This window comes from Sphingobium sp. (genome assembly GCF_049304695.1).
Taxonomy (GTDB): Bacteria; Pseudomonadota; Alphaproteobacteria; order Sphingomonadales; family Sphingomonadaceae; genus Sphingobium.
Map to the genome: position 1 here is coordinate 1 of NZ_JBAQOK010000078.1, position 57,671 is coordinate 57,671.

Sequence of the window (57,671 nt, forward strand, 5' to 3'; positions counted from 1 at the left end):
CCCCCACCATCTCCACATGCGTCGTCCAGCGGAACTGCCCCACCGGCCGCACGCTTTCCAGCCTGTATCCCCCGGCGACCAGATGCGCCGCATCCCGCGCGAAACTTGCCGGGTTGCACGACACATAGGCGACCACCGGCGTCTCCGCCTCCGCCAGCTGCATCACCTGTTCCCGCGCGCCCGCACGCGGCGGATCGATCACCACGGCGGCAAAGCAATTGAGTTCATCGGGCGTCAACGGCCGCCGAAACAGATCGCGATGCTCCGCCACCATCCGCCGTTGCGCCCGCTGCCCCGCACTTTTGAGCGCCAGCAGAACGTGACGCGCACCCTCCACCGCAAAGACCGGCCTGCCAGTTCCCAGCTTGTCTCGGCCCAGCGCCAGCGCAAACGTCCCCAGGCCGCAAAACAGATCGGCAATCGCACCCGTTTCGGGCATCGCATCCCGCACCGCGCTCACCAGCGCCGCCTCCCCATCGGGCGTAGCCTGCAGGAAGGCAAAGGGCGGAAAAGCCACCGCCACCCCGCCAAAACTGATCGTCGCGGCCTCCGGCTCCCACCGCGTCTGCGGCCCTTCGCCTTCGTCGATGGTCAGCCGCGCCAGCCCATGCGCCCGCGCAAAATCGCCCAGCCCCTCGTCCGCCGCCAGCCCCTCGACCCGCACGCCTTCCAGCAGCAGGTCGACGCCCTGATCGATGATCGACATGCGCACATGCGCCGCCCGCTTGTCCGGCAGGATCAGCAGCATCAACGCCCGCAACGGCGCGATCAGCGCGAACAGGCGCGGGTCCAGCACCGCGCACATGCTAAGGTCGATCAGCGTATGGCTGCCCGCCTGCGCAAAGCCGATCGTCACCTGCTTGCCCGCGCGCGCCGCCCGCAGCGAAGCGCGCCGCCGCGTCATCGGCGGCGAAATATGCGGCGGCAGCACGACGTCAGCGCTCACCCCCTGTCCAGCCAGCGCCCCGACGACGCGCTGCTCTACGAACGCGCGATAACTTTCCTCGTCCAGCTGCTGCACCTCGCAACCGCCGCAGGCTGGAAAATGCACGCAGGGCGGATCGACATGATGCGGCCCGCGCATAATGCCGCCATCGGGCAACAGCCGGTCGCCCGGTGCGGTCAGCCGCATATGGCGGCCATCGGCGGTGATGCCATCGCCCTTGGCGGCGACGCGGATGATGATGTCTTTGTCTGTTTCGGTCACAATCGCGCGGCGATAGCCGCAGTCAGCGCAGCAAGCAAATCATCGGCAACGAACGCCACGCCCGCCCGCCGCGCCGCATCGCCATGCAGCCACACCGCCTCACACGCGGCGCGAAACGCATCCCCCGTCACTGCCAGCCGCCCGGCCGCCAGCCCCGCCAGCACGTCGCCGGTCCCCGCCGTCGATAGCCAGGACGACGCCGGTCCCGCAATCGCGACCCGTCCATCCGGCCCAGCCACCACCGTATCTGCCCCCTTGTACACCACCACCGCGCCAGACCGCGCCGCCGCATCCCGCGCCCGGTCGATCTTGCTGCCGGGCAACGCCCCAAAAAGCGCCACAAACTCGCCCTCATGCGGCGTCACGATCGCGCCCGCCGGGATATGATCCTGCCCGATCAACGTCAGCGCATCCGCGTCCAGCACCAACGGATGCCCCGCCCCGATCGCCGCCTCCATCCGCGCCCGCGCCGCATCGTCACGCCCCAGCCCCGGCCCGACCAGCACCGCTCGATAGCGCGCATCGCTCAGCGCTCTGGCCACATCCGTCGCATCCTCGGTCCCAACCTGCACGACAGACGCCAGCGTCACGCCTTCTCCAGCCCCCAATAACCGCACCATCCCAGCCCCTGACCGCGCCGCTGCCACGCTCGCCAGCGCCGCCGCCCCGGCCATCGCGCCACCAACGACCCCGACCAGCCCCCGCGTATATTTATGCGCATTGGCAACCGGTGCTTCCAGCCGTGGCGGCGCCAGCCGCTGTACCCGGTCCGAAGTCTCTATCCCAATCTCTGCCAGCACCAGCCGCCCCATCACGGCCGCCGCCGGCTGCAAGAGATGCGCAGGCTTCAATGCCCCCAGCGCAATGCATATATCAAAGTGCGGCACCGGCGACAGCATCGCCCCGCTATCGGCATCCACCCCGCTCGGCACGTCCACCGCATAAAGCCGCGACGCCCCCGCGCCCAACGCGCAAAGCCGCGCCGCAACGCCGTCCTCCAGCCCACGCGTCAGCCCGATCCCGAACAGCGCGTCGATCAACTGCGTCGCTGGCGCAGCACTCGCCATATCCTCGACCGGCCCGTCCCACGCCGCCCGCGCACGCCGCGCCGAATCCGTCCGGCTGTCCGCCATCGCCGCGACCCGCACCGGCACGCCCCGGTCGCGCAACCACCGCGCGATCACAAATCCGTCACCGCCATTATTCCCCGGCCCGCACAGGACCAGCGTGTCGCGCAGCCCACCCGCGCGCCAGATCACCTCTGCCGCCGCCGCGCCTGCCCGCTCCATCAATGCAAAGGGCGCAACGCCAGCATCAAACACTGCCTGCTCTGCGTCACGCATCTGCGCCCCAGTCAGCACCGGAGCGCCGCGCGTCATGGCGCCTTGCCCGCGATCTTCACGGGCAGGCGATAGCGATCGTCGCCGATCCGCACCTCGATCCGGTTGCCATCGACCATCTGCACCTGCGCGATCTCCGCTCCGTCCGCAGGCTCCAGCCCGCGTCCGTCCGTCAAAATCCGGAACCGCCGAAAACCGCCATCGGGGTTGCGGATCGTCAGCCTGTCACCCGCCCGGTCGCTCACGCAATCCTTGCTCCACGCCGCATTCGCTCCGATCGCGCACTCCACGTCCGACACGTCGCCGCTCGCGCCGCCCGCCTGCACCAGCGCAGCCTGTTTGTCGCCCGCCCCATCGCCACAGGCCGCCAGCATCAGGCACATGACTAACCCTGCCAGGCTGCGCTTCATGACAAAGCCTGCCGACACGCCAGCAAAACCGGTCCCAATATATCCGCGAACCGCCGCTGCCCATCGGCATCGCTCACATGATCCTGCCGCATCTCGACCCCCAGATAGGGAATGCCATTGGCCTCGGCATGGCGGTCCATCGTCGCATTGAGCGACGTGCCGGAATAGGGCAGTTGATCCCCCACGCACAGTCCTGCCGCCTCCAGCATCGGAATGGCGATCCGCGCGGCGCGATCATCCTGATTATAAAGTATGCCGATGTCCCATGGCCGCTGCTGGCCCGGATCGCTCATCAGGCGCGGGGTAAAACTATGCAGCGACAGGATGAAGGGCGACGTCATCTGCGCCAGCAGCGCCGCAACCTGCATATGATAGGGCTGGTGAAAGCGCCGCAGCCGGTCGGCCAGATCGGCGGAGCGATTGCCCGGCACGGCATGCCCGTCGCTCATCACCGGCAACAGCCCCGGCGCATCTTCGTCCCGGTTCAGCGCGCTGCCCGGCGTGCCGTCCGGCAGGACATCGCCCAATAATGGCGCATCGACCGCCCGGTTATAATCTATCACCAGCCGCGACACGCCACCCAATATCGCTGTGCAGCCCAGTTGCTGCGTCAACAATGCGGCTACCTGCGCGACCCCGATGTCGATGGCGACATGTTGCGACAGCAACGCCGGATCGATGCCCAGATCGACATCATCGGGCACATGGTTCGACGCATGATCCGCTACGATCAGCAGGTTCAGATCCCCGCCTTCAATGACCCTGAAAGCCTCGCTCATCCCGTCCTGACCCTCGTTTCCATCACCCACCAGTCGCGATTGGCCGCGCGCACGGCCATGGCCGCATCGGCCATCGCCCCGTCGCTCTCGAACAGCGCAAAGCAGGTCGCACCCGAACCCGACATCCGCGCCAACCGCACGCCCGGCTGCGCCCGCAGCACATCCAGCACGTCGGCAATCACCGGCGCAACGGCCAGGGCAGGCGCTTCCAGATCATTACGCCCCGCCGTTGCCAGCGTCTCGATGCTCCCCGCATCCAGCGCGCCGCGATCCACCCGGTCCCATCCCGCAAACACGCTGGCGGTCGACACGCCGACGCCCGGATTGACCAGCATCATCGCCATGCCCTCCAGCCCCTCGACATCATGCGCCCGCACCACTTCACCACGCCCGCCGACCATCTGCGTCACGCTGGCCACACAGGCCGGCACGTCCGATCCCAGATCGAGCGCCATCGCCGCCAGTTCATGCCTCTCGATCCGCACATCCCACAACCGCACCAGCAGGCGCAGCGTCGCGGCGGCATCCGCCGATCCGCCACCGATCCCCGACGCCACCGGCAAGACCTTCGTCAGCCGGATCGCCGCGCCACGCTGCTGCCCCAGATAGGCCTGCAACCCCCGCGCCGCCCGCTTCACCAGATTGTCCGGCCCCGCCGATAACCCGTCCCCAAACGGTCCGTCGATGCTCAGGTCGATCGCGCCATCATCACTCGCGACCCCGCTCAGCCGGTCGCCATGCTCGGCAAAGGCGAACAGGCTTTCAAGCCTGTGATAGCCATCGTCGCGCCGCCCGCGCACATGTAATGCGACATTGACCTTGGCGAACGCCGTCTCGACCATCTGCGGGTCTGGCGCATCAGGGTGCGGCATATTCGGGCTTCAATCCTTGCTTGGTCTTGGCCGCCAGCCGCGCGGCGATGTCGCCCTGCGCAAAGACCGCCGCCGCTTTCCACGCATAGCGCGCCTCATAGCGCCGCCCTGCCGTCCACAGCGCATCACCCAGATGTTCGTTGATGGTCGCATCCACTGGCGCGCTCGCCGCCGCCCGCTCCAGCACCGGCACCGCTCCGGTCACGTCGCCGGTCACAAATTGCGCCCAGCCCAGCGAATCGGTGATCGCCGCATCCTGCGGTTTCAGCGCGCTGGCTTTCTTGATGAGGTCCAGCGCCGCCGCGACATTCTGCCGCCGCTCCACCTGCATATAGCCCAGATAGTTCAGGATAGCCGGCTCGTTGGGCGCCATCGCCACCGCCCGTTCCAGCACCACCCGCGCTTCGTCCCACCGCTTCCCCTGCTCCAGCGCGCTCCCCTCGAACAGCAGCAGCGGCCAGGGCGCCTTGCCCTCGGGATAGAGCGCCTGCGCCGCCTTGAACGCCGCCGCTGCACCGGCATAATCCTTGCGTTCGCCCAGCAACTGCCCCAGCCGCACATGCCGCTGCGGGTCTGCCCCCGGCGCATCCGCCAGCGTGCGCGCCAGCGTCAGCGCACCATCCCTGTCGCCGCCTGCCGCCATCGCATCGACCAGTTCGGCCTGTGCCAGCACCCCATACCAGCCATCGACCGGCACCATCCGCGCCTCGACCGCGCCCGCGCTCGGCAGTCCGCTATCGGTCAGCAATTCTGCCGCGACGATCCGCGCTTCCGCGCTCTGCGGATCGGCAAAGGTCGCAATCCGCGCCAGCCGGATGCTCAACACCCGCCCGCCATCGCTCGACGCAATGTCGCTCGCCATCCGCGCGAGCAACACCGCATAGCCCTGCGCCGGTGTCAGCGCGCGCAACCGCTGCGCCTTACCCTTCTCGATCGCCGCCCGCGCCACTGCAAAGCGCGCATCGTTCACCGGCAACAGCATCAGCGCTTCGGCCTTCGCCCCCTGCGCCGCCAACTGCGCCGCAAAGCCCAGCCGCATCGTCGCTGCATCATCCTCCCGCGCCGCGATCGCTCGCCGGATCGCGGGAACCGCCACGGTCAGGTCACGGCGACCCAGCGCCTCATAGGCGATATGTTCGTCCACATAACGCTGCGCCAGCGCGGAAAAGCGGTTCTTCCCATCCACCACTGGCGGCGCATAGGCACCCTCGCCCAGCGAAATCCAGCTACTCACGATCGGCGCGAGGAAAGCGAAATTCTCCTCGCCCACCATTCGCACGCTCATCGCCTTGGCGTCCGCCCAGTCCTTGCGCGCCAGTGCATCGCCCAGCCGCAACAGCGTCCCGTCACGCGGCAATTGCCCCGCCTGCTCCAGCATCACCGCCGACCGCAGCGCAAGCGCGCCGTCACCGCTCTCAATCCCCTGCACATAGGATCGGCGCGCAATCTCCATCCGTGCCGGGTCCAGCTTCAACGCCGCGCGATAATAGTCCACCGCCTTCGCCAGCGCGCCATCGCTGTCCGCCATCCGCGCCTGGGCATAGGCGTGCAGCGCACTATCCGGCTCCACCGAAGCCCCCACACCAGCAGGGGCCATCAGCAGGCCAGCAAAGATCAGGCGCTTACATATTGGGATAATTCGGTCCTCCACCGCCTTCGGGCACGACCCAGTTGATATTCTGGGTCGGATCCTTGATGTCGCACGTCTTGCAATGGACGCAATTCTGCGCGTTGATCTGGAAACGGGGATTGCCCTCTTCCTCACCCACCACTTCATAGACGCCTGCGGGACAATAGCGTTGCGCCGGTTCGTCATAAAGGGGCAGATTATAGGAAATCGGGATCGCCGGGTCCTTCAACTGCAAATGCACCGGCTGGTCTTCTTCATGGTTGGTGTTCGACAGGAACACCGACGACAGCCGGTCGAAACTGATCTTCCCATCCGGCTTGGGATAGACGATCTTAGCGCAGGCATCCTTGCGCCAGATCTTCTCGTTATCGGCCTTGTGCTTCATCGTGAAGGGCAAGCCAATCCTGAGCGTGCGCATCCACATGTCGATGCCCGCCAGTGCCGTGCCGATGGTCCCGCCGAACTTGCTCAGCAAAGGCTCGGCATTCTTCACCAGCTTGAGTTCATCCGCGATCCAGCTTGTGCGCAGCCGTTCGTCATAATCGCTCAGTACATCGCGCGCCCGCTCGTTCTGGATCGCCTCGAACGCCGCTTCGGCCGCCAGCATGCCTGACTTCATCGCCGTATGCGTGCCCTTGATGCGCGGCACGTTCACGAAACCTGCCGAACAGCCGATCAGCGCGCCGCCGGGGAACACCAGCTTGGGCACCGACTGCCAACCGCCTTCGTTGATCGCCCGCGCGCCATAGGACACCCGGCGTCCGCCCTCCAGAAACTTGCGGATTTCCGGGTGCTGCTTCCAGCGCTGGAACTCTTCGAACGGATAAAGATGCGGGTTGCGATAGCCCAGCCCCACGACGAAGCCCAACGCCACCTGCCCATTGGCCTGATGATAAAGGAACCCGCCGCCATAGGCATCGGTCAGCGGCCAGCCCTGCGAATGGATCACCAGCCCCGGCTGATGCAATTCCGGGTCGATATCCCACAATTCCTTCATGCCCAGACCATAGACCTGCGGCTCGCAATCGGCGTCCAGCGCGAACTGCCGCTTCAGGATCTTGGTCAGATGACCGCGCGCACCTTCGGCAAAAAACGTATATTTCGCGTGCAGCTCCAGCCCCGGCTGATAATCGCCCTTATGCTGGCCCTCCCGATCGACGCCCATGTCGCCGGTCGCCACGCCCTTCACGCTGCCATCTTCATTATAGAGGATTTCAGCGGCCGCAAATCCGGGGAATATCTCGACGCCCAGCGCCTCGGCCTGCTCGGCGAGCCAGCGACACAGATTGCCCAGCGACCCGGTATAGGTGCCCTTATTGTGCATCCATCCCGGCGTCATGATGTGTGGCATGGCCATTTTGCCGGTCTTGGTCAGGAACCAGTGCTGGTTATCCGTTACCGGTACGTCAGCCAGCGAACAGCCCATATCGCGCCATTCCGGCAACAATTCGTCCAGCGCCTTCGGGTCGATCACCGCCCCCGACAAAATATGCGCGCCGATTTCGGAGCCTTTTTCGAGCACGCACACGGCCAACTCGTTGCCCGCGTCATTGGCCAACTGCTTGCACCGGATCGCCGCCGACAGGCCCGCCGGACCACCGCCAACGATGACGACGTCATAGGGCATGGATTCCCGTTCGCTCATATACTCTCCTCTGCGGCGTCCGGCGGGCTGCACCCCCTGGCTTCCGGTCGCCTTGTTCCTCCAACACTTTACCATATCAGGCGATGAAGAATCTTGACCCCATCGTCAACCTCTGGCCCTAGATGATAGCGATGCGGGGATTGATGCAGGATCAGGCAACGGCTGCCGACGCCTATCTGGCGTGGTGGGCGCTTGCAGGCGTGGATTGCGCCATGGGGGAGGCACCGGTCGACTGGCTGAGCGCCGCTCCCACCGTCACTTCGTCACCACCACCCGGCCCCTCTGCTGCACCCGCCGTCATTCAGGAAAAGCCCCGAACGCTCGAAACGTTCCTTGCATGGCTGACAGGCGATCCGGCGCAGCCCGAACGCCGCTGGACCGGGGCGCCGATCCTGCCTGTGGGGGGACAAAATGCCACGCTGATGGTCGTCACCGACCTGCCCGACCCCGCCGACATGACCGAAGGCCGCCTGCTGGCCGATCGCGCGGGCGACCTGTTCGACGCCATGCTCCGCGCCATTGGTCTCGACCGCAGCATGATCCACCTCGCTTCGCTTTTCACCGCCCGCCCACCCGGCGGCATGGTGGAGGCTGCCGACCTCGCCACCGTTGCGACTCGCATGCGCACCCATGTCGCGCTTGCCCGTCCCCGCCGCCTGCTGATCCTGGGCGATCGGACGATCCGTGCGCTGGGCGGGGCGAACGGCGGCGCGGCGAGCGAAGGTTTACATGACTTTAACCATGAAGGCGGCACTGTGCCCGCTGTTGCCACATTCCATCCGCGCCTGCTGCTGACGCAGCCTGCGGCAAAGGCGGAATGTTGGCGTGCCCTGCAAAGCCTGATCGAGGAACCCCGTCCGTGATTCGTGCCGCGACTACCTTGTCCCGCCTGTCGAGAGTGTCCGCCCTCGCCATCACCGCATTGGGACTGGCCGCCGCGCTCCAGGCCCATGCCGAAACCACATCCCTTCTGCCAAATCTGACCCCAAATCTGACCGACGCCGCCGCCTCCCCGCTGCAAATCAACGAAGGGGACAAGGCAAACTACCGCGCCATCTTCACCGCCATCGACACCGGGCAATGGAATGATGCCAGGGTGCGCATTGCTGCCCTTGGTCCACAGGACGCCGTCCGTCCGCTCGCCCTGTCCGAACTCTATCTGGCCAAGGGATCGCCCCGCGTCGAACTGTTCGACCTGCTCGATCTCGTGAATAAGGCAAGCTGGCTTCCCAAGGCGGACCAACTGTCCCGGCTCGCGCAAAAGCGCGGCGCGACCCTGCTGCCTACCTTGCCACAAGTGCAGAAAATGGTCTGGCTCGGCGCTGCGCCCCGCCGCGAATATGTGACCGGCAACAAGACCGATCTCGCCGCGCAGGCCCTGGGCGCGCAGATTCAGACCTACGTCAAAAATGACGATCCCATCGGTGCGGAAGGCCTGCTGGCTACTGGCGAACTGGGCCTCACGCCCGAAGGGCTGACCGAAGTGCGCCAGAAGGTCGCATGGGCCTATTATATCGAAAATGACGATGTGAATGCCCGCCGCATGGCCGCGCGCGCGCTCGAACCACGCGTCGGTGGCGACTGGACGGTGCAGGCGCACTGGACCGGCGGTCTGGCGGCATGGCGTCAGAATGACTGCGCCGCCGCTGCGCCCGCTTTTGCCAATGTCGCCGCGCTTGCGACCAATGCCGACATGCGCGCCGCCGGTGCCTATTGGGCGTCACGCGCCTATATGGTCTGCGGTCAGGCGGAAAAGGTCGAAAATTATCTGAAGCTGGCGGCCCGTTCGGACGAAACCTTCTACGGCCTGCTGGCACGGGAATCGCTGGGCATGCCGATGCCGACAGCGGCGCTGGTCAGCCGGTTCAGCAATGTCGACTGGCACATACTGCAAAACAGCCCCAATGCCCGCGCCGCCATCGCCTTTGCCGCTATAGGTGACAATGCCCGCGCTGACGAAGCGCTGCGCTATCAGGCAAAAATCGGCGGCCCGGCCCATTATGACGCGCTGCTCCGTCTGTCCGGCGCGCTCAATATGCCCGCGACCCAGTTGTGGCTCGCCCATAACGGCCCGGCTGGAAAACAACCGGCCAGCTTCGCCCGCTTCCCCGCGCCCGACTGGCGGCCCGATGGCGGCTGGCGCGTCGATCCCTCGCTCATCTACGCCCATACATTGCAGGAATCCGGCTTCCGTTCCGATGTCGTCAGCAGCGCGGGCGCGCGCGGCCTGATGCAGGTGCGCCCCGGCACCGGCAGCGACATGGGCCTCGCGTCCGCCGCCCAACTGTTCGTCCCCTCCACCAACATGGAATTTGGCCAGCGCTATCTGGAAGCCTTGCGCGACATGCGCGCCACCGGCGGCCTGCTGCCCAAGGTGATGGCCGCCTATAACGCCGGGCCGCTGCCGGTCGAACGCTGGAACACGCAGGTGAAGGACAAGGGCGATCCATTGCTGTTCATGGAATCCCTGCCCTATTATGAAACCCGCGCTTACGTGAACATCGTCATGCGCAATTACTGGATGTATCAGATTCAGGCGAAGGGCAAAGCCGACTGTCTGACCGGTATGGCGCAGGGCCTGTGGCCGACCTTCCCCAATGCCAAGGGCGTAAAGCTCGTCCGCATGAGCCAGAATGACGGTCGCGCGGTGCCGGTCGCCCCCGTCGGCGCTGGAATGGCGGGCGGGTCGGACTGATGGCGATCGACACCAATCGCCCCTTCATCCCCGTCCGCATCGCCGTCCTCACCATTTCCGACACGCGCGGCCCGGACGATGATCGCTCCGGCGATACGCTGGTCGATCGGTTGAAGGACGCAGGCCATATCCTCGCCGCCCGCATGATCGAGCGTGACGAAAAATCCGCCATCGTCGCGCGCCTCCATGCGTGGATCGAAGACCCGGATGTCGATGTCATCCTGACGACCGGGGGCACCGGCGTCACTGGCCGCGACGTTACACCCGAAGCGCTGGCGCAGGTTCAGGACAAGGAAATTCCTGGTTTCGGCGAACTCTTCCGCTGGCTCAGCTATCAGTCGATCGGCACCTCGACCATTCAGTCCCGCGCCACCGCCTGCGTCGCGCGCGGCACCTATATCTTCGCGCTCCCCGGCTCCACCGGCGCCTGCCGCGACGCGTGGGACGGCATCCTCGCCAGCCAGTTGGACAACCGCTTCCGCCCCTGCAATTTCGTAGAACTCATGCCCCGCCTGACGGAACGCTGACGCCCCCATGTTCCGGCGCAGGCCGGAACCCGGTCCAGACGTAAAATCGGCCTCCAACATTTGCGCAATTCAAATCCGCATGTAGGAAAGTCGAAATTATTGGATTTAATATCAATAACTTATGCATAGAAGTTTTGCCAAAAGCGCAAAACCTGTGGTGCTCACTCTGGAAATCGCAAGCCCAAAGCTTGCAATCATGACCCCCTTATGTTCTCATGCCCCATGGCATGGGAAAAAGGCAGAGGCGCAACGCAAAACAGTCAAAGCGCCCGCTTCAACCTCCCCCAAAGGCAGGCCGACGGCGACTGGCTGGACGCCATCCCCGCCATAGACGGCCCCCTCCCCCGCCGCCGCACGCAAGTGACCGTCGAACAACCCCGCACCATCCTCACCCGCAACACATCCCCCGACATCGCCTTCGACCGATCGATCAACGCCTATCGCGGTTGCGAACATGGCTGCATCTATTGCTTCGCCCGCCCGACCCACGCCTATCTCGACCTGTCGCCCGGCCTCGACTTCGAAACGAAACTCTTCGCCAAGCCCGACGCCGCCGCCCTCCTGCGCGCCGAACTGGGCAAGCCAAACTACGCCGTCGCGCCCATCGCCATGGGCACCAACACCGACCCTTATCAGCCGATCGAAAAGGACTGGCGCATCACCCGCTCCCTGCTGGATGTGATGGTCGAAACCCGCCACCCGACCTTCATCACCACTAAGTCCGACCGCATCCTGCACGACATAGACCTGCTGGCGGATCTGGCCCGCGACGGGCTGGTCGCGGTCATGATCTCCGTCACCAGCCTCGACCCCGCGATTGCCCGCACCCTCGAACCCCGCGCCCCTCATCCACTCCGCCGCATCGCCGCCATTGAAAAGCTGGTCGCAGCGGGCATCCCCGTTTCGGCCAATGTCTCCCCGGTCATCCCCGCCATTACCGATCATGAGATAGAGGCGATCGTCGCCCGCGTCGCAGCGGCAGGCGCGCGCGACGTGCATTTCATACCGGTTCGCCTGCCCCACGAAGTCGCGCCGCTCTTCCGCGCCTGGCTCGACACGCATTATCCCGATCGCGCGGCCAAGGTCATGGCGATCATCAACGACCTGCGCGGCGGCCGCGACAATGATCCCGCCTTTGGCAGCCGGATGCGCGGGCAAGGCGTCTGGGCCGACCTCATCCGCGCCCGCTTCGTCAAGGCCCGCAAACGCGCTGGCCTCAACCCGGATCGGATCACCCTGCGCACCGACCTCTTCCGCCCGCCACAGGGCGCGCAACTATCGCTTTTCTAATTCAGCCAACCAGCCGGGGCTTCCACGCCGGTTTGGGCGAACGCGCGCGATAGCCTTCTTCCCGCACTTCCAGCGTCCTCTGGCTATGGATCGACAATCCGGCAATGATGGCGATCGCCTCCAGTTCATCCGCGCCCAACAGAAAGTCATCGCCCAGGAAAATGCGCGCTGCCTGCCCGTTCGCCGTCGGCGTCCGCAAAAACAGTTCGCACCGCCCCCCGCGCTTGCCGGTCATAAGGTCGGCCAGCGCCTTGACCGGCGCAGGCTCATCCGCGTCTATGACCAGTTCGATGCGCGATGCATTGGCCAACTGCCGGAACGGCTCGATCCGCCGCACCGTCACGCGCGGCGTTTCTTCGCCGGGCAACCGATCCAGTTCGACATGCAGCAGCGCACATTCGCCGTCCCGCGCCATCTCCTCGATCGCCTTGCACCCATCCTCTTCGAAACAGCTTGCCTGAAACTGCCCGCTCTGGTCCGAAAAGGTCGCGCTGGCATAGCGTGCGCCACGCTTGGTTTCGCGCCACCGCACATCCTCGATCATCGCCGCCATGATCGTCATCACCCGCCCCTCGGCATTGGGTGTCCCCATCGGCTGCTGACAGATCACACCATAGCTTCTGGCCCCCCGCGCTTCGGCCAGATGCCGAAAGCGATCGACGGGATGGGCGGAGAAGTAGAAACCGAACGCCTCCTTCTCCTGCGCCATCCGGTCGGCCACGGACCATGCCTGATGCGGGGGAATACGCACATCGGCATGGGGCGTCTCAACGTCGCCGAACAGGCCGCCCTGCCCGCTGATCCGCGCCTCCGCAGCGCTCGACGCAACCGACAATATCGTCTCGACCGCCGCATGCACCCCCGCCCGGTCGGCATGTATGTCATCGAACGCACCCGCCGCCGCCAGACTTTCCAGTTGCCGCCGGTTCAGCAGACGCGGCTCTATCCGGTCGGCGAAATCGTCCAGGCTCTTGAACGGACCATTGGCGTCGCGCTCGGCGACCAGCTGGTCCATCGCCTTCTCGCCCACGCCCTTCAACCCGCCCAGCCCATAGCGCACGGCAAAGCCCAGCCGGGGATCATCCCCCTCGCACGGCACCGGATCGACCGAAAAGTCCGCCTGACTGCGATTGATGTCGGGCGGCAGGCAGGTCAGCCCCATCCGCCGCATGTCGTCCACGAACACCGTCAGCTTGTCGGTCAGGTGGATGTCGAACGCCATCGACCCGGCATAGAACTCGGCCGGATAATGCGCCTTCAACAACGCCGTCTGATAGGCGAGCAGGGCATAGGCCGCCGCATGGCTCTTGTTGAAACCATAGCCTGCAAACTTGTCGATCAAATCGAACAGCTCATTGGCCTTGGCCGGCTTGATATCGCTGCCAGCACACCCGTCCACGAAGCGCGATCGCTGCGCATCCATCTCCGCCTTCACCTTCTTGCCCATCGCCCGGCGCAACAGGTCAGCGTCTCCCAGTGAATAGCCCGCCAGTATCTGCGCGGCCTGCATTACCTGTTCCTGATAGACGAAGATGCCATAGGTTTCTTCGAGGATCGGCTTGAGCAGAATATGGGGATATTCAATCTCCTCCTGCCCGTTCTTGCGCCGCCCGAACATCGGGATATTGTCCATAGGGCCGGGGCGATAGAGCGAGACGAGTGCGATGATGTCCCCGAAATTGGTCGGCTTTACCGCCGCCAGCGTCTTGCGCATCCCTTCCGATTCCAGCTGGAACACGCCCACCGTGTCGCCCCGCTGGAGCAGGTCGTAAACCGCCGTATCGTCCCACGACAGCGTCTCCAGATCGACGGTAACGCCGCGCGCCGCCAACAACTGCACTGCCTTCTGCAACACCGACAAAGTCTTGAGGCCCAGAAAGTCGAACTTCACCAGTCCCGCGCCCTCGACATATTTCATGTCGAACTGCGTCACCGGCATGTCGGATCGCGGATCGCGATACAGCGGCACCAGCTGCTGCAAAGGCCGGTCGCCGATCACCACGCCCGCCGCATGGGTGGAGCTATGGCGCGGAAAGCCTTCCAGCTTCATCGCATAGTCGATCAGGCGGCGGACCTGCTTGTCATTGTCATATTCCGCCCGAAACTCGGCCACGCCATTGAGCGACCGTTCCAGCGTCCACGGGTCGGTCGGATGGTTGGGGATCAGCTTGGCCAGCCGGTCCACCTGCCCATAGCTCATCTGCAACACGCGGCCCGTGTCCTTCAGCACGGCGCGGGCTTTTAGCTTACCGAATGTGATGATCTGCGCCACATGGTCGACGCCATATTTCTGCTGGACATAGCGGATCACCTCGCCCCGCCGCGTTTCGCAGAAATCGATGTCGAAGTCGGGCATCGACACACGTTCGGGATTGAGGAATCTCTCGAACAGCAGGCCCAGTTGCAACGGGTCGAGATCGGTGATCGTCAGCGCCCACGCAACGACCGACCCCGCACCCGACCCACGACCCGGACCCACCGGAATGTCATGATCCTTCGCCCATCTGATGAAATCGGCAACGATCAGGAAGTAACCGGGAAAGCCCATCTGGATGATGATGTCGGTCTCGAACGTCAATCTGTCCAGATAGGGCTGGCGCGCCTCCGCCCCCAATATGCCCAGCTTCGCCAGCCGCATCTCCAGCCCCGCGCTCGCCTGCTCGCGCAGCATCCGCGCTTCGCCCTCGATGTCGCCCGCCAGACTGGGCAGGATCGGCTTGCGCTTGGGCGCGGCCACCGCGCAACGCTGCGCGACCACCAGCGTGTTGGCCAGCGCTTCGGGCAAGTCGTCGAACAGCCGCTTCATCTCACCTGCCGGCTTCATCCAGGCGTCCGGCGAACTGGTCCGCCGGTCGGGCATGTCGACATAGGCGCTGTCGGCAATGCACAGCATCACGTCATGCGCTTCATGGAAATGGGGTTCGGTATAACAGGTCGGGTTGGTCGCGACCAAAGGCAGGTTCAGGCTATAGGCCAGTTCCAGCAGTAGCGGCTCCGCCTTGCCCTCCACCGGATCGAGCCGACGGCAAATCTCGATATAAAGCCGATCGGGAAACAGCGTCATCAGCCGCTGCGCATAATCCAGCGCCGCATCGGGCTGATCCTCCGCAAACAGCCGCGCGATCGCTCCCTCGCCTCCGGCAGTCAGCGCGATCAGGCCATCGGTGCGTCCCTCCAGCACATCGAGTCCCACATGCGGCACTTCCTCCACCGGTCGGTCGAGATGCGCCATCGACACCAGCGCGCACAGATTGTCATACCCGGCCTCATCCTGCGCATAGAGCGTCAGCCAGTCATGCACCGGCGGCGCGTTGAGCGGCCTGCCCGGACGCAGCACGCCCAGCATCGCGCCGATGATCGGCTGCACGCCGTCGCTCTTGCACGCATCGGAAAAGGCCATCGATCCGTACAGCCCGTTGCGGTCGGTGATCGCGGCGGCAGGGAAGCCCAAAGCACGCGCCTGCTTGGCGATCTTCTTGGGGTCGATCGCCCCTTCCAGCATGGTGTAGGACGACAGGATACGAAGCGGAACGAAAGCGGCATGGGACATGCATCAAGCCTAGCCGGATTGCCCGATCCCCGGCTAGTCCCGCAGCCATAAAATCTGTGGATAGAGTGATTAAGCAGTTACGAAGATATCGGCTCTACTATCCTTGTCCATGCGCTTATCCACCATCACCAACTGGGCCTATGGCGCCACCGTCGCGCTTACCCTCCTGTCCGGCACCACCATGCTGCTGGCATCGGGGGCGGAGCAGCGCGAACGCGCCGCTGTCGTTCAGCGCGCGACCTTCGACGACCTCACTTCGACGCTGGAAGAGGATGTCTATCGGGCCAGCGAACAGGCGCGCGGCTATGTCGTGACCCGCGACCCCAGCCACCTCGTCGCTTATCAGCGGGAAAAGGCAGCCATGCGCTCGGTGGAGGATCGCATCCGCCATCTGCGTGACGCGGGAGCCAGCGCCAGCGAACTGCAAGCCCTGCAGCAGGCGATCCACTGGGCAGATGGCCTGACCGACGAACAGACGATGGCCCTGCAGGTCGCCCGGTCGGGGGACCGCGAAACCGCGCGCGGCATCCTGTTCGGCGACGAATATGGCCGTGAAATGGACCGGGTCGCGGCGCAAGTCAGCAAGTTTCAATATATGCTGGACCAGCGGACCAACCACGCGGTCGAAGCCGCGACCGACGGCGCGCGCCTGTGGCGCTCCATGTCGGAAATCATGCTGGGCATCACGGCGATCCTCGTCCTGTGCGTACTCTACTTCGTCCTCAAACAACGCATCCTGCATCCGGTCGTCCGCCTCAGCGATGTCGTCACCCGCCTCGCCGCGCAGGATTATGACGCGATCCCGCCCGACCTGCGTCAGGTCGATGAGATTGGCGACATGGCCCATGCGATCGGCATTTTCCGGGAAAACGGGCTGGAACGCCAAAGGCTGGAGCGCGAACGCGACACCGATCGGGTCCTGCGCGATCTCCTCTCCCGCATGACGCAAAGGTTGCAGGGATGCGACAACGTGGACGATCTGGCGGATGTCGTCCGGCGCTTCACCCCCGAAATCGTTCCCGCGCTGGCCGGACGCCTCTACATGCTCGACAAGCGCCGCAGCGTCATGGTGCAGGCCTGCGCATGGGGCGGGCCGCTGGGGTCGAGTCCTGACTTCCCCACGTCTACCTGTTGGGCCTTGCGCCGCGGCCAGCCCCATCGTCCCGCCAGCGACGCGATCGACATACCCTGTGACCATCTGGGCGATCATGACAGCCTGACCACCATCTGCATCCCGCTCGTCGCGCAGGGCAAGAGCATCGGACTCCTCTATCTCGAACGGCGATCGGACGCCCCGGCCTGCGACCTCTCGCCGTTCGATCATTATCTGGAAATGCTGGCCGAAAACATCGGGCTGGCGCTCGCCAACCTGCGCCTGCGCGACGCATTGCACGCCATGGCGATGGCGGACGCGCTGACCGGATTGTCGAATCGCCGCCATTTCGATCAGGCGCTTCAGGGGCATCTGGACAGAGCGGAACGCAACCACCTGCCGCTTGCCTGCCTGATGATCGACATCGATCATTTCAAGCGGTTCAACGATACGTTCGGCCATGACGCGGGCGACGCTGTATTGCGGGCTTTTGCTCAGGTGCTCGCCGACGCCGTGCGCGAGGAACAGATGGCGTTCCGTTTGGGTGGCGAAGAGTTTCTGCTGCTGATGCCCGGCCTGACCCTCGATCAGGCGCTGGAGCGCGCAGGCCATGTCCAGCAACGGATCCGCGACTTGCAGGTGGACTATCGGGGCAAGCCTCTGGGCAGTGTGACTGCCTCCTTCGGTCTGGCCGCCTATCCCGACCATGGCGACACACATCGGCTGGTCGCGACCGCCGACGCCGCCCTGCTACGTGCCAAGCGTGATGGTCGCGATCGTATCGTCGTCGCCACCATACGCGACATGCCCGCCGCAATCAGCGCCTAGGCCTTATTCCAGTCGGCCTTCGTGCAGCCGGACGATCCGGTCCATCTTCTGCGCCAGCCGTTCATTATGCGTCGCGACCAGCGCCGCCGACCCTTCCTCCCGGACCAGTCGCAAAAACTCGGCCAGCACCACGTCGGCGGTGCGCTCGTCCAGATTGCCCGTGGGTTCGTCCGCCAGCACCAGCGCGGGCCGGTTGGCCAGCGCGCGGGCGACGGCGACGCGCTGCTGCTCGCCACCCGACAACTGGCTCGGTCGATGATCCAGCCGATGGCCAAGGCCCAGCGACGCCAGCAGCGATTGCGCCCGATTACGGGCTATTTCCATCTCCACATCACGAATGACCTGCGGCAGGATCACATTCTCGGTCGCGTTGAAATCGGGCAACAGGTGGTGGAACTGATAGACGAAGCCCAGCGCATCGCGCCGCAACCGTGTCCGCCCGTCATTGTCCAGCCGCGCGGCTTCCTCGCCACCGATCTTGATCGACCCGTCGAATCCGCCCTCCAGCAGGCCGACCGCCTGTAATAATGTCGATTTGCCGGACCCCGACTGCCCCAGCAGCGCGACGATCTCGCCCTGGCCCACGGTCAGGTCGACGCCGCGCAATACCTCGATCGTCTCGCTCCCCTGCGTGAAGCTGCGCGTCAGGCCGGTGACGACCAAAATCTCATTCATAACGCAGCACCTGTACAGGATCGGTATTGGCGGCCTTGAACGCTGGATAGAGCGTGGCGAGGAAACTGAAGACCAGCGCCATGACGCAGATGATGGAAATTTCCACCGGGTCCGCCTGCGCGGGCAATTCGGTCAGGAAGCGGATCGAGGGGTCCCACAGATTTTGCCCCGTCGCAAACTGGATCGCATTGACGATGCCTTGCCGGAAGAACAGGAATGTAAAGCCCAGCACCGTGCCGGCCAATGTGCCGAGCGCGCCGATGGTGACGCCCACGGTCATGAAGATCTTGACCAGCCCCGACCGACTTGCCCCCATCGTCCGCAATATCGCGATGTCGCGCGTCTTGGCGCGAACCAGCATGATGAGAGAGGACAGGATATTGAACACCGCGACCAGCACGATGATCGACAGCACGACGAACATCGCCACCCGCTCGACTGCCAGCGCCTCGAACAGCGATGCATTCATCTGGCGCCAGTCCTGGACAACGGCCCGGCCAGCGACCTTGGCCGCCAGCGGCTCCAATATCTGCCCCACCTTGTCCGGGTTGACCGTCTCCACCTCGATCATGCCGACGACATCGCCCAGCAACAACAAAGTCTGCGCATCCTCCATCGGCATGACGACGAACGCCTTGTCATAATCATAGATGCCGACTTCGAAAATCGCTGCCACCTGATAGGATATCTGGCGCGGGACCGTACCGAACGGGGTGGCCCGTCCCGCCGGATTGATGATTGTCAGGCTGTCACCGATCTGGATACCCAGATTTTCCGCCAATCGCGCACCGATGCCGATCTTGCCTGCATTGGCCGTCAGGTTGTTCAGGCTCCCTGATAGAACCTTGCCCTTCAGCGTCTTGTTGTTGCGAATGTCGGGAACAGTCATGCCGCGCACCAGCACGGCTTCGACCCGCCCCTGAAATGTTGCGAGCAATGGCTGTTCGATCATCGGCGTCGCGCTGGTGACGCCCGGCGTCGCCTTGGCCTGAGTCAGCACCGATTTCCAGTCGGGCAAACGCCCGCCATAGCCCTGCACGACCGCGTGCCCATTCAGACCCACGATCTTGTCGAACAGTTCGGCGCGAAAGCCATTCATCACGCTCATGACGATGATGAGCGCTGCAACGCCCAGCATCACGGCGGCCAGGCTGATCCCGGCGACCAGGAAGATGAAACCCTCACCCTTGCCGGGCAGCAGGTAACGCTTGGCGATCATGCGTTCGTATCGGGAAAGAATCATGCGGCGCGAACGGCCCTTAGAATATGGATGGTCTGATGGTCGGCGGACACGTCTAGGCCGCAGGATGCGCGACGGCAAGCATTGCCAGATTGTTGCATCTGCGCCACAGCACTCCGGCGAAAATAACACCGCTCCGATTTTGCCCGTGACTCAAGGCCGCGCCAGTCATAGCAAGAACCTCGGAAGCACAGGTAAAGGCCGTGGTTCAGGGATACTGCATCCCGCTTTGAGCTTAGGGGGCTGAGAAGCGGTTGAGGCAGACCAAGGGGGAGACGAGCAATCGTCCATGAAAGCGCCCGGATCGTGAAAGCACGATCCGGGCGCTTTTTTATTGTCTACATGACCAGCGCATCATGAACGATAGGACAAAGCGTCCTACCCTCGTTCTTCTGTTAAACGCGATGATCTTTGCGCCTCTTGAAACCTAAAATCGCCCAACCATATCGACATCATCCGGCCGCCATTTGGGGCTGGATCGACCAATGCCGGATGCCATTGCGGGTCCGGCACGTTCATTTTGCTCTTTGGGAGATTATGACAATGCGTGCTTTTGATCTTACCCCCTATCGCCGCTCCACCGTTGGTTTCGATCGCTTGTTCGACCTGATCGAAAACAATGCGCGGCTGAGCCAGGGCGACAATTACCCCCCCTTCAACATCGAACGTCTGTCGGAGGATCGTTATCGCGTGACGCTGGCCGTCGCCGGCTTCCGCCCCGAAGAAATCGACATCACCGCTCAGCAGAACCTGCTTCAGGTCATCGGGCGCAAGGATGATGCGTCCCCTGATCGGACAAAATATCTGCACGTCGGCATCGCGAACCGCAGCTTCGAGCGGCGATTCGAACTTGCCGATTTTGTACGGGTGGAAAAGGCCGATCTGGCGGACGGCCTGTTGTCGATCGAACTGCTGCGCGAAGTGCCAGAGGCGATGAAGCCCAAGAAAATCGCAGTCAATGGCGGTCAGTTGGTGGAAATCGCCAGCAAGGATCGCGACGCGGCCTGATCTGACTTTGATCTGACGCTAACGGGGCGCAACCTTCGCGGGTTGCGCCCTTTTATATTTCGACCTGGCTGCCCAATTCGACCACGCGGTTGGTGGGCAGGCGGAAAAACTCCATCGCGCTTTCCGCATTGCGCAACATCCACGCGAAAATCTTCTCCCGCCACAACGGCATGCCCGGATTGGCCGACGGCAGTAAAGTCTGCCGCGCCAGGAAGAAGCTGGTGTCCATCATCTTGAACGCCTGACCACAACCGGTGACATTCTTGAGCGCAGCGGGAACGTCCGGTTCCTGCATGAAGCCATATTGCAGCACCACGCGGAAGAACCCGCGACCCAGATCCTCCAGCTTGCACCGGCCATCTTCATCGACCACCGGCACATTCTTGATCTTGACGGTCAGCAGTATGACTCGCTCGTGCAGCACCTTGTTATGCTTGAGGTTGTGGAGCAGTGCATGCGGCACGCCATCGGGCGTCGATGTCATGAACACAGCCGTGCCCGAAACGCGCACCGCGCTGTTGGCGGCGGATGCGACGAACACCGGGATCGGCATCGCCGCTTCGCGCAACCGATCCTGCACCAGCCGTCGACCGCGCGACCATGTGGTCAGCAGCGTGAAGATAATGAAGCCGATCAGCAGTGGGAACCAGCCACCATCGGGCACCTTCGTCAGATTGGCGGCCAGATAGGCACCATCCACGATATAGAATACTGCCAGCAATGGCGCGGAATAATACCATTTCCAGTTCCACAACCGGTACAGCACGACGGTCAGCAGCACATTGTCGATGAACATCGCTCCGGTGACTGCGATGCCATAGGCCGCAGTCAGGTTGGACGAAGTCCTGAACGTCAGCACCAGCAGGATGACCATGACCATCAGCCCCCAGTTGATCAGGGGAATGTAAATCTGCCCGGCGGTATCCGCACTGGTATGTTCGATCCGCAGACGCGGCATGAAGCCCAGCTGGATCGCCTGCTGTGTCACGGAAAACGCGCCGGAAATCACTGCCTGCGACGCGATGATCGCTGCCATCGTGGCCAGCCCGATCAGCGGCAATTGCGCCCATTGCGGCGCGAGATTGTAGAAAGGACTGTGCAGCGCCGCCGCCCCGTCGCGAAACAGCAGCGCGCCCTGCCCCATATAGTTCAGGATCAGCGCGGGCAGTACGAAGGCGAGCCAGGACACACGGATCGGGTTGCGCCCAAAATGCCCCATATCGGCATAGAGCGCCTCTGCCCCCGTCACCGCCAACACCACGGACCCCAATGCCAGAAAGGCCGGCAGCGGATCGGTAACGAAAAACATCACTGCCCAATAGGGGTTGATGGCATACAATATGCCCGGCGTCTTGATGATCGACAGCACGCCTAACGTTGCGATCGTCACGAAATAGAGCAACATGATCGGCCCGAACAAGGTCGCGACCTTGTTCGTACCCAGCCCCTGTATCCAGAACAGGCCCACCAATATGATGATGACGACGGGCAGGATCGCCGGAGCAAGGGCTGGGTTATAAACCGCAAGCCCCTCGACCGCCGACAGCACAGACACCGCTGGCGTAATCATCGAATCGCCATAGAACAACGCCGTCGCGAACACGCCCAGCAGCACGATGCCGCGCGACCAGCGCTGTGTCTTCGTCTGCCCGTTGATCAGCGCCAGCAGCGCCAGGCTGCCGCCTTCGCCCTTGTTATCAGCGCGCATGATGACGCTGACATATTTCAACGTCACCACCAGCATCATCGACCAGAACATCAGGCTGATGACGCCCAATATATGGTCGGGATCAAGGTCCAGGTGATGATGACCCGCAAATGTTTCGCGGAATGCATAGAGCGGGCTGGTGCCGATGTCGCCAAACACGATGCCGACCGCGCCGACGACCAGCTTTATCGTCGCCTTCTGCCGGGCATGGCCATGGCTTTCCTCGTCATCGTTCCCGGATGAGGGAGCCGTGTTTGGAAGGAGATCAGCCACGAGTGAAAAGCCGCATTGGCATAAGGTATCGAGATCCGATCATGAGCCAACGGACAATCCCGCTGCCCCGCAAGCCGCCGCGCCCTATCACGCCTCTCATAGGCGCGCAATGCGGCGCCACAGGGTCATCGTGATGCAGGGTCGCTACCGGCAAGCATCGCATCGATACGCGCGATGTTCGCATCCAGTTCCGCTTTGATCTTACTGTCCTTTGGTGCGCTGGCGGCCAGCGGTGCCCATAGGTCGCGGGCGGCCTGCAACTGGCCGCTACTGGCGAGCGCCAGTCCGTAGAAATAGCGCGGCGCCGGACCTTCCGGTTCGATCGTCAGCGCACGGCGAAAGGCGAAATCCGCACTCGGCGACAGCGCGCCATCAGCATGGGCCATCAGCGCATTGCCCAGCCCCAGCCACAGATTCGCGTCCTCGGGCGTCTGGCGCAGGCCAGCGATCAGGATGTTGGCGGCGTCCTTCGTCTGACCACGCCGTCCAAAGGAATCCGACATCACCAGCCATTGTCCCGCCGGGCCATAGCGTTCGGCCAGCCCGCGCCGCTGTTCGGCCAGCTTCTCGTCGAACGCGATGTCCGCCTTGACGCTGCGCGGCGATCCGGCAAGCCCCGGATTGCCTTGCCACGCATAGCCTGCAAGCCCGATCAGCAACGCACCCGCCGTGATTTCGCGGGTCGAACGCGGTATCCGACCGATCAGCATCAGCGCGATCAGCGTCACGCCAGCCAGTGCAAAAGCAATGATCCATCCGGTCATGATTTTGCCCTTCGCTTGATACGGCCACGGATCAGGAACAGCCCAAGGGCGAGCAGCAGCACCGGCGCAGCCCAGAGCGGCCACAGGATCGGCGCAGCAGTCGGTTCGTAACTCACCCAGTCGCCATATCGACTGATGAGCCAGGCACGGATCGCTTCAGGCTGTTCGCCCGCCATGATCCGCTCGCGAATCTGCGATCGCATGTCGCCCGCCATCGACGCATTGCTGTCGGCGATCGACTGGCTCTGGCAGGTCAGGCAGCGAATGGTTTCCATCAGAGCCTTGGCGCGGCGTTCCTGCGCCGCGTCCGCAATCTGTCGATCAGCCCATGGCGCAGGCGGCAAGGCGGTCTGCGCCGCCAGCGGAGCAGTAAGCAGCATCAGCAGGAAAGCGAATATCCCCCTCATTGCGCAGCCTTCAACCGGTCGAGCAGCATCGGCACATCGTCGGCACGAATGTCGCCAATATGCTGGTAGGCAATACGCCCCCGGCCATCGATGACGAAGGTTTCCGGCACACCCGACGAACCGAGCGCAATCTGGACGGCGCTGCGCGCATCCAACCCTATGCGCGCATAGGGATTGCCGTTGCGTTTCAGGAAAGCGTCGACATCGGGCCGCGCATCGCGAATGGCGATGGCGTCGATCTGCGCGCCCGCCTGCCTGAGCGCGTCAAGCTGCGGCGCTTCGGCAGCACAAGGCACACACCAACTGGCAAAGATGTTCAGCAGGCGAGGCTTGCCGGTAGCAAGTTCCGTACTGGCAAGCGCAGGCCGATCACTCGCGGCAGCGGGCAGGGTGAAGGCAGGTAGCGCCTGCCCGACGAGGCGACTGTGAATGATACGGTCGTCCGGCTTGAACAGCCCGCTGGCGAACAGCGCGACAAAGCCCAGAAACAGTAGCATCGGCAGCCAGATCAGCACTCGCCTCATGCCGCCTGCCTCGCGCGCCATTTCATCAACCAGCCGCGACGTTCCCGCCCCAGCAGCGCCAGCGCGCCACCCAGTGCGATCATCACGCCGCCCAGCCAGATGAGCGTCACGAACGGCTTCCACCAGATGCGCAACTGCCACCGCCCGCCATCGACCTGTTCGCCCAGCACGACGTACAACTGCCCGTTCCAGCGGGTCAGCAATGCCGCCTCGCTGGTTGTCGTCGGCGGTGAAGAGAAAAAGCGCGATTGCGGATGGATCGTCACCGGCGTGTCGCCGCGATTGACCTGAATATCGGCTTGAAGCGCGGTCCAGTTGTCACCCGCGATCGGCATGATCTTGTCGAACCGCAAAGCCCAGCCCGCCGTGCTGATCGTGTCGCCCGGCCGCGCGGCGACCAGCTTCTCGACCGTGAAGGCGGAATCGCTGGCCATGCCGGCCATGCTCACGGCACACCCCATATGCGCGATGACCATGCCATAGGTGAACAGAGGCGTGCGCAGCAGATTGCGCTTCCACAACGGCGCCAAGCTGGCGACACCCACCGCGCCCGCGACGATCAGGCCCAAAAACGGCAATATGCCAATGCGACCCCAGGCCAGCACCGCCACCATGATCGTCAGCAGCACGCCAATGACTGCCGGTATCAACAAACGCCTGCCGACCACCGTCATGCGATCGCGCCGCCAGCGCACCATTGGCCCCACCGCCATCGCCACCATCAGCGCCAGGGCGATGGGTCCGGCGATCCGATCGAAATAGGGCGCACCGACCGAAACCTTGTGCCCGAACGCTTCGGTCATCAGCGGATAGAGCGTCCCGATCAGCACCAGCCCCAATATGACCGTCAGCAACAGGTTATTGATGACCAGCATCGTTTCACGACTGACCAGTTCGAACGGCGCACCTTCGCGCACCGATCCGATCCGCCAGCCAAACAGCGCTAAAGCTCCACCGATATAGACCGCCAGCAGCCCAAGGATGAAGCTGCCCCGCGAGGGATCGACGGCAAATGCATGAACGCTGGTCAATATGCCCGACCGCACGAGGAAGGTGCCGACCATCGACATGGAAAAGGCCACGACCGCCAGCATGACCGTCCAGGCACGCAGCGCATCGCGGGTCGCCAGCACGGTCACGCTGTGCAGCAAGGCCGTTGCCGCCAGCCAGGGCATCAGCGACGCATTTTCGACCGGGTCCCAAAACCACCAGCCGCCCCAGCCCAGTTCATAATAAGCCCAGTAACTGCCCGCCGTGATGCCCAGCGTCAGCAATATCCACGCGCCCAGCACCCAAGGCCGCATCGCGCGGGCAAAGGCCGCATCTACCTGCCGCGTCACCAGCGCACCGATCGCAAAGGAAAAAGCGACGGACAGGCCGACATAGCCAAGATATAATGTGGGCGGATGGAAAGCGAGACCGGGGTCCTGCAACAGCGGGTTCAGCCCCTGCCCGTCTGCGGGCGCTGGATCGATCCGTGCGAAGGGGTTGGAAGAGAAAAGCAGGAAGGCGTAGAAGCCAAGCGAAATCGCCGCCTGTCCGCCCAGCGTCGCCATATGCGTGTCCCGGCGCAGCGCGCGTTCGAACAGCGCAACCGCTGCCCCCGCAACGCCCATCACCGTCACCCACAGCAACATCGACCCTTCATGGTTGCCCCAAGTGCCCGCGAATTTGTAGAGCCAGGGCTTGGCCGAATGGCTGTTGGTCGCGACCAGCAACACCGACATGTCGGACCGCATGAACAGCGTAATCAGCGCTACAAACGCCACAGCCGTCAAAACACCCTGCGCGACGGCAGCGGGCCGAACGGCGGCCAGCAGTTCGGGCTTGGCCCCTTTCAGCCCCGCACAGGCAAGCACAAGCTGCAGCAACGCCAGCGCCGCCGCCAGCCAGAGCGCGGCAAGACCGGTCTCAGCAATCATGCGCGCCCGCCCCCAACAACAACGTCATTCCAGCGAAAGCTCGAAGCCCTCTTCTTTTTCGCGCACAGAAAGCGAGATCCCAGCCTATGCTGGGATGACGAAGAACGTCCCTCACCCCCCACACCGTCATCCCCGCGCAGGCGGGGGCCCATCTCCAGCCCGCGCCACACAGAACGGTCCTGGGATAGATTCCCACCTTCGCAGGAATGAAGGCGCGAAAAACCATGGTCACCGCTCCGCCTTCATCTCACGCGTCGTTTCATTGTAGGTCATGCCGTCCAACTCACGCGGCATATAGCGCTCGTCATGCTTGGCCAGCAGATTGGTCGCGATAAACGCCCCCTTGGTATCGAACGCCCCTTCGGCCACGACCCCGCTGCCTTCCTTGAACAGGTCGGGCGCGATGCCTTTAAATACAGCGGGCACGGTCGCCTTCCCATCGGTCACGTCGAAATGCAGCGTCACGCCATCGGCGGCCCTCTTCAGGCTCCCCTTGACCACCATGCCGCCCAAACGGATCGCCTTGCCCGGCTCGACGCCCTTGGCCCTGACGTCACCGGGCGCATAGAAATAGGCGGCTTCATCCTTCAACGCCGACGCCGCCAGCAGTCCCGCACCGATCAGGGCGACCAGCGCTGCAACCGCCAGGATCAGCCTTTGATGCTTGGCCTTCATGACTTGTCCGACACTGTCTGCGCCTGCCGCTCCGCATTACGCATGGCGCGCCAGCTGACGATGCTGACGATGGCGGTGCCAAGCAACGTCACGACATAGGCGGCGGTTACAAAGGCCCACTGGTTCATCACCCTATCCCCGCGCCAACCGTTGCATCCGCGCCTCGACCTTATTGCGCGCCAAAATCGCCCGCATCCGCATCAGCACGATCGCGCCGAACAAAAGTGTGAAACCGATCAGCGTCAGCGCCAGCGGCCACAGCAGCGATCCGTCAATGCTCGACCCGCTCAGCGTGATGGACGGCCCCTGATGCAGGCTGTTCCACCACAGGACCGATCGATTGATGATGGGAATATTGATTGCCCCGACCAGCGCGAAGATCGCGGTCACGGTGCTGACCCCACCCTGCTGCCCCGCACTGCCCTGCCTCGCACTGGCATTGCTGAGCGCGATATAGCCCAGATAGAGAAAAAAGAGGATCAGCATGGACGTCATCCGCCCGTCCCATTCCCACCATGTCCCCCATGTCGGCCGCCCCCAGATTGACCCGGTAGCCAGACAAATGGCGGTGAACAGCGCGCCCGGCCCGGCAATGGCGCGACCCGCAACGGCAGCCAGCGGGTGCCGCCACACCAGTTGCATCAGCGCGGCGATGGCAATTCCGGTCCATCCCCCCATGCCCAGCCAGGCGGCAGGCACATGGATGTAGAGGATGCGCACAGTCTCCCCCTGAAGATAATCGGCGGGCGTTACGAACAGGCCACAGGCGCACCCGGCGAGCAGCAACAGCAGGCCCGGCCAGAACAGCCAGCCCGTCAATGGACGCGCGATCTGCAAGAAGCGGGCGGGATTGGCGAAACGATGCATCAGGGCTGGCTCTTTAGCCGCGCCGCGCCCGCTTTGCCATGGGGCATTTTGTCGATGCGCGCCGTTGACAGCCCGGCTCCCTTTCGCCGATAGGCAATGACACCGGGCCAATGCGGACGCCCGGCCAGACGGGCATCCGTCCAAGTCCGTTCCACACGCCATATTCGTGGCGTCAGGAGCGTCTTCATGCCCATTTCCACCCAACCGACCAATATTCAGCAGTTGAGCCTGACCGCGCTTTTCCTCAAATTCCTGCGCTTTGGCGCACTCGCTTTTGGCGGGCCAGTCGCGCAAATCGCCATGCTGCGCCAGTCGTTGGTGGAGGAAGATCGCTGGATCGCCCCGGCCCGCTTCAATAAATTGCTGGCCGTGTTGCAGATATTGCCCGGACCCGAAGCGCATGAGCTATGCGTCCATCTCGGCATGGTCGCGCGCGGCAGGGCAGGCGGCATCGTCGCAGGACTGGGCTTCATGCTGCCCGGCCTCATACTGATGATGATCGCAGGATGGCTCTATACGGACTGGATCGCGGGGCATGCTGGCATGACCGGCCCGTTGCTCGGCGTCCAGATCGTCGTGCTGGCGGTCATCGCCCGCGCCGTGATCCGAATCGGCCAGCATATTATCGAAGATCGCCTGCTTGGCGTGATCGCCGCCGTGGCGCTGGTCGCCACGATGCTCGGCGCGCCCTTCTGGATCATCCTGATCGCAGCGGGCCTGTCCTACACATTGGCGCATCGCCCCGTCGTGGCGCTGCTGCTATTGCTCACCCCCATTCTCGGCGCGCTCGTTGCATATCATTTCGGCCCGGACCTTGGCCTGAGCGCGCCATTCGCCGCTCACGCTCACGCCACGCTCGCCATGCTCTTTGTCGCCGGACTAAAGGGCGGCCTGCTCACCTTCGGCGGCGCCTATACCGCCATCCCCTATGTCCGCGCCGATACGGTAGGTCGGGGATGGATCGGCGACTCGGCCTTTCTCGACGGCATCGCGCTCGCGGGCGTCCTGCCCGCGCCGCTTGTGATCTTCGCGACCTTCGTCGGCTATGTCGCGGGCGGCCCGCTGGGCGCGCTGGCAGTCACGGCGGGCATGTTCCTCCCCGCGTTCGCCTTCTCGCTCATCTTGTTCGAGCGGCTCGAAGCCATCGTGGAAAACCCCGCGCTCCACCGCATACTCAGCGGCGTAGCAGCAGCCGTCGTCGGCATCATCGCGGCCACCTTCCTGCAACTTGCCCAGGCCACCAGCGCTCGGGTGGCCAGTCCCCTCATCGCAGCGGCGATGTTTGCGCTCGCGCTACTGATCGCCTGGCGTGTGAAGGGCGCATGGGTCACACCCGCCATCGTAGGAAGCGGAGCGCTGCTGGGCTGGCTCATCGCGCCCTGATCCCCGAACGCGCCCCCGTGAAATTCCTCCGCAGACCGGGCAAAGGAACCGGCTGACACGCTTTTTTGTGACAGGAGGGCGACAAAGCCAACATCAACGACTATATGCGCGCACAACGACGCCCCTGGGGACACCTCCGGGACTGTCAGGAACGGCTATGGAACCGCTCGCACCCATGATTACGACAAACCCATTCGACGACGACAAGTTGCGCGAGGAATGCGGCATTTTCGGCATCACTCGCGCCGAAACGGCGTCTGCCATCGTGGCCCTTGGCCTCCACGCACTCCAACATCGTGGCCAGGAAGCCGCCGGCATCACCAGCTGGGACGGACATGATTTCCATACCCACCGAGCGATGGGCCATGTCGCTGGCAATTTCGACCGGGACGAAGTGATTCGCGCCCTGCCCGGCGACACAGCCTGCGGCCATGTGCGCTATTCCACCACCGGCGAAACATCGGTGCGCAACGTTCAGCCGCTCTACGCCGAACTCAACTCCGGCGGTTTCGCCATCGCCCATAACGGCAACATCTCCAACGCGATGAAGCTGCGGCGCGAACTCATCCGGCGCGGGTCGATCTTTCAGTCCACATCGGACACCGAAGTCATCATCCATCTGGTCGCAACGTCCAGCTATCGCACCCTGCTCGACAAGTTCATCGACGCTTTGAAGCAGGTCGAGGGTGCCTATTCCCTCATCGTCATGACGCCAGAAGGCATGATCGCCTGCCGCGATCCGCTGGGCATCCGGCCTCTGGTCATGGGAACACTCGGCGAATCGACCATCTTTGCGTCCGAAACCGTCGCGTTCGATGTCGTCGGCGCGGATTATGTCCGCTCCATCGATCCGGGCGAACTGGTGATCGTCACCACCGAAGGCGAAATCCGCTCGCACCGCCCCTTTGGCGAAACCAACCCGCGCCCCTGTATCTTCGAGCATGTCTATTTCAGCCGCCCCGATTCGATCGTGGACGGGTCCAGCGTCTATTCGGTGCGCAAGGCGATCGGCGCACAACTGGCGATCGAAAACCCTGTCGATGCTGACTATATCATCCCCGTGCCTGACAGCGGCGTCCCCGCCGCGATCGGTTACGCCCAACAATCGGGCATCCCCTTTGAACTGGGTATCATCCGGTCGCACTATATCGGCCGCACCTTCATCCAGCCCAGCGACAAGGTCCGCCACTTGGGCGTCAAGCTCAAGCACAACGCCAACCGCGCGTTGATAGAGGGCAAGCGGATCGTGCTGGTCGATGATTCGATCGTGCGCGGAACGACCAGCCTGAAAATCGTGCAGATGATGCGTGAAGCAGGCGCGGCGGAAGTGCATATGCGCATCGCCAGCCCGCCGACCAAGCATAGCTGCTTCTACGGCGTCGATACGCCCGAACGCACGAAGCTGCTCGCGCACCGTCTCGATGTGGGCGGTATGCAGGACTTCATCCACGCCGACAGCCTGTCCTTCATCTCGATCGGTGGCCTGTACAAGGCGCTGGGCGAAGCCGCCCGCTCCGACAGCCGCCCGCAATATTGCGACGCCTGCTTCACTGGCGACTATCCCACGACGCTCACCGATCAGGATGACGTGGTCGTCACCAACCAGCTTGAACTTCTGGCTGAGCGGGTCGCGTAAAACCTCCCACCCAGATCTAACAACCTCCGTTCGGGCTGAGCCTGTCGAAGCCCCTCGCTTCGACCGTCACAACCCGAACGCATTATAAGAGCGGCCTGCACGCAACTGCGCCGCTGAAATGGCGAGACCCATGATGCAAGACTTCCCCCTTTCCGGTAAATTGGCGCTCGTCACTGGGGCAAGCCGGGGCATCGGTGCCGCCACAGCACAAGCGCTCGCAGCAGCAGGCGCGCATGTCGTCCTGACCGCCCGGACCACCGGTGGGCTGGAAGAAGTCGAGGAACGCATCCACGCCGCAGGCGGCAACGCGACGATCGCCCCGCTCGACCTGACCGATGGCGAAAGCATCGGACGGCTGGCACAGGCCATCGGCGGACGCTGGGACGCGCTCGACATCATCGTCCTGAACGCCGCGACGCTTGGTTCGCTCGCAGCCGTGCCCTCGATCGACGCGAAGGAATTTGCCCGCCTGCTGACGCTCAACATCGCAGCGCCCCAGGCGCTGATCGCCGCGTTCGACGGCATGCTCCGCGCCAGCCAGGACGCCCGCGTCGTGGCCGTCACCTCTTCGGTCGCAAAGCCGCGCGCCTATTGGGCCGCATATGGGGCGTCGAAGGCCGCGCTGGAAACGCTGGTGGGCTGTTATGGCGAGGAGATGAAGAACATCTCGGCCATTCGTACCCACATTGTCGATCCCGGTGCAACGCGCACCGCCATGCGCGCCCGCGCCTTCCCCGGCGAAGACCCCGCGACGCTCAAAGGCCCGGAAGTGGTCGCCGACGCCATCGTCCAGTTGGTGAGCGCCGACACGCCGACCGGCCACAGAATGCGCGTAGAAGGCTGACTTCGCATAAATGGTTGCCGTGTTCCCGCGCAGGTGGGAAGCCAGTCCCGCCGTTCGATCTGGGTTCCCGCCTGCGCGGGAACACACGCCTTATACCCCCGCCGTTCGCTTCGAGCGAAGTCGAGAAGTCGAAAGCGCTGCGCTCGATATCACTAAGCGGGCTTCACCAAAGTCACCTGCGCTACATCGATCCCGCCGCCCGCAAAACCACCTTCACAATACATCAGATAGTATCGCCATAACGCTACAAAATGTTGGTCGAAACTGGCGGGCAATTCCCCTTGCTCGATCGCGCGGTCAAACCGCTCGCGCCATCGCCGCAACGTTTCCGCATAATCTTTGCCGAAGCGATAGACGTCCCGCCATTCCAGCCCCTGCGCCTCCCCCAATGCCCGAAACCGGCTTTCCGACATCAGCATCCCACCGGGAAAGATATAGGTCTGAATGAAATCCGCCCCGCGCGCATAGCGTTCGAAGATCGCATCATCGATCAAAATATATTGGATCGCCGCTTTGCCGCCCGGCTTCAGCAGCCGATGGATGGTCGCCAGATAATCGGGCCAGTAACGCTGCCCAACCGCCTCCACCATTTCGACGCTGGCGATGGCGTCATATTGCCCCTGAGCATCGCGATAGTCAGTCAGCAACACCTTCGCGCCCGAACCAAGCCGGTCGCGGGCATAATCGGCCTGCTCGACCGACAGGGTGATGCCCGTATAGTCGATCGCGCACCGCGCCATCGCCTGATCCGCCAGCCCGCCCCAACCGCATCCGATTTCCAGCATCGACGCGCCATCGGTCAGGTCGAGTCGATCGAGAATCGCATCGACCTTGCGCCGCTGCGCCAGTTCCAGGCTTTCGATCCGGCTGTCAGGGTCCAGGAACAAGGCACTGGAATAATGCATGGTCTCGTCCAGCCAAAGCCGGTAAAAATCATTCCCCAGATCATAATGATAGGCGATATTGTGGCGCGATCCGGTCCGGCTGTTGCGCCGCGCCCAATGCGCTGCCCGCCCGATCCAGCGCCCCGGCCCGTTGGGCCGCGCGACCTTCCCCAGCAATACGGCGTTGGTCATGAACAGGGCAAAGAGCGGCACGGGATCGGGGCTGGTCCACTCACCCGCCGCCCAGGCGCGATACCAGCCTGCCGATCCCCCCGTTGCCAGCCGAACCAGCGCCCTCCAGCGGACCAGATCGACCTCGCAATGTGGCCCCGGCGCTCGCCCGCCCAGCAAACGGCGCGTCCCGTCCGGCAAGGTCGCGTCGAGTGACCCCTGCTCCAATCCCCGATCAATCCGATCCAGCAACCGGTGGAACAGCGGCCCCAAAGCCTTGCCCAACAATCCCGATCCACGCCCGCGTGGCGGGCGGCGGACGGACAGGGCACGGCGGCCACGGCGGGGGTCGATCGCATTCATGACACAGGCTTCTGCCGCAAGCCGCGTTCCGCCGCAATCACCCCTTCATCTGTCGATAGGCGGCCAGCGCCCTCTCGCGGCCCTCGCGATGGCCGATGATCTTGTCGGGATAGGCTGGCGGCTTGACGTCATGCGCCTGCGGATCGTGGATCACATCGTCGGACAGGTCGGCCAGCTCAGGCACCCACTCCCGAATATAGCCCGCCGCATCGAACTTGTCCGACTGGCTGAGCGGCGCCATGATGCGGGTAAACAGATTGGCGTCCACCCCGCTGCCCGCCACCCATTGCCAATTGACGCTATTATTGGCGTAATCCGCATCCACCAGCGTGTCCCAGAACCAGCGCGCGCCATGCCGCCAGTCGATCAGCAGATGTTTGATCAGGAAACTGGCCGCGATCATGCGCACACGGTTATGCATCCATCCCGTTGCCCATAATTGCCGCATCCCCGCGTCCACGATCGGATACCCAGTCCGTCCCCGCTTCCACGCGGAAAAATCACCCCCAGCCTCCCGCAGGTCTCGCCACGGCAGCGCATCGAACTCGTCCCGCGCATTGGCGGAACCATAAGCGGTAAACTGGCAAATCTGCGTATGCGCATAATCCCGCCATATCAGTTCTTTATGGAAGACAGTTGCATCCTGCTTCGAAGATAGGATCCGATGCCACACATAGGCGGGCGACACCTCGCCAAAATGCAGATGCGGCGATAACCGCGACGTCCCCTCGACCGAAGGCAGGTTCCGCGCCGTGGGATAATCCCCCACCTCGTCGACAAAATCGGCGACCTTCTCCCTCGCCCCATCCTCGCCTGGCGACCAGTCGACAGAAAATCCACTGGCCCAGTCTGGATCGATCGGCAGCAAATCCCACGACGCCAGATCGTCGCTATCGGGCCAACAAGTCGGCGAACCTATGGTCCTCACTCTGGAAGTCGGCGCCGGGGGCGGCATATGCTCCATGACCGCGCGGGCAAAGGGGGTGTATATCCGATAGACGCCCCCCGCCCCTGTCCGCACCGTTCCAGGCGGCAACAACAGCCCGCCATCGTGCAATATCAGGTCCGTAATCTTGCCCACGGCCTTTTCCGCATTGCGCCACCACGGCTCATAATGATGCAGCCCATGCACCCGCTTTGCGCCGTTCTCCTTCGCCAGTTCCGCCAGCACATCCGCGCAATTCCCCCGCCGCAGGATCAGGCGTGATCCCTTGGCACGCAGGCTTTCGTCCAGCGCCGTCAGACTATGATGCAGCCACCATCGCGACGCCCCACCCATCACCCACTGGCGCGGCGTTTCATCATCGAGGATATAGACGGGAATGACTGGTCCGTCTTCGATGGCGGCGGCCAGCGCAGCCTGATCGGACAGGCGGAGATCCTGGCGGAACCAGAGCAGGACGGGATCGGACATAAGGGTGCAATGCCCCCAGACCTGCGCGGTTCCAAGCGACCCATTGGGCATATTGCCAACATCGTCCCATCGCAAATCGGACGAATAGCGATTCGTCCGATGGACGCGCGCTTCCGGCATCCCTATCTTGGGCATCATTCATCGGCGACGCGATGGGGACGCGCGTCGCACGGACAAGAAATCAGGGGACATATGGCTTCGATGCCGAACGAACAGGAATTGGGATACCGGCCATGCGTCGGCATCATGCTCGTCAACATGGATGGCAAGGTCTTCGTTGGCCAGCGGCTCGATAATGCCGTCGAAGCCTGGCAAATGCCACAGGGCGGAATTGACGAAGGCGAAGAAGCCAAGGATGCGGCTTTTCGTGAACTTGAGGAAGAAACGGGCATCGCTCCTGCGCTCGTGAAAATCATCGCAACTGCGCGCGACGAACATTTCTACGACCTCCCGCCCGAACTGGTCGGCAAATTATGGGGCGGCAAATATCGCGGCCAGCGCCAGTTCTGGTATCTCGCCCGCTTCCTGGGCCAGGATAGCGATGTGAATATCCAGACCAGGCATCCCGAATTTCGTGAATGGAAATGGGCCACGCCGGATTCGCTCCCGGAATTGATCGTGCCGTTCAAACGCAAGCTCTATCGCGACATCCTGCAGGAATTTCGCGACCTCATCTGATCGCAAAAGTCGGATCAGGGGGTTAAAATCCCCTGTCGAGCGGGTATGACGGCACGCATGCGCGTATGTCTGATCCTTCTCCCGCTTCTCCTCTCGTCGCCCGCCTTGGCCTCAGATCCCGACCTGCTGCCGACATCGGTACGCGAAATGATGGAAGCGGCGATCGCCAACGGCAACGAAACAGACATCGCCACCGTGTCCAAGATCGCCAAGCAGACCAACCCCGGATCGGCCGATGAAATCCAGCGCATGGTCAACAGCTGGAAAGAGCGGACCAAAGCGACTCATGACACCGTGATCCGGGAAGCGCGCTTCACTGAATTGTGGACTGGCCGGATCGAGGCAGGCGGCTTCCGCTCCACCGGCTCCACCAGCGAAATCGGCATCAGCGCCAATGCGACCGTGACTCGCGCCGGGCTGCAATGGTCGCATAAGCTGACCGCGAGTGCGGATTACCGCCGCGCGAACGGGGTGACCTCGCGCGAACGCTATTTCGCAGGCTATGAACCGCGCTACGAATTCGATCCGCGCGGCTTCGTCTATGGCCTTGCCCAATTCGAACGGGACATTTCGATCGGCTATGACCAGCGTTACACAGCTTCCGTGGGTGTCGGCTACAAGCTGATCGTCAGCAAGCCTGTCGATCTGTCGGCGGACATCGGCCCTTCCGTTCGAAAAGCCAACTATGTGACGGGCGAGGAAGAGACGAAACTTGGTGCGCGTGGATCGATGGCGCTGGCGTGGCGGATCACACCAACCCTTACGTTCAAGCAGACCGCGTCGGGTTACGCCGAAAGCGACGTCTATACGCTCAATGCCCTGACGGCGATCGAAACGAAGGTTGCCAGTCGCCTGTCAGCGGCGCTGTCCTACAACGTGCAATATGAATCCGAAACCCTGCTGTCGGCACGGGATTTCGATACGCTCAGCCGAGTGACGCTGACCTACGATTTTTAGGCCTTAGGCTGGGGTGGAGGCGCGCCACTCCCTCTGATAGGCTTGCGGCCATGACCATATTGTCCCCTGAAGAACGACGTCTGCTAGAGCAGGCCGCGCAAGCACCGATGCTCGATCAGGTTCAACGATGGTCGACAATCAACAGCGGCTCGCGCAATCTGGCTGGACTGGCCACGATGGCGGAATTGCTGGCCGACGCCTTTTCCACCTTGCCTGGAACGCTGCGACTGGTGGATGGCACGCCGGTCGAAACGGTCTCGGCGGATGGGCGCACCCTGACCAGCGATCATGGCCAGCATCTGCACCTTTCCGTCCGCCCCGACGCCCCGGTTCGCATCCTCCTGACCGGTCACATGGACACGGTGTTCCCGATCGATCATCCGTTTCAGATGCAGCGCTGGCTTGCGCCGAATATATTGAACGGGCCGGGCGTCGCCGACATGAAGGGCGGGATCGCCGTGATGCTTGCCGCGCTGAGCGCGATCGAGACGTCCGACGTGCCCTCTACGCTCGGTTATGACGTCGTGATCAATAGCGACGAAGAAGTGGGCAGCCCCTCTTCCGCCGCCCTGTTACGGCAGGCCGCATCCGGCAAGGTCGCCGCTTTCACCTACGAACCTGCCCTGCCCGACGGCACGCTGGCCGGGGCGCGCGCGGGCAGCGGCAATTTCTCCATCATCGTCACTGGCCTTAGCGCCCATGCAGGACGCAATCCCGACGACGGACGCAACGCGCTGCTGGCAGCCGCTGACCTTGCGCTACGGCTCAAGGCAGCGAGCGGCGCGGGCTTCTCCTGCAATCCGGCGAAGATCGATGGCGGCGGCCCGAACAATGTCGTTCCGGACCATGCCGTCCTGCGCGTCAATTTCCGACCGAGAACGCCTGTGGATGAGGACATTGTGCGTGCCCTCATCGATAGCGCGATGGCCGACGTCGCGCGCGACCATGGCGTGACGCTGCATTTGCATGGCGGCTTTGGCCGCCCACCCAAACCGATGGACGCCAGAGCGCTCGCGCTGTTCCAACTGGTGCAGGCATGCGGCACCGACCTTGGCATTGCCATCGGCTGGCGCGATACCGGCGGGGTATGCGACGGCAACAATATCGCGGCCTGCGGCGTTCCGGTGGTCGATACGATGGGCGTATGCGGCGGCGATATTCATAGCGACGCCGAATTTTTGCTGACAGACAGCCTGACTGAACGGGCACAGCTATCGGCGCTCGCCATGCTCAGAATGGCGCAGGGACGATATAAAGTAGAGGGGATGACCGCTTGAGCTTCACCATGCGCACGGCGCGCGCCGACGATTTGCAGACCCTCTATGAAATGGCCAAGCTGACCGGCGGCGGCTTCACCAACCTGCCCCCGGATCGCAAGGCGCTCGCCGCCAAGCTGGAGCGCACGGTAGAGGCGCTGGCGCGGGAAGAGGATGGCATCCGTGATGAACTGATCGTGCTGGTGCTGGAAAATGGCGAGACCGGGCAGGTACGCGGCACCTGTCAGATTTTCCCGACCGTGGGCCAAAGCTGGCCCTTCTATTCCTATCGCCTGGGCATGCTGACCCAGCATAGCCGCGCGCTGGAACGCACATTTCGCGCGCAGATGCTATCGCTCACCACCGATCTGGAAGGGTCGGTGGAGGTCGGCGGTCTGTTCCTTCACCCACGCGAACGGGCCGAGGGGCTGGGCCTGCTGCTCGCCCGCAGCCGTTACCTCTATATCCGCAATCATCGGGCACGGTTCGGGGATCGGGTCATCGCTGAACTGCGCGGCGTAATCGATGAAGCGGGCGGATCGCCCTTCTGGGATGGCCTTGCCGGGCGATTCTTCGGCATGAGCTTTCAGGAAGCGGACGAGTTCAACGCCGTCAACGGCAACCAGTTCATCGCAGACCTGATGCCCAAGACGCCCATCTACACCGCCATGCTGACCGACAGCGCCCGCGCCGTCATCGGCCTGCCCCATCCCAATGGCCGGGCGGCGATGCGGATGCTGGAAACCGAAGGGTTCGACAATGCCGGCTATGTCGATATCTTCGACGGCGGGCCGACGATGGTCGGACAGATCGACCAGTTGAAAACGATCGCCGCCGCGCGCGACGTCACCCTGTCCTCCATCCATGACGACACCGGGGCCAAAAGCGGGGACAAGATGCTGGTCGCTACCGGGCGGCTGGCCGATTATCGCTGCACCTACGGCTTCGTGCGCGAAAGCGAGGATGGCGCCATATCCATCGACGCAGGCTGCGCGGCGCGGCTGATGCTGGAACCGGGACAGATATTCACCATGGCGGGGCGAGCATGAGCGTCCGGGAAATCAATTTCGACGGCCTGATCGGACCGAGCCACAATTATGCGGGCCTGAGTCTGGGCAATCTGGCGTCGGCGCGCAACGCAGGCATGGTCGCCCGCCCGCGCGCGGCAGCATTGCAGGGCATCGAAAAGATGCGCGGCAATATCCAGCTTGGTCTGCCTCAGGGGATATTCCTGCCCCAATGGCGCCCCGACGGCGCATGGCTGGCCAGTCTGGGCACCGATGTTGCGCAGGCCGAACCGGCGATCCGGGCAGCGGCAATGTCTGCCTCCTCCATGTGGGCGGCCAACGCCGCGACGATATCACCCGCAACGGATACGGCGGATGGCCGCACGCACATGACCGTCGCCAATCTGGTGACGATGCCGCACCGCAGCCACGAATGGCCCCAGACGCTGGCGCAACTGCGGGTCGCCTTTTCGGACACCCGCGCTTTCGCTGTCCATGCGCCCATCCCCGCCCCCTTCGGCGATGAAGGCGCAGCGAACCATATGCGGCTGGCCGAAACGCACAACGCACCGGGCATAGAGATATTCGTCTATGGCGAGACTGGCGGTCCTTACCCCGCCCGCCAGCATATCGAGGCGAGCAAGGCGGTCGCCCGCCTGCATGGCCTGGACTCACGGCGCACGCTATTCGTGCAGCAATCCGAAGCGGCCATCGCAGCGGGCGCATTCCACAACGACGTGGTCGCCGTCGCCAACGAACATGTACTGTTTACCCATGAACAGGCTTTCGCTGACAAGGACGGCTTCTACGCCGCCCTGCGCGCCGCACTGCCCAACGTGGAGATTATAGAAGTGCCCGCCAGCGCCGTCAGCCTGGCCGATGCGATCAGCAGCTATCTGTTCAATGCCCAGCTTGTGACATTGCCAGTTGGCGGCATGGCGCTCGTGCTACCGACCGAGGCGCAGGAAACGCCGACCGTATGGCACTGGCTGGAACAGATGATCGCAGGCAACGGCCCCATCCGGCAACTGATTCCAGTGGATGTGCGCGAATCGATGGCCAATGGCGGCGGCCCTGCTTGCCTGCGCCTGCGCGTCGTCGCTGATCCTGCGACAATCGACCCTCGCTTTCTATTGGACGAAGCCAGACTGGACGCCATCGGGCGCATCGTCACCGATTTTTGGCCGGAGGAAATCGCGCCTGACGACCTGTCCGACACCCGCCTCATCGCCCGCATCGAACAATCGTGGTTAACCCTTGTTGACCATTTGCAGCTTTCGGGCGACTTGTTCCCTTAGCGACGGGGCAGACGTCGAACGGGATCATCATGGAACGCATCAGGCGCCTTTTTACTGTAAAGACCAAGTTCGAAGCGTTCCTGATAATCTACGCGCTCGCTCTGGGTGCGTGCGAACGGGGCGTGGTCTATATGCACCAATATCCGGGCTTTGGCGGGCAGTTGCTGGCGCTCTGCTGCACAGGCGCGGTCTTCATGGCGGGTGGCAAGATGCTGGACGCACTGGAGTATCAACGCAGCTACGGATCCTGACGCCGCGCTTTCATCCATAACGGCCTGATCTGCCTTTTCTCCTTTTGTTCGCTGCTTCTATCCTGACGTCCTGCCAATCAAGGGAGTCAGACATCCATGTTGGACGAATTACGAGGTCAAAGCGTCGCCGCCGCCGAACTGGTTCGTAATTTTGCGCATTGGCGCGAAATCGGCGCGCGCGAACCAGTGATGATCACCCATCATGGCCGTGAAACGCACATCTTCATGGGCGTGGACAATTTTCGTACCATGGCGGCCAGGGAAATCGCAGCCCCACCTACGGATCTCCTGCGCGAATTGGCCAGCCATATTCATCAGGGGCTGATCCTCTGCAACGCCGACCTGATGATCGATTACGCGAATGGCGTGGCACTCGCCATGACCAGGCGGTGGGACCAGCATCTGGACGGGAAATCCCTTTGGGATGCGCTACCCGAATTTGCCGGCACGCTAACGGAAGCACATATCCGCCATAGCCTCACGTCCGGTGAAGCAAGTGCAGCCGACATTCCCTCTCCATTTCGCAGCAATAGCTGGCTACATTTCGAAACTTTCCCTTTTGGCGAAGGTATTGGCCTCCTGCTGCGTGACATCACAGCCGACATGCAGCGCTATCGACTGGCCGACGTCAAGATCGCGATTCTCAAAGCAATGAGCGTGCATGGCCGGGTCGGCTATGTCCGTGTGTCGACACGCGGCTTCATCGAAACGGCAGACGAAACATTCTGCGCGATGGTGGGCCTGCCGGAAAACCGGCTGTCGAGCGTGTGCATTTCCGATCTGGTCGAACTGTCGGCTCGCCCCGCCTTCCGCGAGCAACTGGAACAGACTTTGCGTGGCGAAGGCGATCGACGCGTCACGACTCGCCTGCTGACCAATGACGGAGCGCTGTTGGGCATTGATGCCGCGATCGCCCAACTCCACGGCACCTATGGCAATGAAGGCGCGGTCATCGTCGTAACATTGGCGCCCGACTGACATGCTTAGCCTTCCCATTTTACACAGAAACCTGCGTCATTTCGGATCGAAATCGATGCATATCGGTAAGGCTGTGGGCGGAAAGCCGCGACATTGGAGGAACTGGAGCAAGCCCTTCCGGTAAATTGCGCATATTCGCATGGACGATAGCCAAACCGCTTCTTGATCAGACCGGGCCTAGCCTGGGGTCATGCCGAAACCCGCTCCCCGCTCACTCCGCCGGATCGCCACGCTGCTCCGCCACGACGCGGGCAGCGTCCTGATCGAAGCGGCCTTTGCCATCCCCATATTGATTACCCTGCTCCTCGGCATGGTGATCTATGGCAACTGGTTCATGACCGCGCATAGCCTGCAACAAGCGGCCAATGACGCAGCGCGCGCGGCGGTCGCAGGACTGGACTCCGCCGAACGGCTGGCGCTGGTGAACCAGAGCGTGAACGCCAGCCGCCCCGCCTTCCCCTCACCCTCGGCGCAGGCGATCGTGGTCGACACTGATTACAGGGACGATTTCTATCGCGTGACGCTCAGCTACAACCTCGCCAACACGCCCATCTTTTCAGCGTCCCCCTTCCCGATAACCGCGCCATTGCTCGAACGCAGCGCCATCGTGCGGATCGCCCCGCAATGACCCGATACGCCCTTTGCGTCAGCCAGAAGGGTGCGATCAGCCTCATTATGGCAGGGTCGCTATTCATGCTAGCGGGGGCTGCGACGGTGGCCGTCGACCTTGGCTCGGTGTTTCTGGCCAAACGCCAGTTGCAGGGCATCGCCGATGCCGCCGCACTCGCAGCAGCTGGGGGTGGCCGGACGGCCGCCGAACAACTCGTCGGCCAAAGCCCCATCGGCGGCGTCTCCGTCTCCAGCTTCGAAAGCGGCAGCTACACGGCCGACCTCACTATCCCGGTCACGCAACGCTTCGTTCCCGGCGGCGGGGATGGCGCGGCTGCACGGGTGGAGGTACAGCGCCGCACACCTCTCTTCTTCGCTCGCTTGCTGGTAGGACGCGATGGTGTCGACCTGAAGGCACGCGCGACTGCCGCCCGGAGAGATGCCACTGCCTTCTCGCTCGGCACCGGCCTCGCCTCCCTCAGCGGTGGCCTGCCCAATATGCTGTTGTCCAATCTGGCGGGCACGGAACTCAATCTGTCAGTGATGGACAGTCAGGGGCTGGCGAGCCTGAACCTGGACCTGCTTGGCGTCGCCGATGCTCTACGCCTGCGCACGGGCCGCAATGACGATGCCTATGGCGCGCTGTTCGACCGGGACATCCCCGTGTCAGATATCATCGCCGCCATGGCCGACAGCGCGGGCAGCAGCCAGAGCGCCGCCATATTGGCCATGATGGCGGGCCGGATAGCGGGACGCTCGCTCAAGCTCAGCGACATCATCGACCTTGGCCCGGTGCGGGGTGCATCCAGCGCGAATGGCCAGCCTAACATCTTGCTCGACGCATTCTCGATGCTGCGGATGATCCTCAGCCCACCATCGGGCACGTCCGTGCCCATGGACCTGCGCCTGAATGTGCCCGGCCTCGCCAGCACGCGCCTGATGCTGGTCATGGGTGAAGGCCAGGCCCGATCCCCCATGCTGACCATAACGAGCGAACGAGACGTCGTATTGCGCACAGCGCAGACCCGCATCTATCTCGAAAGCAGCGTGGCCAGCGCATTGGCGGGCATCGCGACCGTGCGCATTCCACTCTATGTCGAACTTGCCGCCGCCGAAGCGCGCCTGTCCGCGATCGATTGTACGCGCGGATCGGCGAGTGAAGGCGTCAAGCTGGCCGTCACCCCCTCCATCGGGTCAGCAGCGCTGGGCGAAATCGACGTCAGCGCGCTCACCAACTTCTCCACCCCTGCCAATCCGCGCCCGGCCATATTGGCGCAAACGCTGCTGGGCACGCGGATCACCGGCTATGCCAATGTCGCGCTGGGCGGCACACAGGCACAGACCGTCCATTTCACTCCATCGGAAATCAACGCGCAGCAGGTCAAGCGCGTCAGCACGCAGGATCTGACACAGGGACTGGCCGCCAGCCTCGCCAGCCGGGTACAAGTACAGGTGTCCTTACTGGGCATTACGGTGGGGAACAGCCCACTCTCCCCCGCGATCGGACTGCTGCTGGGCACCACCGCGCCCCTGATCGATGGTGTTTTGAATGCCGTCACCAGCACGCTGGGCGTCCAACTGGGCACCGCCGATGTGCGCGTGCATCAGTTGCGATGCGGCATGGCGACCGTCGTCGCCTGAAACACTTGCGCCTTGGCGTCGCTACGGTCAGGAGCGGAAGCCATGGGCGCGATCATGCTACAGGGAACCGGGTCGGACGTCGGCAAATCGGTGCTGGTCGCCGGGCTATGCCGGGCGCTGGTGAAGCGCGGCTATCGAGTACGCCCGTTCAAGCCGCAGAATATGTCCAACAACGCCGCCGTCACCAGCGATGGCGGAGAGATCGGCCGGGCGCAGGCATTGCAGGCGATCGCCTGTGGCATGGCTCCCCATACGGACATGAACCCCGTCCTGTTGAAACCACAAGCCGACCGCACGTCCCAACTCATCGTCCACGGCCAGGTGCGCGGCACATTGGGGTCGGGCAATTTCCGATCCGCCCGTGGCGACCTGCTCGGCGCGGTGCTGGAAAGCTACCACCGGCTGCACGCGCAGTGCGACATCGTCGTGGTGGAGGGCGCGGGGTCTCCCGCCGAAATCAACCTGCGCGCTGGCGACATCGCCAATATGGGCTTTGCCCGCGCAGCCAATGTGCCAGTTATCCTGATCGGCGACATTGACCGGGGCGGCGTAATCGCGGCGGTAGTGGGCACCCGCACGGTGATCGACCCTGATGACGCAGCGATGATCTGTGGCTTCATCATCAACAAATTTCGGGGCGACCCCGCCCTGTTCGCGGACGGCTATGCGCAGATAGAGGCGTTGTCGGGCTGGACAGGCATGGGCGTCGTGCCATGGATCAATGCCGTGGCGCGCCTTCCCAGCGAGGATGCCGTTGCGCTCGAACGCGTGGTGCAACCGGGCGACGCGCCGCTCGTCATTGCCTGCCCGGTGTTGCCGCGCATCTCCAATTTCGACGATCTCGACCCGTTGAAGCTGGAACCGGGCATCGACTTGCGCATGATCGGTCCCGGAAAGCCGATCCCGGCGGAAGCGGCGCTCGTCATCCTGCCGGGTTCGAAAGCGACCATCGCTGATATGCAGGCTTTGATCGCTCAGGGGTGGGACATCGACATCAAGGCACTTCGTCGCCGTGGTGGTGCGATATTGGGTCTGTGTGGCGGCTATCAAATGCTGGGCCGCTCCATCGCAGACCCGTTGGGACTGGAGGGGCCACCAGCGACGGTAGCGGGGTTGGGGCTGCTGGACATCGAAACCGTGCTGGGCGGTGCCAAGACGCTCGAAGAGGTGCGGGGCACGGCAATGGGCGCGGGCTTTGGCGGCTATGAAATGCACATGGGCCACACGACCGGCCCGGATTGCGCCCGCCCATTCGCCTGGCTCTCCGACAGGTCAGCCAAACGACCCGATGGCGCGGTCAGCCGCGACGGACTCGTTATGGGCAGCTACGTCCACGGATTGTTGGGCAGCACGGACCTGCGCGATGCGCTGCTAAAACGGATCGGCGGCCATTCCATCGGACAAGACTATGATGGATCGGTCCAGGACGCGCTGGATGAGGTCGCGGCACTGCTGGAGGCGCACATCGATATTGACGCGATCATCGCACTGGCGACGGCGTAATTCAGCGAGACATATCATCGAACCCTGATGATGAGTTCGCAATACCGAACGGCTGCCTGAATGTGTGCAGGCCCGGATCACCGATTTGACCCCAAAAGCGTTTGAAGGAAAATGGTGCACCCAGAGCGATTCGAACGCCCGACCCTCAGATTCGTAGTCTGATGCTCTATCCAGCTGAGCTATGGGTGCATGAAACTGGCAAAGGTCGCGGCATAAAGCCCCGGCCTGAAACCGCTTCAAAAGATATGGTGCACCCAGAGCGATTCGAACGCCCGACCCTCAGATTCGTAGTCTGATGCTCTATCCAGCTGAGCTATGGGTGCGTGGAGACGCGCAGATAGAAGCGGTCGGCTAATTGGGCAAGCCCCTTTTTCACTTTTCTCAAAGGCTTCGCAAAAGCAGTTCGATGCGCATGCGCAACTTTTACCCGCATCCACCGTTCGAACAGCAACGGGAAAAGGATGCCGACATGATTTTCACCCTTAATGACATCGCACTGCTGGTTGTTGTGCTGCTTGCCGGTCTGGTGCTGGGCATGATGATGAGCGGGCGAGGCAAATATAAACGCGCCTGGCATGATGAACAGGCCGCCCATCGCCAGACGATCAAGGATCGCGATGCCCGGATAGCTGCGGCGGACGCCCGCATGGTCGAAATGGAACGCCGCCCCGCCGTGGTTGCGCCCGCTGCGGTGGCAGGCACGGCAGTTGCCGGGTCAGCGGTGGCGGACAGCGACCATGGTCGCGACGACCTCAGCCGCATCAACGGCATCGGCCAGACGCAGGAAACGGTCCTCAACGAAGCAGGCTATCACCGCTATGCGCAGATTGCCGCGCTCAACGCCGAACAGGAAGGCGCGATAGAAGCGCGGTTGGGGCTGAAACCCGGCACCATCGCGCATGAGGACTGGCGTCAGCAGGCGCACGCGCTCGACACGGACACGTCGCGCGGCGGCCTGTTCGGCCGATCCGCAACACCGGTCTGATCGCCTTCGGACTGCCTATACGAAAAGGGCGGGGTGTGACCCCCGCCCTTTGCTTTTATCAGCCCCGGTTCGCCAGTGCAGCCTGCGCCGCCGCCAGTCGGGCGATCGGCACCCGGTAAGGCGATGCCGACACATAATCTAGCCCGGTCTTCTCGCAGAAAGCGATCGAGGCCGGATCGCCGCCATGTTCTCCGCAAATGCCCAGCTTGATGCCAGGACGGGTCTTGCGGCCCCGTTCTGCGGCCAGTTCGATCAGCTCGCCCACACCCTCGACATCGATGCTGACGAAGGGGTCACGGGCAAAGATGCCCTTGTCCACATATTGCGTCAGGAACCGGCCTGCATCGTCGCGGCTGATGCCGATGGTCGTCTGTGTCAGGTCGTTGGTGCCGAACGAGAAGAACTCACCCACTTCGGCAATCTCACCGGCCTTCAGCGCCGCACGCGGCAGTTCGATCATCGTGCCGACCAGATATTCGACGCTCGCGCCCTGTTCCTTGAATACGTCGGCTGCGACGCGATCGACGATCGCCTTCATCAGTTCCAGTTCCTTGCGGGTCGCGACCAGCGGGATCATGACTTCGGGGATTGGCGCCTCGCCGCCCCGCGCCTTGACGATCAGCGCAGCCTCGAAAATCGCGCGTGCCTGCATCTCGTAGATTTCCGGGTAAGTCACGCCCAGACGGCACCCACGATGGCCCAGCATCGGGTTGAACTCATGCAGTTCCGACGCACGGCGCTTGAGCGTTTCGACGCTGACGCCCGCCGCCTTCGCCACATCCTCAAACTCCGCTTCGCCATGCGGCAGGAATTCATGCAGCGGCGGATCGAGCAGGCGGATCGTGACGGGCAGGCCCGCCATCACCATGAAAATCTGCGCGAAATCGTCCCGCTGTTCAGGCAGCAGCTTGTCGAGCGCCACGCGGCGCCCTTTCTCACTATCGGCCAAAATCATCTCGCGCACAGCCGTAATGCGCGCCGCGTCAAAGAACATATGTTCCGTCCGGCACAGTCCCACGCCTTCCGCGCCAAAGTCACGCGCGACCTGACAATCCTGCGGTGTTTCAGCGTTAGCCCGGATTTTCAGGCGACGGACCTTGTCGGCCCACACCATCAACACGCCAAAGTCTCCCGCCAGTTCAGGCTGCACCGTCGGCACAGAGCCTGCCATCACTTCGCCGGTCGAACCGTCGATCGTCAGGATGTCACCTTCCTTCAACGTGCGATCGCCGATGCGCAGCGTCTTGTTGGCATTGTCGATCGACAGGCTGCCCGCACCCGATACGCACGGGCGGCCCATGCCACGCGCCACCACGGCGGCGTGCGATGTCATGCCGCCGCGCGCGGTCAATATGCCCTTGGCCGCGTGCATACCGTGAATATCTTCCGGGCTGGTTTCCACGCGAACGAGGATCACCGAATCACCCAGTTCATTGTGACGCTCGGCCGTATCGGCATCGAACACGATCGCGCCCGAAGCAGCGCCCGGTGATGCGGGCAGCCCCTTGGTCAACACATCGCGCGGCGCCTTGGGATCGAGCGTGGGGTGCAACAACTGGTCGAGCGCAGCCGGATCGACACGCGCCACGGCTTCCTCTTCGGTAATCAGCCCTTCATGCGCCATGTCCACGGCCATCTTGAGCGCAGCCTTGGCCGTGCGCTTGCCCGAACGGGTTTGAAGCATCCACAGCTTGCCCTGCTGCACCGTAAATTCGATGTCCTGCATGTCGCGATAATGGGTTTCGAGGATCTGGAAAACGCCTGCCAGTTCGGCATAAGTTTCCGGCATCGCTTCTTCCATCGACAGCGGCTTGGCCCCTGCCCGTTCGCGCGCCGCCAGCGTCAGATATTGCGGCGTGCGGATACCCGCGACCACATCTTCGCCCTGCGCGTTGATCAGAAACTCGCCATAATAGACATTCTCGCCGGTCGACGGATCGCGCGTGAACGCCACACCAGTCGCGGACGTTTCGCCCATATTGCCGAACACCATCGCCTGCACGTTGACGGCGGTTCCCCATTCGCCGGGGATGTTGTTCAGGCGGCGATAGACCTTCGCACGTTCCGACTGCCAGCTACCAAAAACAGCACTGATCGCGCCCCACAACTGGTCATGCACATCCTGCGGGAATGGCTTGTCCCACAGCTTGGCAACCAACGCCTTATATTCTGCGACCAAAGCCTTCCAGTCGTCGGCCGTCATCTCGGTGTCGAGGCTATAGCCCTGATCTTCCTTGGCGATCTCCAGCGCTTCCTCGAACGCGCCATGGTCGAGTTCCAGCACCACATCCGAATACATCTGGATGAACCGGCGATAGCTGTCCCACGCGAAACGTTCGTCGCCCGACGTGTTGGCCAGACCAATAACGGTTTCGTCGTTCAGACCAAGGTTCAGCACGGTGTCCATCATGCCCGGCATCGAAGCCCGCGCGCCCGAACGCACCGACACCAGCAACGGATCGGCGGCATCGCCAAAGCGCTTGCCCGTAATCCCCTCGATATGGGCGAGGCCGTTGGCGACTTCGTCCTTCACGCTGTCGGGATAACGACCGCCATCGTCATAATAACGCGTACACATTTCGGTCGTGATCGTAAAACCGGGGGGGACAGGCAGGCCGATCGCGGCCATGCCGTCCAGATTGGCGCCCTTTCCGCCTAGCAGGTTCCGGTCGCCCTGCCCGCCATCATCCACGCCGCCGCCAAAACGATAGACGTAACGGGTCGCGGTGGTGGTCATGATGGCCTCTTTCGTCTCAGTCATTTCCCGGCTCTCCCTGCACTGATTGCCGATGATATTGTGCGTCGCAACAATCCGGCATCAATAGCCAGATCATCCGCGAATAGACAGAATTATTACGCGTCAAAGTCGCACTTTTACTGCGCAATTTGAAACTTCATTATATCAGCCAGCAATCTTCGAAAAGTCCGCAACGCCATGCACCGCACTACGCACCCGCGCCAGCAGCCCCAGCCGCGCCAGGCGCTTGTCCTGATCGGCGTCATTGACGGTCACGCTCTCAAAGAAAGCATCGATCGGCGCCCGCAACATCGCCAACGCCGCCATCGCCCCCTCGAAATCCTCCGACGCCACAGCCGCTGCCGCTCGAGGCTCCGCAATATCAAGCGCCGCAATCAACGCCGCTTCGGCAGGTTCGGGCGTGTAGGTGAGAGCTGAATGTCCGTTCGTGCTGAGCGAAGTCGAAGCATCCGGCTGAGCGTCAGCGAAGCCCGCGACCTCCGACGGCCTCGGCTCCGCTCGGCCATGCCCTTCGACAGGCTCAGGGCGAACGGCGGGGAGAGTAGGCGCTTCCTTCTTAAGAATATTGGCCGCCCGCTTATACCCCGCCAACAGGTTCACCCCATCGTCAGTAGCCACAAACCCCTGAAGCGCATGAACGCGCGCCAGCAACCGGACAAGATCATCCTCGCCCCCAAGCGCAAACACCGCGTCGATCAGGTCGTGACGGACGCCAGCTTCGCGTTGTTGGACTTTGAGGCGGTCAGCCAGAAAATCTAATAGCGAATGCTCCGAAGCGTAATAGCTGAACCATAAGTCGTAGGCGGTAGGACTTTCTACGCCTATCAAGCGCTGACGCATTTTCTCAGCAGCTTTCGAGCCTAAGAGGTTAGTCATGGCTTTGATCGCAGCATCAAGCGAAGCGATGTCAATTGCCTCTGCTCGCTGTTCTGCCAATTGTTCAGTAGCTATTTGTATCAATTCTTGAACTGGCAATCGCAATTTTAGAGATGTTACAGTCGATATAACGCCAATAGCGCTACGCCGAAGAGCAAAGGGGTCTTTTGACCCCGTTGGCTTTTCGTCAGAAGCAAAAAAGCTAACCAGCGTATCCAGCTTATCCGCCAAACTCACCGCCACCGTCACCGGCGCAGTCGGCACATCATCGCCCTGCCCAACCGGCTTATAATGATCGCGAATTGCATCAGCCACTGCATCGGGCAAACCTTCCGCCCGCGCATAATAGCCGCCCATGACGCCCTGCAACTCCGGAAATTCGCCCACCATTTCGGTCACAAGGTCCGCCTTGCACAAACGCGCGGCCTGTTCGGCCAGATCGGCCAATCCCTCCTTCGTCATGCCAGCGAAGGCTGGCATCTCACTGCCTTGCTCGCACTCAGAAGAAAGAGAGACGCCAGCCTGCGCTGGGGTGACGGAGGGAGTAACAATCCCCTCCTCCACCAACCACCGCGCCAGCTTGGCAACGCGCTCGACCTTATCGGCCACCGTCCCCAATTTCTCGTGGAACGTAATCCGCTCCAGCTTCTTCGCATGGTCCGCCAACCGCGTTTTGCGGTCCTGTTCCCAGAAGAAGCGCGCATCGCTCAACCGCGCCGCCAGCACCTTGCGATTGCCCGCGATAATTGCCGCGCCGCCATCCTTCGCGTCGATATTGGCGGTGCAGATGAACGCCGGGGCCAACTTCCCCGCCCCATCGCGCAGAACGAAATATTTCTGGTTGATGCGCAGCGTCAACTGGATGACTTCGGGCGGTACTTCCAGAAAAGCCGGGTCGAAATCGCCCAGCAACGGCACCGGCCATTCGGTCAGCCCCGCATTTTCCGCAACCAGCCCCTTGTCCTCGATCACGCTAAACCCACGCGCAGCCGCAGCTTCATCGGCCTTGGCCGTGATGATCGCCTGCCGCTCCTGATGGCTTACAATCACATGGCATGCGCGCAGCTTTTCGACATAATCGCCCGCACCGCCAATGGTGATTGCTTCGGGGTGATGAAAGCGATGCCCCAGCGTCGCAAAGCCCGATCGGACCCATTCGACTTCGATATCGACCAGTTCCTCGCCCAAAATCGCGACGATGCCCTTGAGCGGCCGCACCCAGCGCAGACTCTCCGTCGTCTGGCTCGCCGCGCCCCAGCGCATGGACTTGGGCCATGGAAAGGCGCGGACGATCGCCGGAACCGCTTCCGCCAGCACGGCCGCCGTCGCGCGACCGGGCTTGTTCACCACGGCGAACCACACGCCGTCCCGATCTTCCAACTGATCCTGCGTCAGCCCGGTCTTGCGCAGAAAGCCGTCCAACGCCTGCGCAGGAGCGGACGTGCGCGGACCCTTGAACTCCTCGCTGACTGCGGCAGTTTCAAGCGGCAGCCCGCGCGCGATCAGCGCCAACCGGCGCGGCGTCACGAAACTGTCGATGCCGCCGGGCGTCAGGCCAGCCTTGGCCAGTTCCTCACCAAACATCCGCGCCAGATCGTCACTGGCCTTCAATTGCATCCGCGCAGGAATTTCCTCGCAGCGCAGTTCAAGGAGGAAATCAGTCATGCATAATCCTCCCCGGCACGGGGAGGGGGACCATCCGAAGGATGGTGGAGGGGGCGGGCCACAAGCGCGCCGATCATGGCGGCTACCTTGTCCGCATCCTTGAGAATTTCAGACGCAGCTATCCGGAACACCTTATATCCATTCTCTTCCATGAACCTGTCCCGATGAAGGTCGCGTATTGGGTTGTCACCCTGATTATGCACCGCGCCATCGACTTCAACGACCAGCTTCAAGCTGCTGCAATAGAAGTCCGCGATATAATTGCCGATAGAATGTTGTCGTCGAAATTTAAGACCAGCGGCCTGCCCTCTCAGGCGCTGCCACAATAACACTTCGGGCAATGACATATTGCGGCGCAATGTCCGGGCGGTGTAGGTTTCGGGACGGCGTGCCGGAGGCCCACCCCCTCCACCACGCCGCTGCGCGTCGCGGTCCCCCTCCCCGTGCCGGGGAGGATTCAAGCCACCCACCCCGGAAAATCCGCGCTCCACCTGGCGCTATTGCTGGCGATCCACGCCTCACAACTGCCTTTCGCCATGTCGCGCACCTGGCCCATATAGCTGGCGCGTTCCTGCACCGATATGACGCCGCGCGCCTGCAGCAGGTTGAACACATGGCTTGCCTTGATCGCCTGGTCATAAGCGGCCAGCGGCACGTCTGCCTCAATGCAGCGGCCATATTCGGCCTGGCAATCCTTGAACCAGCGGAACAGCTTGTCCGTGTCCGCGACCTCGAAATTCCATTTCGACATCTGCTGTTCGTTGGCCAGAAACACGTCGCCATAAGTGACGCCTGCATCGTTGAATTTCAGGTCGTACACGCTGTCGACGCCCTGAATATACATGGCCAGTCGCTCCAGCCCATAAGTCAGTTCGCCCGCGACCGGCTTGCAGTCATATCCGCCCATCTGCTGGAAATAGGTGAACTGCGTGACTTCCATGCCATCGCACCACACTTCCCAGCCCAGCCCCCATGCGCCCAGCGTCGGGCTTTCCCAGTCATCCTCGACAAAGCGGATGTCGTGGACCAGCGGGTCGATGCCGATCTCAGCCAGCGACCCCAGATACAGCTCCTGCAAATTCGCAGGCGATGGCTTCATAATCACCTGATACTGGTAATAATGCTGAAGCCGGTTGGGGTTTTCGCCATAGCGGCCATCGGTCGGCCGACGGCTGGGCTGCACATAGGCGGCGTTCCACGGCTGCGGCCCCAACGCACGCAGCGTCGTCGCGGGGTGAAAAGTTCCCGCCCCCACTTCCATGTCATAGGGCTGCAAAATGACGCAGCCCTGTTTCCCCCAATAGGCATGCAGGGTCAGGATCAGATCCTGAAAGGAAAGCACTTTGCCGTCGGCCACGGATAGTCCTTCAATGTATCTATTTGGCAACTTTATGGCCCGCGCATTGGCGTATGGGACCGGGCCGGTCAAGGGAAAGGCGCTGGAAACAGGGTTAAGCCGCTTGCCCTGATGCTCCGCCCCCCGCATGAAAGGCGCCATGAAAATGACCCGTTTTTGTGGCGCATGGATCGCCGCCGCGCTCTTGATGATCGGTGGCGGTGTTCAGGCCCGCACCGCGCCCCCCGCTGCCGTAACCGCTTCTCCCGCCCTGTGGCGCGTGCAGGATGCGGATACCACCATCTATCTGTTCGGCACTGTCCATGTGATGAAGCCCGACATCGACTGGTTTCATGGCGGCGTAAAGCGCGCCTTCGACGCATCGGACGAACTGGTGCTGGAGATCATAGAGCCGGACGACATCAAGGAAATGGGCGCAATGATGGCGACCAAGGCGATGGCCCATGACGGCATTGCCCTGTCCGACCGACTGCCGCCCGATACGCGCCCACCCTATAAGGCGGCGATGGACGCCAACGGCATGCCCTGGCAGGCGTTCGAACGGTTCGACCCCTGGATGGCGGGCATGGCTCTGTCCGTCGCGCCGCTGGAAAAGCTGGGCTATCAAACGGACAAGGGCGCAGAGAAAGTCCTGCGCACCGCCGCGCAGGCGGCTGGCAAGCAGGTCGGCGCACTCGAAACGGTCGAACAGCAGATCGACTTCTTTGCCAACCTGCCTATCGTGCAGCAGGTCCAGTTCCTCAACGCCACGGTCGACGGACTGCCCGGCATGGAAAAGGAATTTGGTCAGTTGCTGCGCTATTGGCAGGCGGGGCAGCCTGACAAGCTGGCCAAGGCGATGAACGAATCGCTCGAAGCCACGCCCGAACTGGCGCAGGTGCTGCTGATCGGCCGCAACGCCAACTGGGCCAGGTGGATCAAGGCCCGGCTCGATACGCCCGGCACCCTATTCATCGCCGTGGGCGCTGGCCATCTGGCGGGTAAAGGCAGCGTGCAGGATCAGTTAAAGGCGCTGCATATCGTTGCCCGCCGCGTAAAGAACTGACCGCCCGATGCGCCCCTTCATCCAGTTTCTTGCGCTCTGCGCACTCACGCTGGTCGCGGCCTGCGGGAAGGACGCCGCTCCCCTCGCCCCGACTCAAGGCGGCCCCGCGCTCTGGCAGATCGAGCGCGGCATGCTGAAAGGATGGCTGTTCGGCACGATCCACGTCCTGCCCAAGGATGTAGCATGGCAAACCCCCGTCATGACCAAAGCGATGGCGCAATCGGACGGGCTGGTGCTGGAAGCCGCCGACTTGCAGGACGAACAAAAGACGCTCGCCCTGTTCGAAAAAATGGGCCGCACTCCTGGCCTGCCGCCTGTGGAACAACGGGTGCCGGCCAAAGACAGGGCGGCACTGACTCTGGCGATCCGCGACGCGGGAACGAGCACGCAATTGCTGTCCGACTATAAAAGCTGGGCCGCCGCCATGATCCTCTCCGCTGCCAGCCAGCAGGCGCTGCACGTCAGTCAGGACAATGGCGTGGAACCCGCGCTGATCGCTGCCTTCACCAACGCCGGTAAGCCGATCGGCGGGCTGGAAACGGTCGAGCGGCAATTTGGAGCATTCGATGGCCTGCCCCCTGCCGCGCAGGCGCGGCTGCTGGTCCAGACCGTGCATGAAACCAAGGATTTGAAAGCCCTCTACGACCGCATCCTCAAAGCCTGGCTCAAGGGTGATCTGGACGCGATAGCAAAAGAGGATGAACGCGGCGAACAACCCGACCCGGAAGTAGAGGACGCGATCATCGTGGCGCGCAACCGCGATTGGGTAAGAGCGATTGAACCGATGACGGGCAAACCCTTCATCGCCGTGGGTGCAGGCCACCTGACCGGACGCGGCAACCTGATCGACATGCTCAAGGCGCGCGGGTTTAGGGTAACGCGATTACAATAATCCCCGTTCGTCGCTGCCCCCATCCGTTTTGCATCTCACCGACCGTTCTTGCTTTCCCGCCCTTTTCTGCTAAAGGCCCGCCTTCCCGCTATGGTCATCCCTGGAGGCGTGGCGGGAAATTGTATCAATATAGCTTTTGGAGACACACAATGAGCGAGCAGCTTACGTTGTCGGCCGAGGCACGCGATCGGGCAGGCAAGGGAGCCTCCCGCGCCCTCCGCCGTGAGGGCCGCGTACCCGCCGTCATTTATGGAATGAACGAAGAACCCCTGTCGATCCATGTCGAGGAAAAGCTCCTCAACAAGCAGCTCGGCACCGGTCACTTCTTCAATTCGGTCATCATGGTCGAAGTCGGCGGCAAGAAAGTCCGCACGCTCGCCAAGGACGTGGCCTTCCACCCCGTGTCCGACCGTCCGCTGCACGCCGATTTCCTGCGCGTTTCGGAACATGCCACCGTGACCGTCGCCATCCCCGTGCGCTTCGAAAATGAAGAAGCGTCGCCGGGCCTCAAAAAGGGCGGCGTGCTCAACATCGTGCGTCATGACATCGACATGATCGTCGACGCGTCGGAAATCCCCGACGATGTCGTGGTCGATCTGACCGGCTTTGAAGTCGGCGATTCGATCCACATCAGCGCGGTGAAGCTGCCCAAGGGCGCGACCCCTGCGATCGAGGACCGCGATTTCACCATCGCCACCATCGTTGCACCTTCAGCAATGAAGAGCGCCGAGAGCGAAGGCGAGGCTGAGGGCGCAGAAGGCGAATAAGCCTTTCGCCTCCGGGCTGGAACTTACGATCCCGTCCGCCTGTCCGGCGGGCGGGATTTTCTTTTAGGAGCACAGGAAAGATGCAGATCTGGGTCGGGCTGGGCAATCCGGGCACGCAATATGCGATGCACCGGCACAATGTCGGCTTCATGGCCGTGGACCTGATCGCCGACATGTTCCGCTTCTCGCCCCCCCGCAAACAGTTTCAGGGGTGGACGCAGGAAGGGCGGATCGGACCGGAAAAAATCCTTCTCCTCAAACCTGCGACCTTCATGAACGAAAGCGGCCGGTCGGTCGGCGAAGCGATGCGCTTCTACAAACTGACCCCGCCCGACGTCACCCTGTTCCACGACGAACTCGACCTTGCCCCCATGAAAGTGAAGGTGAAGCGCGGCGGCGGCAATGCCGGCCATAACGGCCTGCGCTCCACCGACTCGCATATCGGCGCGGACTTCCGTCGGGTGCGGATTGGCATCGGCCATCCGGGGCATAAGGACCGGGTGCATGATTATGTGCTGGGCAATTACCACAAGAGCGAACTGGATGCGCTGGCCGCCATGCTCGGCGCGATTGGCGCGGAGTGCGAATGGCTCGCCAAACAGGATGATGCGCGTTTCATGAACGAAGTCGCCCTGCGTCAGGCGGATATCTGAGCCGTTTCATTTTTCGTAACTGTTTCGGATTAGCAACAAGTGCTCGGGAGACCTTAGCTTTGTTGACGACCATTCGCCCTCATGATGTTTCCATCGGCATGTATATCCATGGCTTTGAAGGATCGTGGTTTCGCCATCCATTCTGGCGTGCCCGTTTTGTCGTCACGGATCAGGGCGTATTGGACCGCATCCGCACAAGTCCGATCGACGGCGTCATCATCGACACCGCCAAGGGCAAGGCACTTGCATCCCCAACCGCGTCCCTATCGAATGAGCAGGTTGCGCGATCATCCATAGTCCGGCCTCGGCCCGTCATGGCCACCCACCCGTCCTCCATTACGCGCCAAAACCCCGACGTCGAACAGGCGCGCAAGATTATTGCGCGGGGCAAGCAGATGGTCAAACGCCTGTTCGAGGACGCCCGGCTGGGCAATCTGGCCATGTCCAAGGACATATTGGATCTGGTGGACGAAATGTCTTCGTCCATAGAACGCAACCGCACCACCCTGATCAACATCGCCCGGCTCAAAACCAAGGACGAATATACCTATCTCCATTCCGTGGCCGTTTCCGCGCTGATGATGAATTTCGCGCGACAATTGGGGATGGACGCGGACGCCATCCGCGACATGGGCGTCGCCGGGCTGTTCCACGACGTCGGCAAAATGATGGTGTCGAACGAAGTCCTGAATAAGGCGGGCCGCTTGTCGGACGCGGAATTTGCAGAGATCAAGGCCCATACCACCGCTGCGGCAGAGATGCTGAGCCAATGCGAAAAAGTACCGCCGCTAGCGATCGACGTGGCTCAACACCATCATGAGCGGATCGATGGCACGGGCTATCCCCACGGATTGACCGGCGACCGGCTGAGCATTGCCGCGCGCATGGGCGCGATCTGCGACATTTACGACGCGCTGACGTCCGAACGCGCCTACAAGGACGCATGGACGCCTGCCAAGGCGATCACGCGGATGACGGAATGGACCGATCATTTGGACCAGAAACTGCTCTTCTCCTTCATGCTCAGCATCGGCCTGTTTCCACCGGGCATGCTGGTGCGGCTGCGCTCCAATCGGCTGGGCGTCATCCTGCCCAACGGACGCCGCGCATCGCGTCCCAAGGCGCGGGCATTCTATTCCATCCCTGACGCCATGTTCCTGCCGGCGCAGGACGTCACCCTGTCCGACGATCTGAAGGCGGATCAGGCGGTCTCGCTGGAAAATCCGCTGCACTGGCCACTTTCCAACTGGATGAAGTGGCAGGAAATACTATTGTCCGGCGACTATACGCCCCCCGTTTCGGGCGATTTATCAACGGCCTGATAATGGTCCGGGCAACAATCGCCATTGTATCGATGGACATCGCCGTGCGATAGATTGTCGCACGAACCGGGAGATACAGGTGCCGATCCAGACCGTCCAAACCACCCCCTATACCGACCAAAAGCCCGGCACATCGGGCCTCCGCAAGAAAGTGCGTGTTTTCCAGCAGCCACATTATGCGGAAAATTTCGTTCAGTCGGTGTTCGACAGCCTGAACGGCTTTCTGGGGCAGACGCTGGTGGTCGGTGGCGACGGACGCTATCTCAACCGCGAAGTCATCCAGATCGTCCTGAAGATGGCGGCTGCCAACGGCTTTGGCCGGGTGCTGGTAGGGGCCGGTGGCATCCTGTCCACTCCTGCGGCATCACACCTCATCCGCGCGTCCGGCGCTTTTGGCGGCCTGGTCCTGTCGGCGAGCCATAATCCCGGCGGCCCGGACGAGGATTTCGGCATCAAATATAATGTTGCCAATGGCGGCCCAGCGCCGGAAAAGGTCACCGACGCCATCCACGCGCGCACCCTGACAATTGACCACTATCAGATACTCGA

51 protein-coding genes and 2 tRNA genes (1 of these 53 running past the window's edge) are annotated in these 57,671 nt (G+C 62.8%); 26 read left to right on the forward strand and 27 right to left on the reverse strand.

What is annotated here, in order from left to right:
* From WA070_RS13430 to WA070_RS13460, 7 genes are all read right to left on the reverse strand, one after another.
* Positions 1 to 1,207, reverse strand: a 1,207-nt coding sequence (locus WA070_RS13430) for a class I SAM-dependent RNA methyltransferase (RefSeq protein ID WP_422634436.1), incomplete at its 3' end; no start/stop codon positions are given.
* Positions 1,204 to 2,586 carry an NAD(P)H-hydrate dehydratase gene (locus tag WA070_RS13435; RefSeq protein WP_422634437.1) on the reverse strand — a complete coding sequence of 461 codons (1,383 nt, stop codon included), beginning with the start codon at positions 2,584 to 2,586 and terminating at the stop codon, positions 1,204 to 1,206. The genes WA070_RS13435 and WA070_RS13430, both read right to left, overlap by 4 nt.
* Positions 2,583 to 2,957, reverse strand: coding sequence for a hypothetical protein (locus WA070_RS13440; protein WP_422634438.1), 375 nt, complete (start codon positions 2,955 to 2,957; stop codon positions 2,583 to 2,585). The genes WA070_RS13435 and WA070_RS13440 overlap by 4 nt, the downstream gene beginning before the upstream one ends.
* Positions 2,954 to 3,736: an N-formylglutamate amidohydrolase gene (locus WA070_RS13445; RefSeq protein WP_422634439.1), complete on the reverse strand. Its 783-nt coding sequence runs from the start codon at positions 3,734 to 3,736 to the stop codon at positions 2,954 to 2,956. The genes WA070_RS13440 and WA070_RS13445 overlap by 4 nt, the downstream gene beginning before the upstream one ends.
* Positions 3,733 to 4,608, reverse strand: a complete 876-nt coding sequence (locus tag WA070_RS13450) for a 4-(cytidine 5'-diphospho)-2-C-methyl-D-erythritol kinase (protein WP_422634440.1) — start codon at positions 4,606 to 4,608, stop codon at positions 3,733 to 3,735. Before WA070_RS13450 ends, WA070_RS13445 begins: the two co-directional genes overlap by 4 nt.
* Positions 4,595 to 6,205, reverse strand: a complete 1,611-nt coding sequence (locus tag WA070_RS13455; protein WP_422634441.1) for a tetratricopeptide repeat protein — start codon at positions 6,203 to 6,205, stop codon at positions 4,595 to 4,597. The genes WA070_RS13450 and WA070_RS13455 overlap by 14 nt, the downstream gene beginning before the upstream one ends.
* Before the next feature lie 25 nt (positions 6,206 to 6,230).
* Positions 6,231 to 7,883 (reverse strand): electron transfer flavoprotein-ubiquinone oxidoreductase, encoded by a 1,653-nt coding sequence (locus tag WA070_RS13460; RefSeq protein ID WP_422634442.1) that lies wholly within the window; start codon positions 7,881 to 7,883, stop codon positions 6,231 to 6,233.
* Positions 7,884 to 8,014: 131 nt separating this feature from the next.
* Between WA070_RS13460 and WA070_RS13465 the strand changes: the two genes are divergently transcribed.
* From WA070_RS13465 to WA070_RS13480, 4 genes are all read left to right on the forward strand, one after another.
* On the forward strand, positions 8,015 to 8,746 hold the full coding sequence (locus tag WA070_RS13465; protein WP_422634443.1) for a uracil-DNA glycosylase family protein: 732 nt from the start codon (positions 8,015 to 8,017) through the stop codon (positions 8,744 to 8,746).
* The gene (locus WA070_RS13470; RefSeq protein ID WP_422634444.1) at positions 8,743 to 10,578 is read left to right on the forward strand and encodes a lytic transglycosylase domain-containing protein; all 1,836 of its coding nucleotides are present in this window, start codon (positions 8,743 to 8,745) and stop codon (positions 10,576 to 10,578) included. The genes WA070_RS13465 and WA070_RS13470 overlap by 4 nt, the downstream gene beginning before the upstream one ends.
* Positions 10,578 to 11,105: a molybdenum cofactor biosynthesis protein B gene (moaB, locus tag WA070_RS13475; protein ID WP_422634445.1), complete on the forward strand. Its 528-nt coding sequence runs from the start codon at positions 10,578 to 10,580 to the stop codon at positions 11,103 to 11,105. The genes WA070_RS13470 and moaB overlap by 1 nt, the downstream gene beginning before the upstream one ends.
* Before the next feature lie 222 nt (positions 11,106 to 11,327).
* Positions 11,328 to 12,395 carry a PA0069 family radical SAM protein gene (locus tag WA070_RS13480; protein ID WP_422634446.1) on the forward strand — a complete coding sequence of 356 codons (1,068 nt, stop codon included), beginning with the start codon at positions 11,328 to 11,330 and terminating at the stop codon, positions 12,393 to 12,395.
* A 1-nt stretch (position 12,396) separates the two neighbouring features.
* On the opposite strand, the gene dnaE is transcribed toward WA070_RS13480, so the two are convergent.
* The gene (gene dnaE / locus WA070_RS13485; protein WP_422634447.1) at positions 12,397 to 15,945 is read right to left on the reverse strand and encodes a DNA polymerase III subunit alpha; all 3,549 of its coding nucleotides are present in this window, start codon (positions 15,943 to 15,945) and stop codon (positions 12,397 to 12,399) included.
* Between the two features lie 109 nt (positions 15,946 to 16,054).
* Here dnaE and WA070_RS13490 point away from each other — a divergent pair, with 109 nt between their 5' ends.
* Complete coding sequence (locus WA070_RS13490; protein WP_422634448.1) at positions 16,055 to 17,866, forward strand: diguanylate cyclase; 1,812 nt, start codon at positions 16,055 to 16,057, stop codon at positions 17,864 to 17,866.
* 3 nt (positions 17,867 to 17,869) lie between these two features.
* Here WA070_RS13490 and WA070_RS13495 read toward each other — a convergent pair whose 3' ends face one another.
* Together WA070_RS13495 and WA070_RS13500 are read right to left on the reverse strand one after the other, a co-directional pair.
* The gene (locus tag WA070_RS13495; protein ID WP_422634449.1) at positions 17,870 to 18,541 is read right to left on the reverse strand and encodes an ABC transporter ATP-binding protein; all 672 of its coding nucleotides are present in this window, start codon (positions 18,539 to 18,541) and stop codon (positions 17,870 to 17,872) included.
* Positions 18,534 to 19,784: a lipoprotein-releasing ABC transporter permease subunit gene (locus tag WA070_RS13500; protein WP_422634450.1), complete on the reverse strand. Its 1,251-nt coding sequence runs from the start codon at positions 19,782 to 19,784 to the stop codon at positions 18,534 to 18,536. Before WA070_RS13500 ends, WA070_RS13495 begins: the two co-directional genes overlap by 8 nt.
* Positions 19,785 to 20,318: 534 nt before the next feature.
* Here WA070_RS13500 and WA070_RS13505 point away from each other — a divergent pair.
* Positions 20,319 to 20,789: an Hsp20 family protein gene (locus WA070_RS13505; protein WP_422634451.1), complete on the forward strand. Its 471-nt coding sequence runs from the start codon at positions 20,319 to 20,321 to the stop codon at positions 20,787 to 20,789.
* A gap of 52 nt (positions 20,790 to 20,841) precedes the next feature.
* Here the strand turns inward: WA070_RS13505 and WA070_RS13510 are convergent, their stop codons facing one another.
* The 9 genes from WA070_RS13510 to WA070_RS13550 all read right to left on the reverse strand — a co-directional run bounded on the left by WA070_RS13510 (position 20,842) and on the right by WA070_RS13550 (position 28,117).
* On the reverse strand, positions 20,842 to 22,770 hold the full coding sequence (locus WA070_RS13510; RefSeq protein ID WP_422634452.1) for a potassium transporter Kup: 1,929 nt from the start codon (positions 22,768 to 22,770) through the stop codon (positions 20,842 to 20,844).
* 125 nt (positions 22,771 to 22,895) lie between these two features.
* Positions 22,896 to 23,534 carry a tetratricopeptide repeat protein gene (locus tag WA070_RS13515; protein ID WP_422634453.1) on the reverse strand — a complete coding sequence of 213 codons (639 nt, stop codon included), beginning with the start codon at positions 23,532 to 23,534 and terminating at the stop codon, positions 22,896 to 22,898.
* Positions 23,531 to 23,941 carry a cytochrome c-type biogenesis protein gene (locus WA070_RS13520; protein ID WP_422634454.1) on the reverse strand — a complete coding sequence of 137 codons (411 nt, stop codon included), beginning with the start codon at positions 23,939 to 23,941 and terminating at the stop codon, positions 23,531 to 23,533. The genes WA070_RS13515 and WA070_RS13520 overlap by 4 nt, the downstream gene beginning before the upstream one ends.
* Entirely contained in the window at positions 23,938 to 24,465 is a 528-nt protein-coding gene (locus WA070_RS13525; protein ID WP_422634455.1) for a redoxin family protein, read from the reverse strand. Before WA070_RS13525 ends, WA070_RS13520 begins: the two co-directional genes overlap by 4 nt.
* Positions 24,462 to 26,387: a heme lyase CcmF/NrfE family subunit gene (locus WA070_RS13530; protein WP_422634456.1), complete on the reverse strand. Its 1,926-nt coding sequence runs from the start codon at positions 26,385 to 26,387 to the stop codon at positions 24,462 to 24,464. Before WA070_RS13530 ends, WA070_RS13525 begins: the two co-directional genes overlap by 4 nt.
* 228 nt (positions 26,388 to 26,615) lie before the next feature.
* Complete coding sequence (ccmE, locus tag WA070_RS13535) at positions 26,616 to 27,062, reverse strand: cytochrome c maturation protein CcmE (RefSeq protein WP_422634457.1); 447 nt, start codon at positions 27,060 to 27,062, stop codon at positions 26,616 to 26,618.
* Positions 27,059 to 27,190, reverse strand: coding sequence for a hypothetical protein (locus tag WA070_RS13540; protein ID WP_422634458.1), 132 nt, complete (start codon positions 27,188 to 27,190; stop codon positions 27,059 to 27,061). The genes ccmE and WA070_RS13540 overlap by 4 nt, the downstream gene beginning before the upstream one ends.
* Before the next feature lie 4 nt (positions 27,191 to 27,194).
* On the reverse strand, positions 27,195 to 27,929 hold the full coding sequence (gene ccmC, locus WA070_RS13545; RefSeq protein WP_422634459.1) for a heme ABC transporter permease CcmC: 735 nt from the start codon (positions 27,927 to 27,929) through the stop codon (positions 27,195 to 27,197).
* On the reverse strand, positions 27,929 to 28,117 hold the full coding sequence (locus tag WA070_RS13550) for a hypothetical protein (protein ID WP_422634460.1): 189 nt from the start codon (positions 28,115 to 28,117) through the stop codon (positions 27,929 to 27,931). The genes ccmC and WA070_RS13550 overlap by 1 nt, the downstream gene beginning before the upstream one ends.
* Between WA070_RS13550 and chrA the strand changes: the two genes are divergently transcribed.
* The 3 genes from chrA (at position 28,116) to WA070_RS13565 (ending at position 31,792) form a co-directional block, all read left to right on the forward strand.
* The gene (gene chrA, locus WA070_RS13555) at positions 28,116 to 29,312 is read left to right on the forward strand and encodes a chromate efflux transporter (protein WP_422634461.1); all 1,197 of its coding nucleotides are present in this window, start codon (positions 28,116 to 28,118) and stop codon (positions 29,310 to 29,312) included. The two genes, WA070_RS13550 and chrA, sit on opposite strands and share 2 nt — an antisense overlap.
* A gap of 175 nt (positions 29,313 to 29,487) precedes the next feature.
* Complete coding sequence (gene purF / locus WA070_RS13560; protein ID WP_422634462.1) at positions 29,488 to 30,948, forward strand: amidophosphoribosyltransferase; 1,461 nt, start codon at positions 29,488 to 29,490, stop codon at positions 30,946 to 30,948.
* A gap of 133 nt (positions 30,949 to 31,081) precedes the next feature.
* Complete coding sequence (locus WA070_RS13565) at positions 31,082 to 31,792, forward strand: SDR family NAD(P)-dependent oxidoreductase (protein WP_422634546.1); 711 nt, start codon at positions 31,082 to 31,084, stop codon at positions 31,790 to 31,792.
* Between the two features lie 152 nt (positions 31,793 to 31,944).
* Here WA070_RS13565 and WA070_RS13570 read toward each other — a convergent pair whose 3' ends face one another.
* Both WA070_RS13570 and WA070_RS13575 read right to left on the reverse strand, forming a co-directional pair.
* Positions 31,945 to 33,210, reverse strand: coding sequence for a class I SAM-dependent methyltransferase (locus WA070_RS13570; RefSeq protein ID WP_422634463.1), 1,266 nt, complete (start codon positions 33,208 to 33,210; stop codon positions 31,945 to 31,947).
* Positions 33,211 to 33,247: 37 nt separating this feature from the next.
* Positions 33,248 to 34,624, reverse strand: coding sequence for a cryptochrome/photolyase family protein (locus tag WA070_RS13575; RefSeq protein WP_422634464.1), 1,377 nt, complete (start codon positions 34,622 to 34,624; stop codon positions 33,248 to 33,250).
* Positions 34,625 to 34,816: 192 nt separating this feature from the next.
* Here WA070_RS13575 and WA070_RS13580 point away from each other — a divergent pair, with 192 nt between their 5' ends.
* The 10 genes from WA070_RS13580 (at position 34,817) to WA070_RS13625 (ending at position 44,802) form a co-directional block, all read left to right on the forward strand.
* The gene (locus WA070_RS13580) at positions 34,817 to 35,302 is read left to right on the forward strand and encodes an RNA pyrophosphohydrolase (protein ID WP_422634465.1); all 486 of its coding nucleotides are present in this window, start codon (positions 34,817 to 34,819) and stop codon (positions 35,300 to 35,302) included.
* A 57-nt stretch (positions 35,303 to 35,359) separates the two neighbouring features.
* Positions 35,360 to 36,259: a DUF481 domain-containing protein gene (locus WA070_RS13585; protein WP_422634547.1), complete on the forward strand. Its 900-nt coding sequence runs from the start codon at positions 35,360 to 35,362 to the stop codon at positions 36,257 to 36,259.
* Positions 36,260 to 36,309: 50 nt separating this feature from the next.
* The gene (locus tag WA070_RS13590) at positions 36,310 to 37,536 is read left to right on the forward strand and encodes a hydrolase (protein ID WP_422634466.1); all 1,227 of its coding nucleotides are present in this window, start codon (positions 36,310 to 36,312) and stop codon (positions 37,534 to 37,536) included.
* The gene (locus WA070_RS13595) at positions 37,533 to 38,564 is read left to right on the forward strand and encodes an arginine N-succinyltransferase (protein ID WP_422634467.1); all 1,032 of its coding nucleotides are present in this window, start codon (positions 37,533 to 37,535) and stop codon (positions 38,562 to 38,564) included. The genes WA070_RS13590 and WA070_RS13595 overlap by 4 nt, the downstream gene beginning before the upstream one ends.
* Positions 38,561 to 39,820: an N-succinylarginine dihydrolase gene (locus tag WA070_RS13600; RefSeq protein WP_422634468.1), complete on the forward strand. Its 1,260-nt coding sequence runs from the start codon at positions 38,561 to 38,563 to the stop codon at positions 39,818 to 39,820. The genes WA070_RS13595 and WA070_RS13600 overlap by 4 nt, the downstream gene beginning before the upstream one ends.
* A gap of 29 nt (positions 39,821 to 39,849) precedes the next feature.
* Complete coding sequence (locus WA070_RS13605; RefSeq protein WP_422634469.1) at positions 39,850 to 40,071, forward strand: hypothetical protein; 222 nt, start codon at positions 39,850 to 39,852, stop codon at positions 40,069 to 40,071.
* A 96-nt stretch (positions 40,072 to 40,167) separates the two neighbouring features.
* Positions 40,168 to 41,049, forward strand: coding sequence for a PAS domain-containing protein (locus WA070_RS13610; RefSeq protein WP_422634470.1), 882 nt, complete (start codon positions 40,168 to 40,170; stop codon positions 41,047 to 41,049).
* Between the two features lie 190 nt (positions 41,050 to 41,239).
* Complete coding sequence (locus WA070_RS13615; RefSeq protein ID WP_422634471.1) at positions 41,240 to 41,677, forward strand: TadE/TadG family type IV pilus assembly protein; 438 nt, start codon at positions 41,240 to 41,242, stop codon at positions 41,675 to 41,677.
* Positions 41,674 to 43,299, forward strand: coding sequence for a pilus assembly protein TadG-related protein (locus tag WA070_RS13620; protein WP_422634472.1), 1,626 nt, complete (start codon positions 41,674 to 41,676; stop codon positions 43,297 to 43,299). Before WA070_RS13615 ends, WA070_RS13620 begins: the two co-directional genes overlap by 4 nt.
* A 42-nt stretch (positions 43,300 to 43,341) precedes the next feature.
* The gene (locus tag WA070_RS13625; protein WP_422634473.1) at positions 43,342 to 44,802 is read left to right on the forward strand and encodes a cobyric acid synthase; all 1,461 of its coding nucleotides are present in this window, start codon (positions 43,342 to 43,344) and stop codon (positions 44,800 to 44,802) included.
* Between the two features lie 112 nt (positions 44,803 to 44,914).
* Here the strand turns inward: WA070_RS13625 and WA070_RS13630 are convergent.
* Both WA070_RS13630 and WA070_RS13635 read right to left on the reverse strand, forming a co-directional pair.
* Positions 44,915 to 44,991 (reverse strand) — tRNA-Arg (locus tag WA070_RS13630).
* Positions 44,992 to 45,048: 57 nt separating this feature from the next.
* A tRNA-Arg gene (locus tag WA070_RS13635) sits at positions 45,049 to 45,125 on the reverse strand.
* Positions 45,126 to 45,271: 146 nt separating this feature from the next.
* Between WA070_RS13635 and WA070_RS13640 the strand changes: the two genes are divergently transcribed.
* On the forward strand, positions 45,272 to 45,787 hold the full coding sequence (locus tag WA070_RS13640) for a hypothetical protein (protein WP_422634548.1): 516 nt from the start codon (positions 45,272 to 45,274) through the stop codon (positions 45,785 to 45,787).
* A gap of 58 nt (positions 45,788 to 45,845) precedes the next feature.
* Here the strand turns inward: WA070_RS13640 and ppdK are convergent, their stop codons facing one another.
* From ppdK to WA070_RS13660, 4 genes are all read right to left on the reverse strand, one after another.
* Positions 45,846 to 48,548: a pyruvate, phosphate dikinase gene (gene ppdK / locus WA070_RS13645; protein ID WP_422634474.1), complete on the reverse strand. Its 2,703-nt coding sequence runs from the start codon at positions 48,546 to 48,548 to the stop codon at positions 45,846 to 45,848.
* 141 nt (positions 48,549 to 48,689) lie between these two features.
* Positions 48,690 to 51,086, reverse strand: a complete 2,397-nt coding sequence (glyS, locus tag WA070_RS13650) for a glycine--tRNA ligase subunit beta (protein ID WP_422634475.1) — start codon at positions 51,084 to 51,086, stop codon at positions 48,690 to 48,692.
* Positions 51,083 to 51,433: an endonuclease domain-containing protein gene (locus WA070_RS13655; protein ID WP_422634476.1), complete on the reverse strand. Its 351-nt coding sequence runs from the start codon at positions 51,431 to 51,433 to the stop codon at positions 51,083 to 51,085. Before WA070_RS13655 ends, glyS begins: the two co-directional genes overlap by 4 nt.
* 110 nt (positions 51,434 to 51,543) lie before the next feature.
* On the reverse strand, positions 51,544 to 52,443 hold the full coding sequence (locus tag WA070_RS13660) for a glycine--tRNA ligase subunit alpha (protein WP_422634477.1): 900 nt from the start codon (positions 52,441 to 52,443) through the stop codon (positions 51,544 to 51,546).
* A gap of 139 nt (positions 52,444 to 52,582) precedes the next feature.
* On the opposite strand from WA070_RS13660, the gene WA070_RS13665 reads away from it, so the two are divergent.
* The 6 genes from WA070_RS13665 to WA070_RS13690 all read left to right on the forward strand — a co-directional run.
* Positions 52,583 to 53,488, forward strand: coding sequence for a TraB/GumN family protein (locus WA070_RS13665; RefSeq protein ID WP_422634478.1), 906 nt, complete (start codon positions 52,583 to 52,585; stop codon positions 53,486 to 53,488).
* Between the two features lie 7 nt (positions 53,489 to 53,495).
* Complete coding sequence (locus tag WA070_RS13670) at positions 53,496 to 54,380, forward strand: TraB/GumN family protein (RefSeq protein ID WP_422634479.1); 885 nt, start codon at positions 53,496 to 53,498, stop codon at positions 54,378 to 54,380.
* Positions 54,381 to 54,529: 149 nt separating this feature from the next.
* Complete coding sequence (locus WA070_RS13675; protein WP_422634480.1) at positions 54,530 to 55,147, forward strand: 50S ribosomal protein L25/general stress protein Ctc; 618 nt, start codon at positions 54,530 to 54,532, stop codon at positions 55,145 to 55,147.
* Positions 55,148 to 55,227: 80 nt separating this feature from the next.
* The gene (gene pth / locus WA070_RS13680; RefSeq protein ID WP_422634481.1) at positions 55,228 to 55,800 is read left to right on the forward strand and encodes an aminoacyl-tRNA hydrolase; all 573 of its coding nucleotides are present in this window, start codon (positions 55,228 to 55,230) and stop codon (positions 55,798 to 55,800) included.
* Positions 55,801 to 55,862: 62 nt separating this feature from the next.
* Positions 55,863 to 57,122, forward strand: coding sequence for an HD-GYP domain-containing protein (locus WA070_RS13685; RefSeq protein ID WP_422634482.1), 1,260 nt, complete (start codon positions 55,863 to 55,865; stop codon positions 57,120 to 57,122).
* Between the two features lie 79 nt (positions 57,123 to 57,201).
* Positions 57,202 to 57,671 carry the 5' end (the start) of an alpha-D-glucose phosphate-specific phosphoglucomutase gene (locus WA070_RS13690; protein ID WP_422634483.1) on the forward strand. 1,162 nt of this gene lie beyond the right edge of the window, so the window shows 470 of its 1,632 coding nt (coding positions 1–470); its start codon is at positions 57,202 to 57,204; its stop codon lies beyond the right edge, outside the window.

Excerpts from the sequence above, each read along its gene's own strand:
- WA070_RS13590 (WP_422634466.1), top strand. The coding sequence starts at position 36,310 with ATGACCATATTGTCCCCTGAAGAACGACGTCTGCTAGAGCAGGCCGCG.
- WA070_RS13480 (WP_422634446.1), top strand. The coding sequence starts at position 11,328 with ATGGCATGGGAAAAAGGCAGAGGCGCAACGCAAAACAGTCAAAGCGCC.
- WA070_RS13620 (WP_422634472.1), top strand. The coding sequence starts at position 41,674 with ATGACCCGATACGCCCTTTGCGTCAGCCAGAAGGGTGCGATCAGCCTC.
- WA070_RS13570 (WP_422634463.1), bottom strand. The coding sequence starts at position 33,210 with ATGAATGCGATCGACCCCCGCCGTGGCCGCCGTGCCCTGTCCGTCCGC.
- WA070_RS13465 (WP_422634443.1), top strand. The coding sequence starts at position 8,015 with ATGCGGGGATTGATGCAGGATCAGGCAACGGCTGCCGACGCCTATCTG.
- dnaE (WP_422634447.1), bottom strand. The coding sequence starts at position 15,945 with ATGTCCCATGCCGCTTTCGTTCCGCTTCGTATCCTGTCGTCCTACACC.
- WA070_RS13445 (WP_422634439.1), bottom strand. The coding sequence starts at position 3,736 with ATGAGCGAGGCTTTCAGGGTCATTGAAGGCGGGGATCTGAACCTGCTG.
- WA070_RS13550 (WP_422634460.1), bottom strand. The coding sequence starts at position 28,117 with ATGAAGACGCTCCTGACGCCACGAATATGGCGTGTGGAACGGACTTGG.
- WA070_RS13665 (WP_422634478.1), top strand. The coding sequence starts at position 52,583 with ATGAAAATGACCCGTTTTTGTGGCGCATGGATCGCCGCCGCGCTCTTG.
- WA070_RS13670 (WP_422634479.1), top strand. The coding sequence starts at position 53,496 with ATGCGCCCCTTCATCCAGTTTCTTGCGCTCTGCGCACTCACGCTGGTC.
- ccmE (WP_422634457.1), bottom strand. The coding sequence starts at position 27,062 with ATGAAGGCCAAGCATCAAAGGCTGATCCTGGCGGTTGCAGCGCTGGTC.
- ccmC (WP_422634459.1), bottom strand. The coding sequence starts at position 27,929 with ATGCATCGTTTCGCCAATCCCGCCCGCTTCTTGCAGATCGCGCGTCCA.
- chrA (WP_422634461.1), top strand. The coding sequence starts at position 28,116 with ATGCCCATTTCCACCCAACCGACCAATATTCAGCAGTTGAGCCTGACC.
- WA070_RS13455 (WP_422634441.1), bottom strand. The coding sequence starts at position 6,205 with ATGGCCCCTGCTGGTGTGGGGGCTTCGGTGGAGCCGGATAGTGCGCTG.
- WA070_RS13655 (WP_422634476.1), bottom strand. The coding sequence starts at position 51,433 with ATGTCATTGCCCGAAGTGTTATTGTGGCAGCGCCTGAGAGGGCAGGCC.
- WA070_RS13610 (WP_422634470.1), top strand. The coding sequence starts at position 40,168 with ATGTTGGACGAATTACGAGGTCAAAGCGTCGCCGCCGCCGAACTGGTT.
- WA070_RS13515 (WP_422634453.1), bottom strand. The coding sequence starts at position 23,534 with ATGACCGGATGGATCATTGCTTTTGCACTGGCTGGCGTGACGCTGATC.
- WA070_RS13435 (WP_422634437.1), bottom strand. The coding sequence starts at position 2,586 with ATGACGCGCGGCGCTCCGGTGCTGACTGGGGCGCAGATGCGTGACGCA.
- WA070_RS13615 (WP_422634471.1), top strand. The coding sequence starts at position 41,240 with ATGCCGAAACCCGCTCCCCGCTCACTCCGCCGGATCGCCACGCTGCTC.
- WA070_RS13530 (WP_422634456.1), bottom strand. The coding sequence starts at position 26,387 with ATGATTGCTGAGACCGGTCTTGCCGCGCTCTGGCTGGCGGCGGCGCTG.
- WA070_RS13640 (WP_422634548.1), top strand. The coding sequence starts at position 45,272 with ATGATTTTCACCCTTAATGACATCGCACTGCTGGTTGTTGTGCTGCTT.
- WA070_RS13625 (WP_422634473.1), top strand. The coding sequence starts at position 43,342 with ATGGGCGCGATCATGCTACAGGGAACCGGGTCGGACGTCGGCAAATCG.
- WA070_RS13495 (WP_422634449.1), bottom strand. The coding sequence starts at position 18,541 with ATGAATGAGATTTTGGTCGTCACCGGCCTGACGCGCAGCTTCACGCAG.
- WA070_RS13540 (WP_422634458.1), bottom strand. The coding sequence starts at position 27,190 with ATGAACCAGTGGGCCTTTGTAACCGCCGCCTATGTCGTGACGTTGCTT.
- WA070_RS13450 (WP_422634440.1), bottom strand. The coding sequence starts at position 4,608 with ATGCCGCACCCTGATGCGCCAGACCCGCAGATGGTCGAGACGGCGTTC.
- moaB (WP_422634445.1), top strand. The coding sequence starts at position 10,578 with ATGGCGATCGACACCAATCGCCCCTTCATCCCCGTCCGCATCGCCGTC.
- WA070_RS13585 (WP_422634547.1), top strand. The coding sequence starts at position 35,360 with ATGCGCGTATGTCTGATCCTTCTCCCGCTTCTCCTCTCGTCGCCCGCC.
- glyS (WP_422634475.1), bottom strand. The coding sequence starts at position 51,086 with ATGACTGATTTCCTCCTTGAACTGCGCTGCGAGGAAATTCCTGCGCGG.
- WA070_RS13605 (WP_422634469.1), top strand. The coding sequence starts at position 39,850 with ATGGAACGCATCAGGCGCCTTTTTACTGTAAAGACCAAGTTCGAAGCG.
- WA070_RS13500 (WP_422634450.1), bottom strand. The coding sequence starts at position 19,784 with ATGATTCTTTCCCGATACGAACGCATGATCGCCAAGCGTTACCTGCTG.
- ppdK (WP_422634474.1), bottom strand. The coding sequence starts at position 48,548 with ATGACTGAGACGAAAGAGGCCATCATGACCACCACCGCGACCCGTTAC.
- WA070_RS13575 (WP_422634464.1), bottom strand. The coding sequence starts at position 34,624 with ATGTCCGATCCCGTCCTGCTCTGGTTCCGCCAGGATCTCCGCCTGTCC.
- WA070_RS13675 (WP_422634480.1), top strand. The coding sequence starts at position 54,530 with ATGAGCGAGCAGCTTACGTTGTCGGCCGAGGCACGCGATCGGGCAGGC.
- WA070_RS13520 (WP_422634454.1), bottom strand. The coding sequence starts at position 23,941 with ATGAGGGGGATATTCGCTTTCCTGCTGATGCTGCTTACTGCTCCGCTG.
- WA070_RS13600 (WP_422634468.1), top strand. The coding sequence starts at position 38,561 with ATGAGCGTCCGGGAAATCAATTTCGACGGCCTGATCGGACCGAGCCAC.
- WA070_RS13525 (WP_422634455.1), bottom strand. The coding sequence starts at position 24,465 with ATGAGGCGAGTGCTGATCTGGCTGCCGATGCTACTGTTTCTGGGCTTT.
- WA070_RS13490 (WP_422634448.1), top strand. The coding sequence starts at position 16,055 with ATGCGCTTATCCACCATCACCAACTGGGCCTATGGCGCCACCGTCGCG.
- WA070_RS13440 (WP_422634438.1), bottom strand. The coding sequence starts at position 2,957 with ATGAAGCGCAGCCTGGCAGGGTTAGTCATGTGCCTGATGCTGGCGGCC.
- pth (WP_422634481.1), top strand. The coding sequence starts at position 55,228 with ATGCAGATCTGGGTCGGGCTGGGCAATCCGGGCACGCAATATGCGATG.
- WA070_RS13460 (WP_422634442.1), bottom strand. The coding sequence starts at position 7,883 with ATGAGCGAACGGGAATCCATGCCCTATGACGTCGTCATCGTTGGCGGT.
- WA070_RS13565 (WP_422634546.1), top strand. The coding sequence starts at position 31,082 with ATGCAAGACTTCCCCCTTTCCGGTAAATTGGCGCTCGTCACTGGGGCA.
- purF (WP_422634462.1), top strand. The coding sequence starts at position 29,488 with ATGATTACGACAAACCCATTCGACGACGACAAGTTGCGCGAGGAATGC.
- WA070_RS13580 (WP_422634465.1), top strand. The coding sequence starts at position 34,817 with ATGGCTTCGATGCCGAACGAACAGGAATTGGGATACCGGCCATGCGTC.
- WA070_RS13505 (WP_422634451.1), top strand. The coding sequence starts at position 20,319 with ATGACAATGCGTGCTTTTGATCTTACCCCCTATCGCCGCTCCACCGTT.